General features: G+C 27.3%; 52 protein-coding genes, 2 pseudogenes and 1 other annotated feature (1 of these 55 only partly in view). Of the genes and pseudogenes, 2 read left to right on the top strand and 52 right to left on the bottom strand.

What is annotated here, in order from left to right; genetic code table 11:
- Positions 1 to 87 precede the first annotated feature (87 nt).
- From ACKTSI_RS03315 to ACKTSI_RS03235, 17 genes and pseudogenes are all read right to left on the bottom strand, one after another.
- The gene (locus ACKTSI_RS03315) at positions 88 to 2,100 is read right to left on the bottom strand and encodes a bifunctional 4-hydroxy-3-methylbut-2-enyl diphosphate reductase/30S ribosomal protein S1 (RefSeq protein ID WP_201275029.1); all 2,013 of its coding nucleotides are present in this window, start codon (positions 2,098 to 2,100) and stop codon (positions 88 to 90) included.
- Complete coding sequence (locus ACKTSI_RS03310) at positions 2,078 to 2,668, bottom strand: 1-acyl-sn-glycerol-3-phosphate acyltransferase (RefSeq protein ID WP_201275030.1); 591 nt, start codon at positions 2,666 to 2,668, stop codon at positions 2,078 to 2,080. The genes ACKTSI_RS03315 and ACKTSI_RS03310 overlap by 23 nt, the downstream gene beginning before the upstream one ends.
- Positions 2,668 to 3,318: a (d)CMP kinase gene (cmk, locus tag ACKTSI_RS03305; RefSeq protein ID WP_201275031.1), complete on the bottom strand. Its 651-nt coding sequence runs from the start codon at positions 3,316 to 3,318 to the stop codon at positions 2,668 to 2,670. Before cmk ends, ACKTSI_RS03310 begins: the two co-directional genes overlap by 1 nt.
- A 2-nt stretch (positions 3,319 to 3,320) precedes the next feature.
- Complete coding sequence (locus ACKTSI_RS03300) at positions 3,321 to 4,529, bottom strand: NAD(P)/FAD-dependent oxidoreductase (RefSeq protein WP_407863123.1); 1,209 nt, start codon at positions 4,527 to 4,529, stop codon at positions 3,321 to 3,323.
- 186 nt (positions 4,530 to 4,715) lie between these two features.
- On the bottom strand, positions 4,716 to 4,922 hold the full coding sequence (gene rpmB / locus ACKTSI_RS03295; RefSeq protein WP_068471819.1) for a 50S ribosomal protein L28: 207 nt from the start codon (positions 4,920 to 4,922) through the stop codon (positions 4,716 to 4,718).
- Between the two features lie 118 nt (positions 4,923 to 5,040).
- Entirely contained in the window at positions 5,041 to 5,994 is a 954-nt protein-coding gene (locus ACKTSI_RS03290; RefSeq protein ID WP_288868196.1) for an exonuclease domain-containing protein, read from the bottom strand.
- A gap of 12 nt (positions 5,995 to 6,006) precedes the next feature.
- Positions 6,007 to 8,259: an NAD-dependent DNA ligase LigA gene (gene ligA / locus ACKTSI_RS03285; protein ID WP_407863088.1), complete on the bottom strand. Its 2,253-nt coding sequence runs from the start codon at positions 8,257 to 8,259 to the stop codon at positions 6,007 to 6,009.
- Between the two features lies 1 nt (position 8,260).
- Positions 8,261 to 10,513, bottom strand: coding sequence for an ATP-dependent helicase (locus tag ACKTSI_RS03280; RefSeq protein ID WP_407863087.1), 2,253 nt, complete (start codon positions 10,511 to 10,513; stop codon positions 8,261 to 8,263).
- 61 nt (positions 10,514 to 10,574) lie between these two features.
- Entirely contained in the window at positions 10,575 to 11,819 is a 1,245-nt protein-coding gene (locus ACKTSI_RS03275; RefSeq protein ID WP_407863122.1) for a YbbR-like domain-containing protein, read from the bottom strand.
- Positions 11,794 to 12,756, bottom strand: coding sequence for a diadenylate cyclase CdaA (cdaA, locus tag ACKTSI_RS03270; RefSeq protein ID WP_068471828.1), 963 nt, complete (start codon positions 12,754 to 12,756; stop codon positions 11,794 to 11,796). The genes ACKTSI_RS03275 and cdaA overlap by 26 nt, the downstream gene beginning before the upstream one ends.
- Positions 12,757 to 12,878: 122 nt before the next feature.
- A complete protein-coding gene (gene scfB / locus ACKTSI_RS03265) occupies positions 12,879 to 14,243 on the bottom strand; it encodes a thioether cross-link-forming SCIFF peptide maturase (protein ID WP_068471830.1) in 1,365 nt (454 codons plus the stop codon).
- Between the two features lies 1 nt (position 14,244).
- Positions 14,245 to 14,379 carry a six-cysteine ranthipeptide SCIFF gene (gene scfA, locus ACKTSI_RS03260; RefSeq protein ID WP_068471962.1) on the bottom strand — a complete coding sequence of 45 codons (135 nt, stop codon included), beginning with the start codon at positions 14,377 to 14,379 and terminating at the stop codon, positions 14,245 to 14,247.
- A 9-nt stretch (positions 14,380 to 14,388) separates the two neighbouring features.
- A pseudogene (gene scfA / locus ACKTSI_RS03255) lies at positions 14,389 to 14,523 on the bottom strand (six-cysteine ranthipeptide SCIFF); the annotation flags it as partial.
- A gap of 13 nt (positions 14,524 to 14,536) precedes the next feature.
- Positions 14,537 to 15,952, bottom strand: a complete 1,416-nt coding sequence (locus ACKTSI_RS03250; protein WP_407863086.1) for an aminotransferase class I/II-fold pyridoxal phosphate-dependent enzyme — start codon at positions 15,950 to 15,952, stop codon at positions 14,537 to 14,539.
- Positions 15,953 to 16,066: 114 nt separating this feature from the next.
- Positions 16,067 to 17,008, bottom strand: a complete 942-nt coding sequence (locus ACKTSI_RS03245; protein ID WP_407863085.1) for an ABC transporter ATP-binding protein — start codon at positions 17,006 to 17,008, stop codon at positions 16,067 to 16,069.
- On the bottom strand, positions 16,980 to 18,626 hold the full coding sequence (locus ACKTSI_RS03240; protein WP_407863084.1) for an ABC transporter permease: 1,647 nt from the start codon (positions 18,624 to 18,626) through the stop codon (positions 16,980 to 16,982). Before ACKTSI_RS03240 ends, ACKTSI_RS03245 begins: the two co-directional genes overlap by 29 nt.
- 36 nt (positions 18,627 to 18,662) lie before the next feature.
- Positions 18,663 to 19,709: an ABC transporter substrate-binding protein gene (locus tag ACKTSI_RS03235; RefSeq protein ID WP_068471838.1), complete on the bottom strand. Its 1,047-nt coding sequence runs from the start codon at positions 19,707 to 19,709 to the stop codon at positions 18,663 to 18,665.
- 290 nt (positions 19,710 to 19,999) lie between these two features.
- On the opposite strand from ACKTSI_RS03235, the gene ACKTSI_RS03230 reads away from it, so the two are divergent.
- Positions 20,000 to 21,337 (top strand): aminopeptidase C, encoded by a 1,338-nt coding sequence (locus ACKTSI_RS03230; RefSeq protein WP_407863083.1) that lies wholly within the window; start codon positions 20,000 to 20,002, stop codon positions 21,335 to 21,337.
- Positions 21,338 to 21,469: 132 nt separating this feature from the next.
- The gene (locus ACKTSI_RS03225) at positions 21,470 to 22,864 is read left to right on the top strand and encodes an MATE family efflux transporter (protein ID WP_407863082.1); all 1,395 of its coding nucleotides are present in this window, start codon (positions 21,470 to 21,472) and stop codon (positions 22,862 to 22,864) included.
- Positions 22,865 to 22,949: 85 nt separating this feature from the next.
- Here the strand turns inward: ACKTSI_RS03225 and tsf are convergent, their stop codons facing one another.
- The 35 genes and pseudogenes from tsf to ACKTSI_RS03050 form a co-directional block, all read right to left on the bottom strand.
- Complete coding sequence (gene tsf, locus ACKTSI_RS03220) at positions 22,950 to 24,020, bottom strand: translation elongation factor Ts (RefSeq protein ID WP_068471845.1); 1,071 nt, start codon at positions 24,018 to 24,020, stop codon at positions 22,950 to 22,952.
- Positions 24,021 to 24,105: 85 nt separating this feature from the next.
- Entirely contained in the window at positions 24,106 to 24,861 is a 756-nt protein-coding gene (rpsB, locus tag ACKTSI_RS03215; RefSeq protein ID WP_201275049.1) for a 30S ribosomal protein S2, read from the bottom strand.
- Between the two features lie 193 nt (positions 24,862 to 25,054).
- Entirely contained in the window at positions 25,055 to 25,333 is a 279-nt protein-coding gene (locus ACKTSI_RS03210) for an HU family DNA-binding protein (RefSeq protein ID WP_068471849.1), read from the bottom strand.
- A 117-nt stretch (positions 25,334 to 25,450) separates the two neighbouring features.
- Complete coding sequence (locus tag ACKTSI_RS03205) at positions 25,451 to 26,437, bottom strand: peptidylprolyl isomerase (RefSeq protein ID WP_407863081.1); 987 nt, start codon at positions 26,435 to 26,437, stop codon at positions 25,451 to 25,453.
- Positions 26,438 to 26,510: 73 nt separating this feature from the next.
- Complete coding sequence (gene mfd / locus ACKTSI_RS03200; RefSeq protein WP_407863080.1) at positions 26,511 to 30,020, bottom strand: transcription-repair coupling factor; 3,510 nt, start codon at positions 30,018 to 30,020, stop codon at positions 26,511 to 26,513.
- A gap of 36 nt (positions 30,021 to 30,056) precedes the next feature.
- The gene (gene pth / locus ACKTSI_RS03195; protein ID WP_201275051.1) at positions 30,057 to 30,644 is read right to left on the bottom strand and encodes an aminoacyl-tRNA hydrolase; all 588 of its coding nucleotides are present in this window, start codon (positions 30,642 to 30,644) and stop codon (positions 30,057 to 30,059) included.
- Positions 30,634 to 31,596 carry a ribose-phosphate pyrophosphokinase gene (locus tag ACKTSI_RS03190; protein ID WP_068471855.1) on the bottom strand — a complete coding sequence of 321 codons (963 nt, stop codon included), beginning with the start codon at positions 31,594 to 31,596 and terminating at the stop codon, positions 30,634 to 30,636. The genes pth and ACKTSI_RS03190 overlap by 11 nt, the downstream gene beginning before the upstream one ends.
- 16 nt (positions 31,597 to 31,612) lie before the next feature.
- Positions 31,613 to 32,998: a bifunctional UDP-N-acetylglucosamine diphosphorylase/glucosamine-1-phosphate N-acetyltransferase GlmU gene (gene glmU / locus ACKTSI_RS03185; RefSeq protein ID WP_407863079.1), complete on the bottom strand. Its 1,386-nt coding sequence runs from the start codon at positions 32,996 to 32,998 to the stop codon at positions 31,613 to 31,615.
- A gap of 310 nt (positions 32,999 to 33,308) precedes the next feature.
- The gene (locus tag ACKTSI_RS03180; protein ID WP_068471858.1) at positions 33,309 to 33,887 is read right to left on the bottom strand and encodes an MptD family putative ECF transporter S component; all 579 of its coding nucleotides are present in this window, start codon (positions 33,885 to 33,887) and stop codon (positions 33,309 to 33,311) included.
- The gene (locus ACKTSI_RS03175) at positions 33,877 to 35,304 is read right to left on the bottom strand and encodes an ABC transporter ATP-binding protein (RefSeq protein ID WP_407863078.1); all 1,428 of its coding nucleotides are present in this window, start codon (positions 35,302 to 35,304) and stop codon (positions 33,877 to 33,879) included. Before ACKTSI_RS03175 ends, ACKTSI_RS03180 begins: the two co-directional genes overlap by 11 nt.
- On the bottom strand, positions 35,282 to 35,974 hold the full coding sequence (locus tag ACKTSI_RS03170) for an energy-coupling factor transporter transmembrane component T (RefSeq protein WP_288868073.1): 693 nt from the start codon (positions 35,972 to 35,974) through the stop codon (positions 35,282 to 35,284). The genes ACKTSI_RS03175 and ACKTSI_RS03170 overlap by 23 nt, the downstream gene beginning before the upstream one ends.
- Positions 35,975 to 36,027: 53 nt before the next feature.
- Positions 36,028 to 37,746: an ABC transporter ATP-binding protein gene (locus ACKTSI_RS03165; protein WP_407863121.1), complete on the bottom strand. Its 1,719-nt coding sequence runs from the start codon at positions 37,744 to 37,746 to the stop codon at positions 36,028 to 36,030.
- Positions 37,746 to 39,482, bottom strand: coding sequence for an ABC transporter ATP-binding protein (locus tag ACKTSI_RS03160; protein ID WP_407863077.1), 1,737 nt, complete (start codon positions 39,480 to 39,482; stop codon positions 37,746 to 37,748). Before ACKTSI_RS03160 ends, ACKTSI_RS03165 begins: the two co-directional genes overlap by 1 nt.
- A 367-nt stretch (positions 39,483 to 39,849) precedes the next feature.
- On the bottom strand, positions 39,850 to 40,110 hold the full coding sequence (locus ACKTSI_RS03155) for a hypothetical protein (protein ID WP_407863076.1): 261 nt from the start codon (positions 40,108 to 40,110) through the stop codon (positions 39,850 to 39,852).
- Positions 40,111 to 40,145: 35 nt separating this feature from the next.
- Complete coding sequence (gene dnaK, locus ACKTSI_RS03150; protein ID WP_311525827.1) at positions 40,146 to 41,960, bottom strand: molecular chaperone DnaK; 1,815 nt, start codon at positions 41,958 to 41,960, stop codon at positions 40,146 to 40,148.
- A gap of 16 nt (positions 41,961 to 41,976) precedes the next feature.
- Positions 41,977 to 42,504, bottom strand: coding sequence for a nucleotide exchange factor GrpE (gene grpE / locus ACKTSI_RS03145; protein WP_407863075.1), 528 nt, complete (start codon positions 42,502 to 42,504; stop codon positions 41,977 to 41,979).
- A gap of 15 nt (positions 42,505 to 42,519) precedes the next feature.
- Positions 42,520 to 43,554 (bottom strand): heat-inducible transcriptional repressor HrcA, encoded by a 1,035-nt coding sequence (gene hrcA / locus ACKTSI_RS03140; protein WP_407863074.1) that lies wholly within the window; start codon positions 43,552 to 43,554, stop codon positions 42,520 to 42,522.
- Between the two features lie 156 nt (positions 43,555 to 43,710).
- Positions 43,711 to 44,139: a flavodoxin gene (locus ACKTSI_RS03135; protein ID WP_068471872.1), complete on the bottom strand. Its 429-nt coding sequence runs from the start codon at positions 44,137 to 44,139 to the stop codon at positions 43,711 to 43,713.
- 210 nt (positions 44,140 to 44,349) lie between these two features.
- Complete coding sequence (locus tag ACKTSI_RS03130; protein ID WP_407863073.1) at positions 44,350 to 45,075, bottom strand: HAD family hydrolase; 726 nt, start codon at positions 45,073 to 45,075, stop codon at positions 44,350 to 44,352.
- Positions 45,076 to 45,083: 8 nt separating this feature from the next.
- Positions 45,084 to 45,380 (bottom strand): hypothetical protein, encoded by a 297-nt coding sequence (locus ACKTSI_RS03125; protein ID WP_068471875.1) that lies wholly within the window; start codon positions 45,378 to 45,380, stop codon positions 45,084 to 45,086.
- A 1-nt stretch (position 45,381) separates the two neighbouring features.
- Positions 45,382 to 45,927, bottom strand: coding sequence for a class IV adenylate cyclase (locus ACKTSI_RS03120; protein ID WP_407863072.1), 546 nt, complete (start codon positions 45,925 to 45,927; stop codon positions 45,382 to 45,384).
- A gap of 1 nt (position 45,928) precedes the next feature.
- Positions 45,929 to 46,618 carry a metallophosphoesterase gene (locus ACKTSI_RS03115; RefSeq protein ID WP_068471879.1) on the bottom strand — a complete coding sequence of 230 codons (690 nt, stop codon included), beginning with the start codon at positions 46,616 to 46,618 and terminating at the stop codon, positions 45,929 to 45,931.
- An 8-nt stretch (positions 46,619 to 46,626) separates the two neighbouring features.
- Positions 46,627 to 47,451: a patatin family protein gene (locus ACKTSI_RS03110; RefSeq protein WP_407863071.1), complete on the bottom strand. Its 825-nt coding sequence runs from the start codon at positions 47,449 to 47,451 to the stop codon at positions 46,627 to 46,629.
- A 159-nt stretch (positions 47,452 to 47,610) separates the two neighbouring features.
- Positions 47,611 to 50,022, bottom strand: a complete 2,412-nt coding sequence (gene leuS / locus ACKTSI_RS03105; RefSeq protein ID WP_407863070.1) for a leucine--tRNA ligase — start codon at positions 50,020 to 50,022, stop codon at positions 47,611 to 47,613.
- A gap of 40 nt (positions 50,023 to 50,062) precedes the next feature.
- Positions 50,063 to 50,250, bottom strand: a binding site (T-box leader).
- Between the two features lie 50 nt (positions 50,251 to 50,300).
- Positions 50,301 to 51,653: an MATE family efflux transporter gene (locus tag ACKTSI_RS03100; RefSeq protein ID WP_068471885.1), complete on the bottom strand. Its 1,353-nt coding sequence runs from the start codon at positions 51,651 to 51,653 to the stop codon at positions 50,301 to 50,303.
- A gap of 9 nt (positions 51,654 to 51,662) precedes the next feature.
- Positions 51,663 to 52,547, bottom strand: coding sequence for an Hsp33 family molecular chaperone HslO (locus ACKTSI_RS03095; protein WP_407863069.1), 885 nt, complete (start codon positions 52,545 to 52,547; stop codon positions 51,663 to 51,665).
- Between the two features lie 215 nt (positions 52,548 to 52,762).
- A pseudogene (locus tag ACKTSI_RS03090) lies at positions 52,763 to 52,963 on the bottom strand (cold-shock protein).
- 109 nt (positions 52,964 to 53,072) lie between these two features.
- Complete coding sequence (locus ACKTSI_RS03085) at positions 53,073 to 53,684, bottom strand: thymidine kinase (RefSeq protein WP_201275065.1); 612 nt, start codon at positions 53,682 to 53,684, stop codon at positions 53,073 to 53,075.
- A 2-nt stretch (positions 53,685 to 53,686) separates the two neighbouring features.
- The gene (locus tag ACKTSI_RS03080; protein WP_068471894.1) at positions 53,687 to 54,283 is read right to left on the bottom strand and encodes a peptidylprolyl isomerase; all 597 of its coding nucleotides are present in this window, start codon (positions 54,281 to 54,283) and stop codon (positions 53,687 to 53,689) included.
- A gap of 1 nt (position 54,284) precedes the next feature.
- Positions 54,285 to 54,800 (bottom strand): GNAT family N-acetyltransferase, encoded by a 516-nt coding sequence (locus tag ACKTSI_RS03075; RefSeq protein WP_311525817.1) that lies wholly within the window; start codon positions 54,798 to 54,800, stop codon positions 54,285 to 54,287.
- Positions 54,782 to 55,714 carry an RluA family pseudouridine synthase gene (locus tag ACKTSI_RS03070; protein ID WP_308577323.1) on the bottom strand — a complete coding sequence of 311 codons (933 nt, stop codon included), beginning with the start codon at positions 55,712 to 55,714 and terminating at the stop codon, positions 54,782 to 54,784. The genes ACKTSI_RS03075 and ACKTSI_RS03070 overlap by 19 nt, the downstream gene beginning before the upstream one ends.
- Before the next feature lie 3 nt (positions 55,715 to 55,717).
- Positions 55,718 to 56,386: a uracil-DNA glycosylase gene (locus ACKTSI_RS03065; protein WP_288979551.1), complete on the bottom strand. Its 669-nt coding sequence runs from the start codon at positions 56,384 to 56,386 to the stop codon at positions 55,718 to 55,720.
- A gap of 1 nt (position 56,387) precedes the next feature.
- Complete coding sequence (gene lspA / locus ACKTSI_RS03060) at positions 56,388 to 56,840, bottom strand: signal peptidase II (RefSeq protein ID WP_288868055.1); 453 nt, start codon at positions 56,838 to 56,840, stop codon at positions 56,388 to 56,390.
- Complete coding sequence (locus tag ACKTSI_RS03055; RefSeq protein ID WP_068471904.1) at positions 56,837 to 57,616, bottom strand: YlmH/Sll1252 family protein; 780 nt, start codon at positions 57,614 to 57,616, stop codon at positions 56,837 to 56,839. The genes lspA and ACKTSI_RS03055 overlap by 4 nt, the downstream gene beginning before the upstream one ends.
- A 4-nt stretch (positions 57,617 to 57,620) precedes the next feature.
- Positions 57,621 to 57,671: the 3' portion of a cell division protein SepF gene (locus tag ACKTSI_RS03050; RefSeq protein WP_068471906.1), read on the bottom strand. Its footprint extends 420 nt past the window's final position; only the last 51 of its 471 coding nucleotides appear in the window; the start codon falls outside the window, past its right edge — the gene reads right to left on this strand; the stop codon is at positions 57,621 to 57,623.

The raw sequence follows: 57,671 nt of genomic DNA, 5'->3' as shown, positions 1-57,671 counted from the left end.
AATTATATACCCTTATAAAGAGTATTGCAACGAAAATATAAAAAAGCTGTTGAAAATTTTCAACAGCTTTAAAATTTTTAATTAGAATTATAATTCTATATCAAGTAAAGCACCGATTGAATTATCTAACTCTTGATTTTCAAATTTTGTTTCTTCTTCTTTTTCTTCTTCAACTTCTTCTTTTTCTTCTTCAACAGTTTCTACAACTGGTTTTTCAAGAAGTTCTTTGATTGATAAAGAAATTTTTTGGTTTTCTTCATCAATATTGATGATTTTAACTTCTACTTCTTCCCCAATATTTAAAACATCAGATGCTTTTTCAATATGATCATGAGAAATTTGAGAAATGTGAACTAAACCTTCAACATTTTCTTTTAATTTTACAAATGCACCAAAATCAACAAGATTGATTACAGTACCAGTAACAACATCACCAACTTTATTATTTTCTAAGAATAATTCGAATGGTTTCTTTGTTAATTGTTTTAAACCTAAAGAGATTCTATTTCTTTCTCTGTTAAGTTTTAAAATAGTAACTTCTACTTCATCACCTACTGATAAAATATCAGAAGGTTTTTTAATTCTATTCCAAGAAATATCTGAAACATGGATTAAGCCATCAACATCACCTAAGTTTACAAATGCACCAAAGTCGGTTAATTTTCTTACAGTTCCTTTTAATACATCGCCAACTTCTAATTTACTCCAAGCTAAATCTAATTTTTCATTTAATTCTTTTTCTTCAATTTCTCTTCTTGAAAGAACAACTTTTTTCTTTCTTTCATCAAGATTAATTATAGCACATTCCATTTTTGTACCAATATATGGTGTAAAATCTTTTACGAAGTTAGTTGTAATATGACTTGCCGGGATAAAAGCATTAATACCATCAACAGTAGCTAATAGGCCTCCTTTAACTTCTTTTACAACTTCAGCTTCTACTAACTCTTTATTGTTGAATTTTTCAACAAGATTTTGCCAATCTTTTAATGATTCTACTCTCTTAGCTGATAAAACAACATTACCTTCTCCATCATCAAGTTTAATTACATAAACATCAATTTCTTGCCCTTCATGGAATAAATCCTTAGGTCTTTTAGTAATGTCAGTAGATAACTCATCAAGTTTAATAATACCATCACTTCTATAACCAATATTTACCATAACTTCTGTTTCAGTAACATAGATTATAGTTCCTTTAACTACTTCTCTTGGATAAATTCTCTTAATACTCCCTTCTATTTGTTCCATAAATTCATCCTTGCTTAAAATTTCCATACCTTCAACTACCTCCTCTATTAACCAATCCGGAGTTGAAGCGCCGGCGGTTAATCCTATTTTCTTATATTTTACCATATCTTTCAATGGTAAATCTAAAAATGTTTCAATCCTATATACGTTTTTACAATGCTTTTTAGCTACATCATAAAGTTTATTTGTATTTGAGCTACTGTATCCCCCAATAACTATCATACAATCAACTCTTTTAGAAATCTCTTCACAAGAATTTTGTCTTTTAGAAGTTGCATCACAAATTGTATTTTCAATTATAACATTTTCATTTCTATCTTTTATTATACCAGAAAATTGAAAAAATTTCTCTACTAAATTGGTTGTTTGTGAAATAATATATAAATTTTTTTTATTTTTTATCATTTCTGCCTCTTCTTTTGTATTTATTACACAAAATTTATCACCACAATATCCAACCATAGCTTTAATCTCAGGATGATTTTTATCCCCTATAATTATAATTTCATAACCTTCTTTTACTTTTTTTTCAATTTTTCGATATATATTCAACAAAACCGGACAAGTACAATCAATATGTTTATGTCCAAACTCCGTCATTTTTTTCTTTATACTTGGATGTATTCCATGAGAACGTAAAACAATCGTTCCTTGCTTTTCTTTTTCAAAATTGTCTATTACTTTAAGTCCTTTTCGATTAAATTTTTCGACAACTTGAGGATTGTGAATTAACTCTCCATAAGAATACACCGTTTCTTTTTGATTTTCATTCAAAGTCTTTTCGGCTAATTTAACAGCTCTTTTTACTCCAAAACAAAAACCTGCATTATCTGCTACATATATTTCCATCTCTTCCTTGATAAATTTTATAGAATAACTCTTCTGTTAATTTATCAATAGCCTCCGAATCTTCCATATTGTCAAAATTATTAGTTTCAATCATAGGATAAACATCAACAGTTATTTTAGAAAAAATCTTATAACTAGCCTCAATATGAATAGGCAGAATATTTACTTTATTTTTTAAAGCAATAAGTGCCACACCTTTTTTCATATTATTTATATCAATAGTCTTAACTCTGGTTCCTTCTGGAAAAATTCCAAGCAAATCTCCATTTCTAATAACCCTAAAACAAGATTTTATAGCCTTTAAATCTGTATTTTCTCTATCTATAGGAATAACTCCTAATTTTGTAAAAAACTTTGCAGATAATTTTTTTTCAAAAATTTCTTTCTTTGATAGAAAAAATATTTGTCTTTTAGTCAACATTGCTAAAATAACAGGGTCAAAAATATGAGTGTGATTTGCGCTGATAATTATAGGTTTATCATCTTTGAAATTTTCAATTCCATTGACTTTGACTCTATAAATTATTTTTACAAGAACAGAAACTATTGCAACTAAAAATCTATACATTATCTTTCGCCTCTTATATGAGATAAAAATTCTAAAATTGTTTCTTTAAGAGATTTATCTGTTGAATCAATTTCAATAGCATCTTTTGCTTTTCTTAATGGAGATGCCTCTCTATTCATATCGTCATAATCTCTTTTTTCAATACTTTCTCTAACTTGTTCTAAAGAAAGTCCTTTTTTTCTTTCACTTTGCAAAAATCTTCTCTTTGCACGTTCTCTTGAAGATGCTGTTAAATAAAATTTAAAATCTGCCTTTGGAAAAATAACAGTCCCAACATCTCTACCATCAAGTACACAACTTTCTTCCATTCCTATCTGTCTTTGTATAGAAACTAAAATTTCTCTAACATAATCATAACTGGAAACTAAAGAGGCCCCTTTTGAAATTTCATCAGTTCTTATTTCTTTTCCAAGCTTTTTACCGTCCATATATAGACAATTAGCCTTATAAGTAAATTCTGTACTTTTAAGAATTTCCTTTATCTTTTCGTGATTATCCAAAGGAATATCATTAGAAATAAGTTTAAATGCTATTGCTCTATACATTGCACCTGTATCTATATAATTTATCTTTAAAATTTTAGAAAGTTTTTTAGCAATCGTACTCTTTCCAACTCCAGAAGGTCCATCTATCGCTATAATATAATCCATAATTACTCTCCTTTTTCTATACAAGAAACTCCGGCTAAATGTCCGGTTGAAAATGCAATGGTTAAATTATAACCACCAGTATTTGCATCAACATCAAGAAGTTCCCCTACAATATATAAATTTTTTATTAGCTTGCTTTCCATTGTCGAAGAATTGACTTCTTTAACTGAAACTCCCCCAATAGTAATAATCGCCTCACTTAATGGTCGCAAACTTTTAAAGTTAAATTCTAAATTTTTGATTGTTTCTACAAGTTTTTTTCTATCTTCTTTTTTTAGTTGATTTACAGAAAGCTCTCCATCAACTTCGGACTTTTCTAAAACTAACTCAACCATAGAATTTATTAAAACATTTGAAAGAACATTTTTTAAATTTTTATTTTTATTTTCGTCAAATTCTCTAAGCAATCTAAGGTCCAAAGTATGCACATCAAGTTTTGGCTTTAAATCAATAGAAACAATGAAATCCTTTGAATTATCAAAATATTTACTGGATTTTAAAACTATTGGTCCACTAAAACCTGTATGAGTAAAAAGCATTTCTCCGAATTCAGAATTAATAAGTTTTCTATTTGAGTTATATATTTTAAAATCGACAAATTTTAAACTAACACCTGAATATTTTCTTATTTTTTCTTTTACATCAATCCCAACAAGACCTGCCTTTAAATCTGTAATAGTATGCCCTAAATTTTTTAGAATTTCATGTCCCCTACCTCTTGAGCCTGTAAAAGGATATGACTTTCCACCTGTTGCAAAAATAACTTTATCAAAAAGTTCGTAATCTTTATTACATACCAATTCAAACTTATCTTCAACTAATTTAACATCTTTAATTTCAGTATTTAAAATAGTTTTTACACCCTTAATATTTAAAACATTTTCTAAAGTTTTTATAACATCACTAGACTTATCAGAAAGTGGAAATACACGACCACCTCTTTCAACTTTAGTTTTCAATCCATTTTCATTAAAAAACTTTAAAATATCTTCATTAGTATATGAATATAAACTGCTATACAAAAAATTTTTATTTCTATTTATCTCATCAAAAAATTCATAAATTTCCTTTGAATTTGTAATATTGCATCTACCTTTACCGGAAATATAAATTTTTTTACCAATCTTTTCATTACCATCAAACAAAAACACTTCAGTATTTTCATTTTTAGAAAAAATTGCACTCATAATACCTGATGCACCTGCACCAATAACTGCTATTTTTATAAAATCACTACCTCGAATCTAATAATTTAACTCTTATTAGTATAAAATATTTTTTTAATTTAGTCAAATTTTTTTAATAAATAATATGTAAGAATATTTTTCGTATTATTGTGTGAAATTTTTGTATAAAAAAATAGGAAGACAAATCTTCCTATAAAATTCAAAATATTATTATTCAGCTGAAGTAAATGAAGGTCTTTCAACAAAACCACTCTTTAAACAAGTAGTACAAACATTAATTCTTTTAACAGAACCGTCAACAACAACTCTAACTTTTCTAATGTTAGCGCCCCATGATCTACTACTTTTTCTATTTGAGAAAGTTACTTTATTTCCAAATAATTTTGATTTATCGCAAATTGCACATCTTTTTGACATTTCCTTACCTCCTTTTACATACTCATATTTAACAGTAGTATTATACCATAGAACAATCGCCTTTGCAAGTATAAATATAGTTTTTTTTATATATTATATAATAAAAAAATTTTATTTTTTATTTTTCGAACATTAATTTATCCTTAATCATTTTAAAAAAATCTTCTAATTTTATAATCTCTATTCCATAATTTTTAGCTTTCTCTAAATTATTAGAATTATTTCCCCAATAAGACAAATCTCCAAGTATTAAATAGTCAGTTTTTTTACTTACACTTTTTTTACAAATTCCTCCTTTACATTCTATAAAATATTCTAAAAATTTTTTATCAATTTTATAATGGTTTGGTAAATTTTCATCAATAATAAGTACATCACCAGTTATACATATATTTTTATTATATAAAAATATCTTCTCATCTTCATTTTCGTCAAAGATTATATTTATTTTCTTGCATTTATTATTTATTTTTTTATTTTGAAAACTTTCTAAATTATAAAATTCTTTTAGAAATTTTTCTTTTAATTTTTTGTATAATTCATTACACAATAAACAATCACTATAAGATCTATGTTTTTGCTTAGTAAATCCAAAATATTCAGATAAATAATCTAAACTATTATTATAAAAATCATCAAATCTTTTACTAATATTCATCGTATCAATAAAATTATTGTTTATATATTTTCCATTATATTTTAATTTTTCATTTATACGGTCAATGTCATAAATCACATTATGTCCTATTAAAACATCATCTTCATTTATAAAATCATAAAATTCTTCTAATACGTGATAAATTTTTTTTGAATTCTTTACCATATCAAAACTTATATTGTTTTTTTTATATGCTTTACTATATATAGATATTTTTTCACTATATACCAATTCTGAATAAGAATTAATCAAATTGTAATTTTTATATCTTAAAGCTGTTATTTCAATAATATCATCTGAATATGAATTTCCGGTAGTTTCAACATCAATTATAACATAATTATCTAAAAAATCTATTATTTCATTTCCTCTTAAATTTTTATTTTTAATATCTATCAAATCAATTTTATCCATAATATCTTTCCTTTAATGTATTTTTTTCAAAAAACTTTCAAGAACATCTTCTGTTATTATTTCAATACCAAGTTCTTGAGCCTTTTTTAATTTTGAACCTGCTTTTTCTCCAACGACTAAAAAATCAGTAGATTTTGCTACTGCTGATTGTACTACAAGTCCATTTTGTGAAAAAATATCTTCTAAATCTTTTCTTTTATATTTTTCAAAAGTTCCTGTTATTACAATTTTTTTATCTGTAAATTCACTTTGCACTACTTCTTCATAAGGAATCACTTCTATTCCTTTTGCAAGTAATTTATCTAAAGCATCTTTACTATATTCATCATTAAAAAATTCAAAAATAGAATTGGCAACAACATCTCCAATATCATTGATTTCTAAAAGCTCTTCAACGGTTGCTTTTCTTAAATTATCTAATTTTTTATATTTTTTAGCTAAATCTTTTGCAGTTTTAACACCGACATTTTTAATCCCAAGTGCATAAATAAAATTTTCAATATTCACTATTTTACTTTGTTTTATTGATTTTAATAAATTTATAATTCTTTTATTATGTTTTTTTGAGGTTTCAACTAATTCTTTTATAAAATTATCATTATATTCATTATCAAAAAAATTATATAATTTTTTATTAATACTTTCCGATATGTTTAATTTATTTAAGTCATACGCATTTTTTAAATCATCAAAACAATTATATAATTTAACAATTTTTTCTGAAGTATTCTTCCCAATTCCTTTAACTGTTGATTGTAAAAACTGTTTTAAATCAATTACTTTATTATTTGTTATCGATTTCAAACACAAATACTCCTTTTCATTCCTCAAATCCTTTATTTCTAATAATTCATCATATTTCAAATCATAAATTTTATAAACTGTATCTACTCCCAACTTTTCAAAAAGAGCATCAATAGTTTTTTCACTTAAACCTTCAATATTCATTGCATTTTTACTTGCAAAGTGAACAAGTGCAGAGGTTAATTGTGGAGTACAAGCAAGAGTATTTGTACAAAAGATATGAACACCATCTTTAATCAACTCACTATTACAGAAAGGACAACGTGTTGGCATTTCAATTTCTTTTTCATTCTTCTCATCACTATCCATTGTTCCTAAAATTTCTGGAATAACATCATTTGAACGTCTTATCAAAACTCTTGAATTTATTTTTACTTTTTTTCTTAAAATATCATCATAATTATTAAGTGTTGCTCTTTGAACAGTTACATCTCCTATTTCAACAGGTTCCAAAATAGCAGTTGGAGTAACTTTTCCAGTTCTTCCAACATTCCAAACAACTTCTTTTAAAATTGTGCTATATTCTTCTGCCTCAAATTTATATGCTATTGCAAATCTTGGAAATTTGTTTGTATATCCAAAGTATTCCCTAAGTTCAAAGTCGTTTACCTTAATTACAACTCCGTCTGTTAGGTAGTCAACTTTTTTTCTTAAAACGTCTATCTCATTTATTTTATCTTTAATTTCATTTATATTTAGACATTTTTTTTCGTATCCATTTACTTTGAATTTATTTTCTTTTAAAAAGGCTATCATATCTTCTTGAGTTTTAAACTGTTCATCTGATTTAAAACCAACATTATAAATAAAAGCATCTAAATTTCTCTTTGCAGTTTTTCTAGGGTCAAGATTTCTTATAGCTCCAGCTGCAGCATTTCTTGCATTTTTTAATGGAACTTCAGCAGTTTCGTTATATTTTTCAAGAGCAGAAAGTGGCATAATAGCCTCTCCTTGAATTTCAACCAATCCCTTATATTCGATTTCAAGAGGAATACTTTTTATTGTTTTAACTTGTTCAAAAACTTCTTCTCCATAAACACCATTTCCTCTAGTTGATGCAGAAATTAATATTCCATTATCATAAGTCAAGTTTATAGTTAACCCATCAAACTTAAATTCAACATAGTATTCTAAAGTTTTATTTGTGTTGTTTATTGAATTATATTCATTTAAAAGTTTCACACACCTATTATGAAAATCTTCAAGTTCTCCAAAACTTTGTGCTTTTTGTAAACTGTAAAGCTCTTTTAAATGTGTATGTTTTTCAAACTTTTCTAAAACTTCTCCCCCAACTCTTTGTGTTGGAGAGTTAGGCAAAATTATTCCCGTTTCTTTTTCTAATTTCAAAAGTTCATCATAAAGTTTATCATACTCGGCATCACTAACAATCGGCTCATCTAATGTATAATATTGATAAGCCCAGAGATTTAATTTTTCTACAATTTCTTTCATATTATCCATATTAAACCCTCTTTATACGTTTATCCTTTTTCAAGTCAAATAATTTAATTCCTTCTCCGTCAAAAGCAACCATAAGCATAACCTTTGCGCCTGCTTTTTCACATTTTATAACTGTTCCAACACCATATTTTTCATGCTTAATCTTTTCGCCAACTTTGTAAATATCTTTAGCCACATTTTCTTTATTTTTAGCATATTGATTAAGTGGTTTATCAAGTTTTGTTCTTCCAATATCGGCATTTGAAACATAAGTTCTTGAATAATCACCATAAGCATCATTTCTAATTTTAGAAGTAGAAACTCTTTCATCATCGAAACTAAATTCAACATTAATACTCTTATCATCAACAAAATTAATTATCTCATCTACAAAACCAGAAGTTCTATAAAGATTTAATTTACCATACATAGTCATACTCTTTGTTGAAGAAATATAAAGTTTTTCTTTTGCTCTGGTAATAGCAACATAGAAAAGTCGTCTTTCTTCTTCAAGTCCGTCATCTCTTTCTTTAATAGACCTTTCGCTTGGAAAAATTCCTTCATTCATTCCAATTATAAATACAACTTTATATTCAAGACCCTTTGCAGAGTGAATTGTCGTGAGTGTAACCACTCCGTCATCTTCTTCTGCCTTGTCAATATCTGATAAAAGACTATTTGTTTCAAGATATTCCAACAATTTCACATTTTTATAATTATTAGAAATTTCTTCTAAAAATAAATTTATATTTTCACTTTTCTTTTCAAACTCTTTCTTTTCGTTTTCTCTTAAATAATTTACAAACTCAATAGAATTTAAAAGTTCTTTAGTTAAAATTTCAACATCTGTATCTTCAACACAAGTTATGAATCCAAAAATCATATCTCTAAAACTTTCAAAACTATCTCTTAATTTTTTACTGATAGAGTCTAAAAATTCATTCCTAAAAAGTCCGTCAAAAAGACTAATTCTCTCTGCATAACAAAATTCTTCCAATTTTTGTAAACTAACATTTCCAATAGCCCTTTTAGGATAATTTATAATTCTTCTAAAAGCATTATCGTCCTTTGGATTTGCGATAAGTTTCAAATAAGCTAAAATATCTTTTATTTCTTTTCTATCATAGAACTTAAGTCCTCCAACCATTCTATATGGTATTGAATTTTTCCTTAAAGCATTTTCAATAGCAAAGGATTGGAAATTTGCACGATACAAAACTGCTATTTCAGAAAAATCATATCCGTCCATAATTAGCTTTGAAATATTTTGTGCAACTTCTATCGCTTCATAATTTTCATTTTGATAACTCTTGTAAATTATCTCATCTCCACCCTCTTTTTTAGTCCAAAGATTTTTTTCTTTTCTATTCACATTATTTTTTATAAGCTCATTTGCACAGTCCAAAATCTTTTGAGTTGAACGATAATTTTCTTCTAATAAAATAATTTTTGAGTTTTCAAAGTCATTTTCAAAATTTAAAATATTTGAAATATTAGCTCCTCTCCAGCCATAGATTGATTGGTCAATATCTCCAACAGCACAAACATTTTTATATTTTGATGCTAAAAGTTTTATTATTTCATATTGTGCATCATTTGTATCTTGATACTCATCAACATAGATATATTTAAACTTTTCTGAATAATATTCTAAAACTTCAGGACAACTTTTCAATAGTTCAATCGTTTTAAAAATCAAATCGTCAAAGTCTAAAGCATTATTCTTAACTAAAATTTCTTCGTATTTTTTATAAATCTTTTCTATTACATCAGTATTATTTCCAAAAGAAAAATATTTTGAAAACTCATTAGGTTTAACATTCTTTCCCTTAGCATCACTTATAAGGCCAATAACTGCTCCTTTAAATTCTCCAAGCACATTTTCCCAAGTAGGATTTTGTTTAAAAATTTCCTTTAAAACTAACTTTTGGTCATCTCTATCGTAAATTGTAAAATTGTTTGAATATCCAATCTTTTCTATATTAAATCTTAAAATTTTAGAACAAATTGAGTGGAAAGTTCCAATCCACATATTTGAAATATCTCTTTTAAAGATATTTTCTATTCTCTCTTTCATTTCTTTTCCGGCTTTATTCGTAAAAGTAATTGCTAAAATTTCATATTCACTTACATTTTTTTCTAAAACCGCATAAGCAATCTTTGTAGTCAAAACTTTTGTCTTTCCACTACCTGCACCGGCAAGAACTAATAGTGGAGAGCCAAAATGTTCCACTGCCTCTAATTGTCTATTATTTAAACCTTTTAACAAATTCATATACACTCCTAATTTACAATTCATAAAAAAGCAATGGATTCACCATTGCTTAATTAATAATTTATTTTTCAACAGCTTGAACAATATCATTAGAAATTTTAACAATTTCTATACCTTCAATATGCTTAGCTTTTATTTGGACATTTTTACCTACATCATCTTTTTTTACAGAAACGTAAAGTTTTATATCTTCTGCTTTAAGTTTTGCTAAATCTGATTCATATCCACTTACAGTAACTTGAACTTTACTTCTTAAGCTCTTTAAAAGAACTTCTTTTCCCGAATCATTTTCTATTGAAATATTTGAAGTTTCTACCTCTAGTATTTTTTCAATTTTTTTATCGACATCAACATTAACTACAATCTTTACATCATTATTAACCAAAGCAATATCTGTTGGTAATTCTAAATTTAAACTAAATGAACCTGACTCTTTAATTTGTGATAAGTCAAAAGGCTTTGTACTTATTTGTGAAATTTGCTCCAAACTTGTTAAATTACCTACAACATAAATTGAATTAGGTACTATGTTTTTCTTTAAAATTCTAATATTACTAGACGGAGTGTTTATTTCAACTAATTTTATAGGAACTTCTTTGAAGTTTTTAAAACCAATTGAAACATTAGTATCTGTTTTACTTAGCTTAACTTTTTTAACTTCTTGATTAAACTCATCAACAGGAACAATTTTTGATTGAACAACTTCATCATTATCCTTATCCGTAACATCAACCGTACAAAGAACTTTCTTTATTTTATTAACATAACTAACAGGACCACTAACTAAAATTTCAGAATCTGTCGGCTCTTTTTTTACAACAACTTGATTTTTATTTTTTATTTGCCCGACAGTTTCAACTTCAACCTTATATGTCTTAGTAATTTCTTCATCTAAGGTTACAAGTAAATCTTTTTCTGAGGATGACTTAAGCCTAACATTATAAGGAACTTTAAAATTAATTGAGAGTCTATGAGAACCCGACGTTACTACTTTTTGCAAATCAACTTCTGCAACAATATCATTTGCATTTACAGCAGACACATCACTTCTATTTCCTGTTATCACAACATCAACAGTAGGATTATCCGGACTGATCCTTATTAACTTTTCTGATTCTAAAACAGACTGATTTTTAAATGTTACCGGAATATTATTAAATTGTCTTGTAACAATTGGATTTTTTCCACCAATTACAACAAACCACATAACAAGTCCCACAGCTAAAGAAATCAATTTCAACTTAAAATCTTTTTTTATTAAATTTATAATACTTTTTACATTAATCTTTTTTAACAATCTTATCACCTTGATTTTCAACAATTTCGTTAACTTCTTCTTTTATATCTTCAATTATTTCTTTCTTTACTTCTTCCTTTATTTCTTCTTTAGTCATATTATCATTTGAAATTTCTTTATTTTCAAATAAATTTTGGAAAATTTCTTTTAAAGAGTTAGTATTTTTTTCTTCAACAACAAAATTTTCAACTAAATAATTTAATAGATATTGTTTTGTAACATTTCTATTTATCTTAGATTTTTCACAAATAGAAACATATCCCGTTTCTTCACTAACCACAATAACAATCGCATCGGATTTTTCAGAAATTCCAATACCGGCTCTATGTCTTGTGCCAAGCTCCATTGAAATTTCTTTATTGTCTGTTAAAGGTAAAAAACAAGATGCTGCAACAATATGCTCATTACTTATTACAACTGCTCCATCATGTAAAGGAGTATTTGGAATAAAAATATTCATAAGTAATTCATAAGAAATTTCAGAATTTAAAGTAATTCCGGTTTCAATAATATCTCTAAGTCCGGTTTTCCTTTCTAAAACCATCAATGCCCCAATTTTTTTATCTGCTAAAGAAAAAGTTGCCTTAGTAATTTCATCTAAAACTCTAATATTACTTCTAGAAGTTTCAAAATTAACCGGTTTTAAAAGTTTATTATTTCCAATATGCTCTAAAACTCTTCTAAGCTCTGGTTGAAATACAATCAAAATTGCAATAAATCCAACAGTAACAGCATTATTTAAAATCCAACTTATAGTATAAAGTTTTAAATATTCGCTAAGTTTTGCTCCAATAAAAATAAATAAAATACCTTTTATAAGTTGTGTTGCTCTTGTACCCCTTATAAGAGAAAACAATTTATAAAAAACAAAACTAACTATAAATATATCCAAAATATCTGTTATCCTTATAGTTGATAACAAAAAAAGAAATTTATCCAAATTCATAAAATCACATCTTTCTAATTTTTTTATAAAAACCTTACGTTAATTATAATATAATACAGAGTAAATTTCAACTTTCTAACAGTATAAAAAAAAGAAAAGTTAAAAAAACTTTTCTTTTAAAATTATTCTTCTTCACTTCTTACTGCATTCATCATTATTGCACATTCCATTCTCTTTCTAAATAGCTTACAACCATATTCATATATTTTTGTAATATCTTTATGTGTATGGTATGCATTAGCAGGACAACCTCCTGCACAATAAAGTTTAGCCCAACAATCTTGACAATCATCTCTCGAATAAATATTGCAAGAACCGAATGTATCTCTTATATCCTCTCTTGTAATTCCGTCAAAGACATTTCCTAAACACATTTCTTTGTCATTTACAAATTGATGACAAGGATACAACTCTCCGGTCGGCGTTACAGACATATATTCCGTCCCAGAACCACAGCCGGTAATTCTTTTATGAATACAAGGACTTGTTTCAAGATTTATTGTGTAATTATAAAATGAAAATGGCTTACCTTCTTTTTCACGTTTTAACATTTCTTTTGCTAAAATTTCGTATTGTTCAAAAAGAATTGGTAAATCTTCTTCAGTTAATGCAGACGGAGAACTTGCATCAGCAACAACAGGCTCCATACTTAATTCTGTAAAACCTAAATCAGCCATATGAAACAGGTCATTAGTAAAGTCTGTATTGTGATGAGTAAATGTTCCCCTTATGTAATAGTCTTTATCTCCTCTTTGTGCAACAAGTTTTTGAAATTTAGGAACTATTGTATTATAACTTCCTTCTCCTTTTATATTCACTCTAAACCTATCATTTGTTTCTTTTCTTCCGTCAAGAGAAAGAACTACATTATGCATTTCTTTATTTGCAAAGTCAATAACTTCATCATTTATAAGAACTCCATTTGTAGTAAGAGTAAATCTAAAATTCTTATTATGTTCTTTTTCTATACTTCTTGCATATTTTACAACTTCTTTTACAACTCTCCAATTAACAAGTGGTTCGCCACCAAAAAAATCTACTTCTAAATTTTTTCTTGCTCCACTATGCTCAATCAAAAAGTCTATTGCCTTTTTACCGACTTCAAGAGTCATCATCGCATCTTTGCCATGATATGTTCCTTGCTTTGCAAAACAATATTCACAAGCCAAGTTACAAGTATGAGCAATATGTAAACAAAGTGCCTTTACAACAGAATTAGACTTTAATTTTGGTTTCAACCCTTTGTAAATATCTTCAGTATATAATTGTTTGTTTTCCTTTAAATATTCAACATCTTCTAAACATTCTTCGACATCTTTAGCTGTAATATTATTATATCTATCACAGATAATTTTTGTAATTTCTTCTTTAGAATTTTTTTCATAAAGCTCAATAATATCATAAGCAACTTCATCTACAACATGAATAGAACCACTATATACATCAAGAACTATATTATAACCATTTAGTTTGTACTGATGTATCATCTTATCTACATTTTTCGCAAGGTTGATTTGCTACTCCTGATGATGTTTTTGAGGCACTTTGACAAGAAGTTTGACATTCTCCGCATCCACCTTCTACTATTGATGCATATAAATTTCTTGTCTTTAATGTTTTTATTCTGCTAACAGATTCACAAGGTTGATTTGCTACTCCTGATGAAGTCTTTGAGGCACTTTGACAAGAAGTCTGGCATTCTCCACAGCCACCTTCTACTATTGATTCATGTAAATTTCTTGTTTTTAATGTTTTTATTCTTGACATTTTCTTCTCTCCTTTATTTTTTATATATGATATTAATTTTATCATTATCATTTGATTTTGAAAATCTTAAATCTATATTTTCATCTCTATACTTTTGAAATAAATTTAAAATTTCCTCTGTTATAACTTCTCCCGGTGTCAAAATTGGAATTCCCGGTGGATATGCCCATACATATTCTGCTGAAATTTTTGAAACGGAATTTTCTATATCAAATTCTTCACTATCAAATATAGTTGACTCTTTAATGCTGAATTTTCGAATTAAATTTAAATTATTTAAAGCAATCTTTTTACAATTTTCATAATATAAACTTTTATCTATATCAAAAAGTGCAAAAGCTAATTTATCCAAAGATTTCTTTGAAACTCCTATCCCTGTATAAGCTATCGCATAATTAAAAGATGCCATTTCAAGTTCAATATCATATTCAGTTCTCAAAGTTTTCATCAATTCATATCCTGAAATATTTGTATTATTCGTCAAAATAGTTATTTTAGAATTGTCTAATTCAAAAATATTTTTTAGATTAATATTTGATAAAAGTTTAATATTTTTTAAATCTCTACATTTTTCATAAAAATATTCTAAATTTTCTCTCCAATTTTTAAATAGAGTTTCTCTATCATTCTCCAACATTCTAACACAATAATCAATCGATGACATTAAAATATATGACGGACTTGAAGTTTGAAAAATTTCAAGTGATTTTCTTAATTTAGGATATAAAGACTCATCTGCGATATGTAAAATTGCTGTTTGAGTAAATGATGCCAAATTCTTATGTAAACTTTGAACAGTAATATCAGCTCCAAGCCCTATTGAAGATTTTGGAAAGTTATCACTAAGTCCAAAACCTGCACCATGTGCTTCATCAACAATTAATTTTGCTCCATATTTATGAACTACTTTAGAAATTTTTTCAATATCCGATACAACTCCTTCATAAGTCGGACTTGTTATTACTACCAATTTAATATCAGAATTTCTTTCTAATATTTTTTCAATATCATCTGAATCAATACTCAAAAAAATCCCCAAATTTTCATCATATTTAGGATAAATATATTCAAAGCTTAAATCAAAAACCTCAATCGCGTGGTAAATTGATTTATGACAATTTTTTGCAATTAAAATTTTATCTTTAGGTTTTGTTAAACTGTAAATTGCAGATAAATTACCTGATGTTGAACCATTTACGAGATAAAAAGAGCCTTTAGTATTCCAAAGATTCTTTGCAATATCCATAGATTCTTTCAAAATTTCTTCTGGATGATGTAAATCATCAAAACCGTCAATTTCAGTAATATCCATTTTAATAAATTCACTTAAATCATTAAAAACTTCTTTATTTCTCATATGTCCGGGCATATGAAAAGCAGTTTTTGTTTCATCATATTCTTTTAATTTTTTTAGTAAAGAATTGTTCAATAATTTCACATTCCTTTTATATAGGCTAAAGTAATCTAATATTCTTTGATATTAAATTAACATATGCTAAATTATATCATTTTTTATAATTTTTATCAACAAAAAAACTTCCAGTTAATCTGAAAGTTTTTGTAAATTATATTCAATAAAAATATTATCGCCAATATTTTTTTCTTTTCCTGTATTTAATTCTATCACTTTTAAAGTTTTTTCATCTTTTAACTTTAATTCGTATTCAATAAAAGAACCTCTAAATTGTTTTTTTACAATTTTTGCAGAAGTTTTTGTTTCGTCCTCAACAAATTTTATTTTTTCAGGTCTTATAAAATTTTCTTTATCTAATTTATTTGAATTTCCAATAAAAGAAAGAGAAAATTCACTATTAGGAGAATTGTAAAGTTCTGTAACCGTCGAATTTTGAATTATTTTTCCTTCATTCATAAGAATTACCCTATCAGCCATAGTAAATGCATCTTCTTGATCATGAGTTACAAGTATTGTCGTCATCTTAAAATATTTTACAAGTTTCTTTATTTCATTTCTCATAGTAATTCTCAAATTTTTATCAAGATTTGAAAAAGGCTCGTCAAGTAAAATAAGTCTTGGATTTATAACTAAACTTCTTGCAAGTGCAACTCTTTGCCTTTGTCCACCTGAAAGCTCATAAACTTTTCTATTTTCATATCCATTAAGTCCGACAATCTCTAAAATTTCCATAGCTTTTTTAATTCTATCTTGTTTTTTTACATTTCTAAACTTTAAACCATAAGCTACATTTTCTAAAACATTTTTATTATTAAAAAGTCCATAAGATTGAAAAACTGTCGATACATTTCTATCTTCCGGATTTAAAAGACTTATATCTTCTCCATTTAAAATAATTTGTCCAAAATCATTTTTTATAAAACCACCGATTGAATTTAAAATTGTAGTTTTTCCACAACCTGAAGGTCCCAATATACAAAGAATATTTCCTTCTTCAAGTGAAAAGTTAATATCCTTTAAAACCTCTTTATCTCCATAAGTCTTACATAAATTTTTTACTTCTAAGAACATATCTATCTCCTAATTTACCTAAAATATAATTGATTAACATAAACAACAAACTAAAGCTCAAACAAATTAAAATTATCAAAAGTGCTAAAACAGATGCTGTATTATATTTTCCACTATTTATAACATCAAACATAACAAGAGTTAAAACTTTTTGTGCAGGATAAACTATAAAAATTATAGAGCCAACAGTTGTCATCGTGCTATTAAAACCATTTATCATACTTATCACAAAATCATTTCTGGTATGTGATAATACGACATCTTTAAAAATAAAAAATTCATTTGCCCCCAAATCTTTTGCACTTAAAATTTGATTTTTGTCTATTGTTTCCAAACTTGAATTAATTATTTTTGTTGAAAAAGGTAATTGTTTAAAAGTAACATTTAGTATTACAATCAAAGCAGTTCCTGTAATATAAATTGGATAATTATTAAAAGCTAATATGTATCCGATACCAAAGAATGTACCGGGTAACATATATGGCATAGTGGCTATAAATTCAAATATTTTTAAAAATTTTACATTTCTTATATGAATATAGTATTGTAACAAAAGTCCAATTAAACTACCAAAAAATGCCGAAATTAAAGAGTAATAAATACTTCTAAAAACCGTTTTATCTATATGGTCTTTTATATCTACAAAATGTTCAAATGTAAAATACAACTTTCCCTTTGAATAATCAGTAAAAGCAGATAAAATTACTGAACTGTATTGTAAAAATAATAAAATCAAAAAGACAATTGCCGTTAAAGTTATAAAAGAAAAAACGAAACCTCTCTTTTCAATATTAACCTCTGATGTATTAGCTCCAAAATTTGTATTTGAAATTATTTTTGAATTTTTTACATAAAATATAAAAGTAAGTACAACAGGAACACAAAGCATTATATTCATAGCTCCGGCTTGAACAATATTTCCGTCAGAAATAAATACATTATACGACTTTGAGGCTAAAGTTTCAAAAGCACCGCCTATGATTAATGGAGTTGAAAAGTCGGCAATACTTCTAATAAAACTTAAAATAGCAACAACCTTAATACTAGGTAATAACTGAGGCAAAATAATATCCAAAATTAAATTATTTGTCTTTGCTCCAAGCGACCTTGCGCTATTTATCTGTTCCTTATCAATGCTATTAAGTGCAGATATAATCATAAGACCACTTAATGAAATTAAGCCTATACTCTGCATTAAAATAATTCCAAAAGAACCATAAGCATCAATGGAAAGTTTAAAAATATCATGAGTTATAAATCCCCTACGTCCAAATAATCTTATATATGCAAGTGAAGAAACAAATGGAGGAGAAATCATTGTAATCATTAATATAAATGATATTATTTTCTTAAAACTTTTTCTAATACTAAAGCAAAAAATTCCAATAGAAACAGAAACTACCGTCGTTATTATAGTAGTAAAAAAAGCAACAAATATTGAATTGTATAAAAGTTTACTCTGTGTCTTTAAAAATGTAAATCCCTCTAAAGTAAATTTTCCCCCACTATAAAAAGTAGATGAAAAAACTCTTAAAAAAGGAAATAAAATAAAAGTAAATAGACAAAAAACTAGAGTAAAAATAAAAAATGTGTCTATAAATTTAAAATATCTCTTCATAATTAATCAAAAAGGGAGATCACTCTCCCTTTGTTTCTATTTCCCTTGTGTTAATTCTGCCCATTTTTTAAGGATTGATTCTCTTTGAGAACCAAAGCTTGTAATATCTTCTTTAATAAATTTATCTTTTGGTAAACCAAGTTCAAAACCTTTAGTTCCGTCAATTACCATTTGACCACCATCTTTACCGTCAAGTTCAGCAATCATTTGTTGATTTTCAGGTCTTAAAATGAAATCTTCAAATGCTTTTGCCACTTCAAGATTTGGACTGTTTTTGAAAATTGCAACACCTTCAGGAACCCAACATAAACCGTCTTCAGGATAAATTGCAGTTAAATTATTTTTTTCTGCAACATCGAAAGCTGATTTGTCAATAGGAATAATTCCAAGTCCAAATTCTCCGGCAACAGTTTTTTCTTGAGGGTCTTTTCCTCTTTTACCATAGAATTTAACATTTGCATTTAATTTTTTGAAATAATCCCAAGCCTTTTCTTCTCCATACATATCGATAAGACCTTTTACATTTGCAAAACTTGTTCCGGAAACAGCAGGATTTGCCATAATGATTTCATCTTTATATTTTGCATCTACAATTTCAGCCCAAGTTTTTGGAATTGGAAGCCCTTTTTCTTGTAAAATTTTATTATTTGCTAAAAATCCTACAACAGTAACCCCTTTTGAAATCCAATAGCCTTCACTATCTTTAAAACCTTCTTTGATTTTGTCAAAACCTTGTGGTTTATACATTTCTAAAAGTCCGTCAGTCTTAGCTTTCATAAAAGCGTCAATACCACCACCGAACCAAACGTCAGCCATTGGCTTTCCACCTTCAGCTTTAATCTTTGCAATAACTTCTCCACTAGACATTGAAAGGAATTCAACCTTAGCTTTAGTTTCTGCTGAGAACTTATCAAAAAGTTTTTTGTACTTTTCTGATGTTGCTACAACGTTCAAAGTTTTACCTTCAAAATTTGTAGTAGTTTCTACTTTCTTTTCTACTTTCTTATCTTCTGCTTTTTTAGGTTGACAACCAACTAACATTAAACCTGCAAGCATAAGCGATAAAACTCTTGATTTTTTCATTTTTTCCTCCTAAATTTTAAATAATACCATATTCCAATTTAGATAAATTTTTAAATGTAAATATAGTAAATTTATAATATCTTTAATATCACATAAAGACAATATAATTATACCATAAAATTATAAAAAATAACAATTTTATATAAAAACATAAAAAAATTCTATACAATTAATAAATCATATTAAAATAAGATATTTTTTTGATATATATTATCTTTTATTTTTATTTAATTTATGTTAGAATATATTTATAGGTTATACCTAAATTATTTTTAAGGAGAGTGATAAAAATGGCATTAACAAAAGAAGTGTTAAAATCATTTAAAGAAAGGTTTGATTCTTGTAAAACAAATAAGATTGTAGCTGCATCTGTTTCAAAAGTTGGAATTAACGAAGCATCTACAAACCATGAGGTTATGAAAAGACATAATTTCAAATTTTCTGATGTAACTAAAAAAGGAGAAATAACAAACCAAAAAGCAAGTGGTAGATGCTGGATGTTCTCTGCTCTAAATGTTGCAAGAGTTACAACAATGGAAAATCTAAATTTAAAAACTATGGAATATTCTCAAACTTATACTCTATTTTGGGATAAACTTGAAAAATCAAATTTCTTTTTAGAAAATATTATAGAAACTTTAGATGAAAAAACGGATTCAAGATTAATTTCTCATCTTTTAACTGCACCTATCCAAGACGGTGGACAATGGGATATGTTTAAAGGACTTTTGGAAAAATATGGTGTTGTTCCTAAAGGAATTATGCCTGAAACTTTCCATTCATCAAATACAAGAATGATGGAAACAATAATAACTAAACATCTTAGAAAAGCCGCTTGTGAAATGAGAAAACTTCACAAAGAAGGAAAAGATTTAAAAGAAATCGAAAAAATAAAAGATGAAACTCTTTATACAGTTTATAACATTTTAACAAAATGCTTAGGAGAAATTCCTGAAACATTCACTTATGAATATACTGATAAAGACGAAAAATTCCATAGAATTTCTAATATAACTCCATTAGAATTTTTTAACAAATATGTTGGTTGGAATTTAAAAGATAGAATAAGTTTAATAAATGCGCCAACAGAAGATAAGCCTTATGGAAAAGCATACACTGTAAAATTCTTAGGTTCTGTTAAAGAAAGCGATAGAATAAAATATCTTAATGTTCCTATCGAAGTTTTAAAAGAAAGTGCTATTAAATCTATCAAAGCAGGCGAACCTGTTTGGTTTGGTTGTGATGTTGCACAAATGTTAGAAAGAAACAAAGGAATTATGGACTTGGATATGTTCTTATATGATGATATATTCCCTGCTTGTGAAAACTTTACAAAAGCCGAAAGACTTGATTATCACGAAAGCATTTTAACTCATGCAATGGTATTTACAGGAATAAATCTTGATGAAAATGGTAAACCGTTAGAATGGCAAGTTGAAAATTCTTGGGGAGATACTTCAGGAGATAAAGGAATTTTCTCAATGACTGATGAATGGTTTGAAGAATATAATTATGAAATAATGGTTGATAAAAAATATATTGATGAAAAATGGTTAAAGGCATTAGATGAAGAAGTTATTGAACTTGAACCTTGGGATCCATTCGGTGCATTGGCAAGATTAAAATAATTTTACAAAATCTCTCTAGTAATTAGAGAGATTTTTTCTTGCAATTTTGTAAATATTTTGCTATAATTTTGTTTTAACTTACTAAATTTGCGGAATAACATATTAGACAAATATTTTTATAGGAGGTGTTATATGAAAAAAGAACGAAGTGAAATGATTTTACATGGAAATATTTATAAAATCATAGCAATTATTTCAATCCCAATTATTTTAAATAATTTCATTCAACAATTATATTCACTTGCAGATGCTTTTTGGCTCGGGAAATTAGGAACTGCAGAATTTGCATCAACAAGTTTTACTTGGCCGGTTGTATTTTTATTTAACTCAATTGGAATCGGACTGTCGATTGCATCAATATCATTAATTTCTCAGTTACTCGGAAAAAAAGATTTTCCTCTGGCTCAAAAATATGCAGATACTTTGATAAATATTTCTTTATTATTCTCAATCATATTTATGTTATTAGGATATTTTAGTGCAGATTCAATAGTAAATTTAATGGGTGCAACAGGAGACCTTGCAAAATATAGCATAATTTATTTAAAATACAGCTATCTTGGAATACCATTTATATTTTTATACTACATATATTCATCTATTTTATCAGCACAAGGGAAAAATGCAATTCCAACAATGATAAGCACAACTTGTGTAATTTTAAATATGATTTTAAACCCAATTTTTATATTTGATACAATTCCTTTTACATCAATATCAGGATTAGGACTTGGAGTTAAGGGGGCTGCCATTGCTACAGTTATAACACAAGGAATTATGTGCATAGTTGGTTTTATACATTTACGTTTCAATCATGATAAAATTAAATTAAATTTACAAAGTTTAATATTTATAAAATGGAAAAAATGTATTTTGAAAAAAATATACCATATCGCCCTACCTTCAATTATCGGACAAATCGGAACCGCAATAGGTTTTATAATTATGAACTCATTTATACAAAGCTATGGAACAGAAACTGTTGCAGCTTATGGAATGGTAAATAGAATAAGTGGACTTTTAAATATTCCACCCGGAGGCATCGGCACTGCCATAACTTCAATAATAGGACAAAACATCGGAAACAACAATATAAAAAGAGTTAAAGAAACATTTAAAAAAGCATCTATTATAGTAATTATAATGTCTATTATAATTGCATTTATAAGTTTTATATTTAGATATGAAATATTATCTTTCTTCATAAATGCTCCAAAAGATTCAGAACTAATGATACAAGCAAACAGTTATATGTTCTACACATTAATAACTCTTGTAATGTTAAATATGTTTTTTGTATATCAAGGACTTTTCCAAGGCTCAGGAAATAGCAAATATTCAATGGCAATAGATATGACAAGACTTTGGATAATAAGATTGCCTTTAATACTTTTCTTTAAATATTATACAGGATATGGAGCAACAGGAATTTGGCTTGCGATGTCAATTTCAAATGTACTTGTAACAATAATTGCACATTTAATATATCTAAATGGTACTTGGCAACAAGGCTCATTTACTCGATAAAAGCAAAAGGTTCAATAAATATTGAACCTTTTTAATTACAAAAAATTATAAAAAAACAGAGCCTAAGCTCTGTTTAAATTTAATATTAAAGTCCCATTTGTTTTGCAACTTCTTCAGCGAAGTTTTCTTCTTTCTTTTCTACGCCTTCACCAACTTCAAATCTTGTGTATTCTACGATTTCGATACTTCCACCTAATTCTTTAGCTTTATCGTTAACAGCATCTAAAACTGTTTTGCTATCGTCTAATACATATTGTTGGCTGAATAAAGCATATTGTTGGTCAATTAAAGTATTGTCTTTAATAAATCTTTCGATTTGTCCAGGTAAAATTTTGTCCCAAATCTTTTCAGGTTTACCTTGTTTCTTTAATTCTTCTTTTAATAATTCTTCTTCAGCTTTTAAAACTTCATCAGTAATTTGAGACATTGAAGCATATTTTGGAATTCTCTTTAATTGTTTTCCAAGTCTTACTAATTCTTCGTTTTCTTTTTCGATAGAACCTTTAAGTGCTAAATATTCTTTTTCAACAAAATCAGCATCTAAATCTTTATAGCTTAAATATTGTGGTTTCATTGCTGAAATGTGCATACAAATATTTTGTAATAAATCTTTTGCACCAGCTTTTGTAGCTTCACTATCACATTTAGCTTTAAGAATAACACCAACTTTTTTATTGAAGTGAACATATCCACAAACAATTCCACTTTCGCAACAAGCTTTAGCAAATGCTAATCTTCTAACTACAAGATTTTCTCCAATTGAAGAAATTTGTAATTTCATAAATTCTTCAAAATTAACATCATCAATAGTTGACGCATTTAAAGATGCAATATCTTTTATTTCTTTATTAAAAACATGTTCAGTAACTTTTTTAGTTAATGCTACGAATTTTTCATTTTTAGCAACGAAGTCAGTTTGTGAGTTTACTTCTGTAATAGCTGCTTTAGTATTATTTTCATCTATAACTAAAGTAATTAAACCTTCAGCTGCAACTTTGCTTGCTTTTTTAGCAGCTTTAGCTAATCCTTTTTCTCTTAAAAATTCAATAGCTTTTTCCATATCTCCATCAACTTCTTGTAATGCCTTTTTACATTCCATCATACCGGCACCAGTAGTTTCTCTTAAATCTTTTACTAATTTTGCAGTAATTTCCATAAAAACCTCCTATAATTTCTAAAAAATAAGGTAAGGATAAATATTAAAAATTTGAATCCTTACCCTTTAAAATTCTATATCCTAATTATTCAGCTACTTCTTCAGAAACTTCTTCTGCTACTTCAACAGTTTCTACTTCTTCAGTTTCAGCTTGTTCACCTTGTTTAGCTTCAACGATAGCATTTGCAATAGTACCAGTTAATAATTTTACAGCTCTGATAGCGTCATCATTTCCTGGAATAGCAATATCAACTTCATCAGGGTCACAGTTAGTATCAACAACACCAATAACTGGAATTCCTAATATTTTTGCCTCATTTACAGCAATTTTTTCATTCTTTGGATCTATTACAAAAAGAACATCTGGAAGTTTATCCATTTCTTTAATTCCACCTAAGAATTTTTCTAATTTTTCGATTTCTCTTCTTAATTTAATTACTTCTTTTTTAGGTAATCTTTGGAAAGTTCCATCTTCTTCCATAAGTTCTAATTTTTTAAGTCTGTCAATTCTCTTTCTGATAGTTTTATAGTTAGTTAACATACCACCTAACCATCTATGACTAACATAGAATTGTCCACTTCTTTTTGCTTCAGTTTCAACAGCTTCTTGAGCTTGTTTTTTAGTTCCTACAAAAAGAACTCTACCACCATCAGCAACAATTTCTCTTACGAAATCATACGCTTGTTCAATTTGTTTTACAGTTTTTTGTAAATCTATAATATAGATTCCGTTTCTTTCTGTAAAAATAAATTTTGACATTTTTGGATTCCATCTTCTAGTTTGATGTCCAAAATGTACCCCTGCTTCTAATAAATTTTTCATTAAAATTACTTGTGACATTTCTTTACCTCCTGTTTTTTAGCCACCCATATTCATCATCTTGACAAGAACCATCTAGGCAACACTTGTTCAATCAGAATATGTGATTATTCACCAAAATATTATAACACAATAGATTTTATTTTTCAATACTTAAAGTGAAATTTTTACAAAAAAATCAGGCAAAGCCTGATTTTTAATTCATTATCAAAAATTATTTATTTACAACTTCTTTAAGAGACTTACCAGCTTTGAATACTGGAGCTTTTGATGCTGGAATTTCGATAACTTCTTTAGGGTTTCTTGGGTTTCTTCCACTTCTTGCTTTTCTTTCTCTAGCTTCGAAAGTTCCAAATCCAACTAATTGAACTTTTTCCCCTTTAACTAATGTTTCTTCAACTGTTTGAATGAAAGCATTTAATGCTCTTTCAGCGTCAACTTTTGTAATTTTTCCTTTTTCAGCCATACTAGCTAATAATTCAGATTTGTTCATTAAAATTTCCTCCTAAATACACTATTATATTAATAATTGCCTATATTAATGGCTCCATAACCATTTGCAATATTATTATATATTAATTTTCAAAAAATATCAAGTAATTTAGCCAATTTATTTAAAATTTTTAATTGGTAAGTATCCAACTTCCTTTTGAATGTTAGCAAATTCTGTTTTGAATTTTTCTGACAATATAGTTTGTTTTAATTTTTTCTTTATACTTTCTTTGTTTTTTTCGTCAAATTTTTCGTAATCTTCAACAATTTCGTTTAATTTGATTATATGAAAACCGAATTGACTCTTTACAGGTTCACTAATTTCTCCAACTTTCATCTTACTTGCAGCATCATAAAATTCTTGAACCATAACTCCCTTTGTAAAAGTTCCTAATGCACCATTATTTTGTTTTACTGAAGGGTCTTTTGATACTTCTTTAGCTACATCTTCAAACTTTTCTCCAGCAGTTAAACGCGCTTTAACTTTCTTAGCCTCTTCTTCAGTTTTAACTAAAATATGGCTTGCATTAATTTGAGGGCCTTCAAGTTTACTTCCTTTATATTTTTGAGCAATTTCTTCATCTTTTGGTGCATAATTTTCATTAAACCAAGTTTGGAATTTTGTAGAATACATATTATCTTCAATCTTATATTTTAATTCATCTTCAGTAAGTTTAGCCTTCTCAAGTTCTTCATTAAACTTGTCACCTAATTGCTCTTTAACTTTATTAAAATTATCTTCTATTTCTTCTTTTGTTACAGTTACTTTAGCAATTTCTTCTTCAGATTTTCCCTCATCTTTATATTCTTTTTCTAATTTAGCAAATTTTTGTTTAACAACTTCAATATTAGAGAACATTTCTAAAATATTTTGTTTTAAATTTAAAGAAGCTTTTTTCCCTTCATCAGTTGATTCATCATATTTTGCTTTTTGGTCATCTGTATAAGATGCAATTACTCTGTCATATTCTTTTTGAATTTGTTCCTCAGTAATATACTTTTCTCCAATTTTTACCATAGCTCCTTTTGGGGCTTTAGCACAAGCTGTTAAAACCATTGCAGATAACGCCATTATACTTACAAATTTTATTAATTTATTTTTCATATTTCTCTCCTTTTCGATTAATATTTTAATCTTTTGATATTATACATTATTTTTCTATGAATGTCAAAGTTTTTTAGGAATTTTCTCTTTTTAAAGCATATAAACTATCTACTAATTCAATACTTTCTAACAATTTATTCTTATCATAATTAAATATTAATTCTGCCGTTTCATTAATATTAAATTCTATCTTTCTAAATAAATTATCAGGCAATTTACCTATTATAGATAAAATATCTCTATTTGACTTATCAAACTTGAATACAACTGATTTTTCTCTTTCTATTATCTTTATGAAATCTAAATCAGTTGAAATGATTTTTAAATATGAAACATTCATAACATTTAGAACTGACTTTGGAACATCTCCAAATCTATCAGTCAATTCATCATAAATTTCATCAAAATCATCTCTTGAAGTTATGCTGGCGATTTTTTTATACATATCAATCTTTTGTCCACTATCACTTATATAACTTGAAGGAATATATGCATCAACTGACAATTCAATAGTAGTTTGACTTTTAATTTGTAGAGTTTCCCCTTTAACCGTCTTGATGCTTTCTTCTAACATTCTTACATACATTTCATAACCGATAGTTTCAATATGTCCTGATTGACATTCTCCTAAAATATTCCCGGCACCACGAAGTTCTAAATCTCTCATAGCTATTTTAAAACCTGAACCGAATTCTGAAAAATCTCTTATCGCCATTAATCTCTTTTCAGAAATTTCAGTTAGAACTTTATCTTTATCATAAGTAAAATATGCATAAGCTCTTCTCTTTGAACGACCTATTCTTCCCTTCAACTGATAAAGCTGTGATAATCCCATTTTATCTGCATCGTATATAATCATAGTATTACAATTTTTTATATCCATTCCGGTTTCGATGATAGTTGTGCATAACAAAATATCGTATTCTCCTTCTTGGAAATCATACATAATATCTTCTAATTCCTTATTCGATAATTTGCTATGAGCCATAGCAATTCTAGCATCAGGAACTAACTTTGACAGCTCAAAATACATCTTATCCATATCTTTTATTCGATTATATACAAAATAAACTTGTCCACCTCTATTTATTTCCTTATAAATAGCCTCTCTAATTACAGAATCATTATATTCTAAAACAAATGTGGCAATAGTTACTCTCTCTTCAGGGGCATCATCTAAAATACTCATATCCCTAATTCCTACCAAACTCATTTGCATAGTTCTAGGTATTGGTGTAGCAGATAAAGATAGAACATCAATATTTTCCTTTATTTTTTTTAATGCCTCTTTATGTTTAACTCCAAACCTTTGTTCTTCATCTATTATTAAAAGTCCTAAATCTTTAAATTCTAAATTTTTAGATAATAATTTATGTGTACCTATAAGTAAATTTATTTTTCCAGACTTTACATCTTTCAAAATTTCTTTTTGTCTTGCAGGAGTTCTAAATCTACTAAGCATTTCAACTTCTACCGGAAAATTTCCAATTCTTTCGACAGCAGTATTATAATGTTGTTGAGCAAGTATTGTGGTAGGTACTAAAAAAGCAACCTGTTTATCGTCCATCATAGCTTTAAAAGCAGACCTTAATGCTACTTCTGTTTTCCCATATCCAACATCACCACAAAGCAATCTATCCATCGGCTTAAAACTTTCCATATCTTTCTTTATTTCATCAATAGCTCTAAGCTGTGAATATGTTTCTTCATAAATAAAACTATCTTCAAATTCTTTTTGCCAAGTTGTATCCTCAGAAAAAGAAAACCCTCTAAGCTTATCTCTCTTTGCATAAAGTTGAACTAAATCCAATGCAATCTCATCTAAAACTTTTTTAGCACGAGTTTTAGTCTTGACCCAATCATTTGAACCTAATTTATTCAACTTCGGTTTATATCCATCTTTCCCAATATATTTTTGAATCAAATTCATTTGGTCAGTTGGAATATATAATTTATCATTTGCCTTATACAAAATCAAAATATGGTCTTTGACTATTCCGTCAACTTCAATCTGTTCAATACCTCTATATTCACCGATTCCATGATTTTCATGAACGACAAAATCTCCAACATTTAAATCTGTATAAGAAAGCAAATTTTCTTTTTTCTTTTTATTTGATTTTTTATAAGTTTTTTTAACAGTTCCATAAATTTCTTTATGTGTTAAAAATAAAATCTTTTGCTCCGGATATTCAAAGCCGGACTCTAAATTTATTGTAGAAATTCCAAGAATAGAAGATTTTAATTCAAAATCCAGTCCGTCAAAAACTGTCGAGTTTATATTTTCAGAAAATAACATTTCTTTTAAATTATTTGCCTTTTCAACAGAACCTGCAAAAATTACAATTTTATATCCTCTTTGCAATTTATATTTTAAACTTTGAAATAATACATCAAATCTTCTATTGAACATTTCTATTTCAATAGTTTTTAAATTTATAATGCTTTTAGCATTTATTATTTTTGTTCTCTTTAAAAGCTGTGTAAAATTAACAACACTAAATTCTTTAATCCTTCTTAGAATACTATCAAAAGGAATTAAAATATCTTTATGTGAATCTAAAATTTCAGCATTTTCAATAGAAAACATTACATTTTCGTGAAATAAATTTTCTATTTCTAAATTTCTATCATAAATTTTTAAAATGTCTTCTGTACAAATTATAGAATCTTTTTCTAAATAATCTAAAATAGTCGAAAAACTTCCCTTTTTTATATATGGTGAAATCAAGTCCATATTAGAAATATGATAATTTGTTTTTAAATCATCATAAATTCTATAAAATTTTTCTGTTGATTTTTCGACATCTTTCCCAAATAATTTTAATTTTTGTAGTTTTTCAATGTCTTTCTTTAAACCATTTAAAATATTTTCAACATCAGCTTTTGACAAGACCATTTCTTTGGCAGGTATTATCTCTATTTTATTAAGTTTTTCAATAGACCTTTGACTATTTATATCAAAAGAACGTATTGAATCTACTTCATCTCCAAAAAGCTCAATTCTAATAGGATTTTTAAAGTTTACAGGATAAATATCAAGTATTGACCCTCTTATAGAAAACTGTCCCTTTGCCTCAACAAAATCAACCCTATCATAATGCATTTTTATCAATTTTTCAGTTAATTCTTCAAAATCTATTTCAGAATCTTCATCGATATTAATATAATGTGATTTAAAAAATTTCGGTGTACTAATTTTTTTTGATAATGCACTTGAAGTTGTAATCATTATGAATTTTTCTTTGGAAATCAGTCTATTCATTATTTCTATTCTATTGTTTTCAAGATTTGTTTCCAAACTATTTATATTGTGAAATCTTATATCAAAATTCGGATAAACAACAACCTTATCTCCTATCAAATTTTTTAACTCATCACAAAGTTCATTTGCTCTATTTTCAGTTTCGACAAGTAACACTAAATTTTTATCAGAAAAATCACTAAAAATAGAATATATCACATGAGATAAACTTTCTTTTATGAGTCCATTACAATAGATTGGAACATTATTTGATTTTAAATTTGAAACCATTTCTAAATATGATTCATTATTCTTTAAAAAATCAATTAAAAAATTCATAAACTCTCCTTGCTCTATAAAAAATATAGAGGAATATTATTCCTCTATACACATTCCGTTAAATTTACACATTGTTTTGTCAACATCGCTTTTTATTATTTCTTCAACTGCCTCTGCAGAAATTTCCAATTCTTTTTCTAAAATTTTCTTTTCAGAAGTTGAAAAACTACTTAAAACAAAATCTTTTAAATCCATATAACTAGGACATTTTCCAACACTTACCTTAACCCTTGGAAAACAATCCGTTTCTAAATGGTAAATTATTGATTTTAAGCCATTATGCGTTCCGGCACTTCCTTTTTTCTTTACTCTAATAGTTCCAAAAGGAATATCTATATCATCTACTATAACAATAATATTTTCAGGTTTTATTTTAAAATAATTTACCGCATCTATAACAGCCTCTCCGGATAAATTCATATAAGTAAGTGGTTTAAGAAAAATACATTTTTTACCAAACATATTTATCTGTCCGTAAAAAGATTTAAATTTTTCTTTTTTCATATTAATATTATACTTTTCAGCTAAAATATCAATAACCCCATATCCAACATTATGTCTTGTTCCAACATAATTTTTTCCGGGATTTCCAAGACCGACAATTAAATATATATTATCTTCCATCAAATAACATACTCACCGGTCTGTTGTTATTTATTCTATCAATAGCTTTTGCAAAATATTGAGCAACTGATACAACTTCAACTTTTCCACCTAAGTTATTTTCTTGAGGAATAGTATCTGTTACAACACATTTTTCAACTTTTGAATTGGCAATATTTTCTAAGGCTTTACCTGAAAATACTCCATGACTTGCAGTTATATAAACTTTTTTTGCCCCCTTTGCTATCAAAGCATTGGCTGCATTTGTAATAGTTCCTGCTGTATCTATAATGTCATCAACGATTATACAAGTTTTTCCTTCAATATCTCCTATGATATTCATAACTTCTGAAACATTTGGACGCGGTCTTCTCTTTTCAATAATTGCAATTGGTAAATCTAAATAATTAGAGAATTTTCTTGCTCTTGTAACTCCACCTAAATCAGGAGAAACTACAACCATATTTTCTCTATTTTCATCTTTTAATTCATCTTTAAAGAAATCAGCAAGTGGTTTAATCGCTGAAAGATGATCAACGGGAATATCAAAATATCCTTGTATTTGTCCTGCGTGTAAATCCATTGTTATAACTCTATCAGCACCGGATTTTTCAATTAAATTAGCAACTAATTTTGCAGTTATCGGTTCTCTAGCCTTTGTTTTTCTGTCTTGTCTTGCATATCCATAATAAGGAACAACAACATTAATTCTTCCTGCAGATGCTCTCTTGAACGCATCAACCATAATTAAAACTTCCATAAGGTTGTCGTTAGTCGGACTACAAGTCGGTTGAATGATATAAACATCATAACCTCTTACAGTTTCTTCAACAGAAAGATTAATTTCTCCATCACTAAATTTCCCGATATTTATTTCTCCTAATGGCATATCAAGGCATTTACAAATATCTTCTGCAAATTTTCTATTTGCAGTTCCTGAAAAAATTTTCATAGGTCCAGTATAAGCTAACATAATTCCTCCTAAAATATTACTTTTTTATTTTTAAATTCTTTTTATAAACCCAATTTTCTTTTTCAAAAGTTTCACTACGTCCAATTATAAGTGAACCCTCTTTTTCTACATCTGAAACAATAGTTGTTCCGGCTGCTATAAAAGTATCATTTGCAATTTCTACCGGAGAAACTATATTTGAGTTACTACCAACAAAACAGCCATCTCCAATTTTAGAAATATGTTTATTCTTTCCATCATAATTTACTAAAATAGAACCACAACCCATATTTACATCTTTACCAATAATAGCATCACCAATATAAGCTAAATGTCCAGCCTTAGTATTTTCTCCAACAGTTGAATTTTTAACTTCAACAAAGTTTCCAATATGAACATTATCTTTTAATATACTATTTGGTCTAAGATGAGCAAAAGGTCCCATAGTAACATCATTTTCTACTATACTATCTTCTATATATGAACTCTTAATAATTACATTATCACCGATTGTTGAGTTTTCTATAAGAGTATCACCTGTTATATATACATTTTCTCCAATTGTAGTATTTCCTAAAATTCTGGCACCACTTCCGATAAATGTATCTATTCCTATATTTATCCCTCTTTCTATAACGGTATTTTCTGGATTTTCCATTACAACACCATTTTTCATATACTCAGCATTTATTCTGTAACGCATAATTTTTTCTGCCTCAAAAAGCTGAAGTTTTGAATTTATACCATAAATTTCTTCAATGTCGTCAAGTTTATATGTAGAAACAAGTTCTCCGTCTTGAACTAAAACCTTAATCGCATCTGTAAGATATAATTCATTTTGTGCATTATTTCTATCTATCTTAGTTATAGAATTTTTTAAAGCTCTCCCATTAAAAACATAAATTCCTGAATTTATCTCTTTAACTCTTTTTTCTTCTATATTTGCATCTTTATCTTCAACAATCTTTAAGAACTTTCCTTCAGAATCCTTAATTATATGCCCATATCCTGTTGTGTCATTGATAAAAGCAGTTAAAACAGTAGCTTTTGATTTCATATCAATATGTTCATCTAATAATTTTTGTAAAGTTTCTCCTTTTATCAAAGGAGTATCCCCACTCAAAATTAAAACATTATCTTCATCTTCAATCTCATCTATTGTAAGTTGAACTGCGTAACCTGTACCATAAGGAAATTCTTTACCAATTTTTTGCTCTTTATAAAGCACCTTATTTCCAAATTTTTCTTCAACTTCATTTTTATTTTTTCCAACAATAATTATAGTCTTATCACTACCGGCATCGCAACTTGCATCATAAACATAATCAATCAAAGGTCTATTTACAATCTTATGTAAAACTTTTGATTTTTTACTTTTCATTCTGGTACCTTCTCCGGCAGCTAATATGATTGTAATATTCATAACTCAACTCCTAACTATAAAAAAATATACTTTATTCATTATAAAAAACATATTTATTATATCATATCGAAAATCTAAAAGTTAATTAAACAACTACAATAAAATAAATGCAGTTTTTTATAAGAAAACAAAACTACATTTATTAGATCATATTTTCATTTTAGATAATCTTTAAATGGTAAATATGATGAAATAAATACACTTTTATACAATAACCATAAAACTGTATTTATTATAACATAATTCTTACAAAAAAAAAACAAAAAAGAGATATATTGTAAACATATCTCTCTTTGAAGGAATTAAAAAATTATTTTATTTTTTTGAAATGTTTTTCTAAAATTTTATTTCCGATTATAACACCAATACCACCTAGGACAAATACTATTGTCAAAGTAATTAATGCATAAGTTCCTGATGAATATTTTATCATTTCATTTAAAGCACTCTCTGTCATTCCATTTTTACCAATCCAAGTATCTTTGAATGATTGCAAAAAGAAATTTACAGGGATAACTTGTCCACATTCACTACCTACTTGTAACAATCCAAAAGCGACAAATTGTGCAATTTTATTTTTATATCCTGCACTGCTAAGAATAACTTCTCCAATAATTGCTGAAACTGTATAAGAAATAATCCATGGTAGATAGAAACCTGCTCCTGCCATAACTATTAAAAAAATTGCTGAGAACAAAAAGAAACTTCCCTTTTTACCAATTTTATTACACATAAATACAAAAACGGTTCCTGAAAACAAACCTGCAACTCCCGGACTAATACAATGAGTAAATGCTCCTAATGGGAATAATGCAAATGTTACAATCATTGTAACAACCAAACTTATTGCTCCTAAAATAGCAACTAAAATCAAATCTTTAACTTTCATTTTCTTTTCCTCCTTTTATTTTTTGAAAAATATTAGTTAATTGATTTCTTTCTTTTAAAACAAAATCTTGTGAAATTTTTCCTTCTTCAAGGAATATCACTCTATCTACAACCCTTGACAATAATTCATAATCATGTGAAATTAAGATTATCGCTTTATCTTTTGATAAATTTTTTATAATATCTGAAATTACAAGCATATTATTAAAATCTAATCCACTTGTAGGCTCATCTAAAATCAAAACATCTGAATTACTTTTAGCACAAATACCCATAAGTAATCTTTGTTTTTCTCCTCCTGAAAGAGAAAAAGGGTGAGAATTTCTCTTTTCATAAAGATTTACAATATTTAACATATCTAAGATTTCATCTTCTTTTAAATCTTTATTCGACAACAAAAACTCTGAAAATACACTTTCTGAAAATAATTGATAATCCACATCTTGCATCAAAACAAAAGGTAATTTTGAACTAAAAATTCCTCCAGAATTCTTTTTATATATTCCTGAAATTAATTTTGAAATTGTTGATTTTCCTACTCCGTTTTTCCCAACAAGTCCAATAATTTCTCCTCTATACGCATCAAAGGAAATATCTTTTATAATATCTTTAAATTTAAGATTTTTAACTTCCAAAACTTTTTCATCTTGCTTATAACTTTCTTTTTTTACCAATTCTTCATCAAAAGGATTTAGACTTCTAAGGTCATCTGCTCTGTAATTTAAAGCCTCTTTTCTCTCTAAATTTGCTATAAGTTTTCCGTTATTTATATGAATTAATCTGTCAAGTAATTCTTTCAAATAAAAAATTCTATGCTCAACAACAACTATCGTATATCCATTTTCTTTTAATTTTGAAAAAATTTCTTTTAAAAGTTCGATTCCAAGATAATCTAAATTTGCAGACGGCTCATCAAATATCAAAGTCTTGGCATCTAAGATAGAAACACAAGCAATAGATATTTTTTGTTTCTCTCCACCTGAAATTTCTAAAACATTTTTATTTAATATATTTTCAAGTCCAAAAAATTTAGAAATATTATCTATTTTTTCTAAAATTTCTTTTACTTCATATCCCAAATTTTCTAAAGTAAAAGCCAACTCTGAGGTAGTATTATCCGTAAAGAATTGTCCTCTTGGATTTTGAGAAACAGATCCTATCATCTTACATAATTCATAATTTTTACAATCCTTAGTATTTTTATCATCAATAAAAATTTCTCCTAAAAGTTTTCCATCGTGAATATGTGGAATAAGTCCATTTATACACTTATATATCGTAGATTTGCCTGAGCCTGATGCTCCTGTTATAAGTACTAACTCTCCTGTATTTATTTCAAAATTTATATCTTCTAATGCTTTCTTATCCGAATCTTCATAAGTGAAACTTACATTATTAAATTTTATCAATAAATCCACCTCCCCAAGCAACAATAAGTGCAATTAATACTACAATAAGAATAAAATCAACAATATCAAATTTTTTATAATAAATTGAATGCATATTATCTGTGCACATTGCACATCTTGTATATGCTGATTCAGTCATTTCAGATGCAATATTAGATGCTCTAAAAAGAGTTGGAACAATGTAGTATTCAAATCTTTTAAAAGGTTTGGTAAATGAAATATCTATTCCTCTAAGTTTTAATGCATTTCTTATAATTCTCTTTTCAGCAAAATAAATCGGAATAAATTTTAAAGTGATCGTGCAAGCAAATCTAATTTTTTTCCCTAGACCTAATTTCCCTAAAATATAAATCAATTCACTTGTTCTCGTATCCAATACAACTATTGTTGCAATCATAAATATTGAACAAGTTTTTACATTTGAATAAACTACAAAGCCAATAAAAGAAAAAAAGGAAGTATCTGGTAGCTTTACAAAAAAAGTTATATATACACAAACAAGATAAAAAATTAAAAATTTCACAAATCTTTTAATCTTTCCGCTATAAATTAAAACAAAGGAACAAATGCAAAAATAAATTAAATCAATTTTAAAATTACTCCAGAGAGGAATAAGAGAACCGAAAATTAAATTCATAAAAATCAAAATAAATAAATTTATTCTACGCTCTTTTATCAAACTAACTCCTCCTTAAATTTGATATTTAGGTGCTGTAAAACAGCACCCATATCCTAATAACTATAATTTTCTGTTAAATTAGAATTTCTAACCATAGTATTATAAACTTTAGATTTTTCTAAAAGCTCACTATGTGTCCCTTGAGATTCCATTTTCCCATTTTCCATTACTATTATTTTATTTGCATTTTCAATAGACTTCATTCTATGTGAAATTACTAATACAGTTTTATTTTTAATAAGTTTATTTAAACTTTCTTGTATTTTCATTTCGTTTTCAACATCAAGACTTGCACTAATTTCATCAAGTAAAACTATTGGAGCGTTTTTCAAAAATGCACGAGCAATAGAGATTCTTTGTCTTTCTCCACCTGATAGTTTACTTCCATTTTCTCCAATTAAAGTATCGTATTTTTCAGGTAATTTTTCAATAAATTCTTCACAATTAGCAAGTCTTGCTGCCTCTTTTACTTGTTCATCAGTAGCATCTTTATTTCCAAATCTAATATTTTCTAAAATTGAAGTATTAAAAAGTGTAACCTCTTGAAAAACTATTGAAATATTTTCAAAAAGACTCTCTGTTTCAACACCCTTTATATCATTTCCATCTATAAGTATCTTTCCGCTATCATAGTCATACAATCTTGACATCAATCTCAGAACTGTTGTTTTTCCACAACCTGAAGGCCCAACTAATGCGGTAACTTCACCTTGTTTTGCAATAAATGAAATATCATTAATTACTTTATTTTCTCCATATCCGAACTCAACATTTTTGAATTCTATATCAAAATTATTTAATTTTTTAGGCTCTCCTTGTTGAACTTCAGCAGTTCTTAATTCTTTAATTCTTTGTAGATTTGCATCTAAATACATAAGCTCTGCAAGATTTGCAAACATACCGTTTACAGCATCAATTATCTTTGATGCACACATAATAAAAGCTACAAAATAAAGAAGAGAAACTTCACCATTCAAATAGAACATTGTTCCAAATAAAATGGTAGCACCAAGAGTTAAATTTTGAATATTAGTAGAAATACTTAGAAGAAGTACCATTTTAAATTCAGCTTTTATATGAATTTTTTCTGAATATTCAACATTTTCAAATATTTCTTTAGTAAATTTATCAACTTGGCCATAACTCTTTATCTCTTGTTGTAATTCAATAGCTTGTTGGAAATTTTCTGAAATATCTCTCATTATATCATAATATCTTTTATTGCCAACTAGTTGAATTTTTTTAGTAATAAAGATAAAACTCGTACTTATAATAATTGGAATTAATATACAAAGAGCAAGTTTAAAACTGGCGAACATCAACATTGCAATTATTAGAATCAAATAAAATATTAATCCAATAACCTTTGGAATAGCATGACTCATTGCATGTTCAATAGTTGAAACGTCTTTCATTATAGTTTGAGAAAGGTCTGAAATATCATGTTTTGAAAAGAAAGAAAGTGGTAAATTTTTCAAAATATTTGCAATTTCAATTCTAAGATTTGCACTTTCCTTGTAAGTTTCATTATATAAATTATCATATTCAATAGACATAATTACATACATCACGACAAGCATAACTAATATTCCGATGATAAAGAAAACTAGACTATTTGATTTCCCTTCAATAATATTTTGAACAAATATCATAAATAAAATCATTGGTATCATTAAGCTACAATATGATAAAAAAGAAGTAATTGATGCTTTTACAACTCCAACCGTACCTTTATCAGTTAATTGAAATATTCTTTTTAACATTTTCATAATTACATCCTCCATTCATTAGATTTAGAGAATAAATCTTGTAAAAATTTATATCTTCCACCAATTTCCATAAGCTCTTTATCAGTTCCTCTTTCAATGATTTTTCCATTATCTATAACTAAAATCTCATCTACATTTCTTATTGAACTTAATCTATGAGCAATCATAATTACTGTTTTATCCTTCATTAAATTAGAAAAAGCTAATTGTATTTCATGTTCGTTTTCAGGGTCAGATGCAGCCGATGCCTCATCTAAAATTATAATCTTAGCATCTTTTAAAATCGCTCTGGCAATGGCAATCCTTTGAGTTTCCCCACCGGATAAATATACACCTTTTGAGCCTATAACTGTATTTTCACGAGTTTCAAACTTATCTAAAATTTCTTCACATCTGGCAAGCTTTAAAGCATTCATAACCTCTTCGTAACTTGCATTTTCATTTCCAATTTTTACATTTTCAAAAATTGTAGTCTTGAAAAGTTTTGAATTTTGAAAAACAAAAGAAATATTCTTCATAATCGCATCTTTTGAATATGAAGAAATATTTTTACCACCTATCAAAATTTCTCCGTCTTCAATATTATAAAAACCGGAAATCAATTTTGCGATAGTTGATTTTCCACCACCTGATGAACCTACAAGCGCATAAGTTTTATTTTCTTCAAGTTTAAAACTTAAATTTTCTAAAATATTTTTTGTATCATATTTAAAAGTTACATTTTTGAATTCTATATTAAAATTAGAAAATTCTTCTTTGTTTCCATGATTAATATTATTTTTTCCCATTTCCACAAAAATATTTTCCAACTTATCTACTGCTTGAGTCGCCATAAATTGATGCATTCCAACATACATAATTCTCATAAAGCAACCAAATAATGTTCCTACAAAACAAGTAAAGAAAATTAATTTAATCATTATTTCTATATTAGATTGTCCACCATTTGAGAACATAATCGCAAAAGGAATTACATACGCAGACGCTCCAAGCAAAAGAATTTGAAATATAACATAAGGATTTTTACAAGTTTTACTATAATCATAAGCACATTTAGAATAATCCATAATGGCATCATAAAAAGATTTAAAAGAAAAAATTGACGCTTTAAATATTTTTAAAACTTGCATTCCTCTAACATATTCAACTGCCTCGCTATTAACTCTTTCCAATGCCTTATTATACTTATCCATAAATTCAACTTCACCAAACATAAGTTTTGTAAAAATTCCAGCTAAAATTGATAAAATAACAGTAGCAATTCCAAGATATAAATCTACTGCAAACATAATTCCAAATAAAAATATTGGAGTTATAACAGCAATTGTTATATCCGGAATTAAATGCGCAACAATCATATGTGTATCACTCGCATTATTATCTATAATTTTTCTAATTCTCCCTGACTCATTAACATCAAAAAATGCAAATGATGCACTCATCAAATGCTTTATCCCTGCCTTTCTAAGATTTGTTTCCAATCTGAATGCAAATAAATGAGTAAGCCCTACTGAAACAAAATAAACAAAAGATTGCAAAAGCATAACAACAAAAATGGTAATTGCATAATATTTTGCCTGTGTAAAATCTTTTTTCAACAAAAATTCATTTAAAAACTTATACAAAAACCAATAAGGCAACATTGAAAGTGCAGATGAAATAATACTCGTTATAATAGCAATATAAACAAGATATTTTTTGTCAGGCACATACTTAAATAATTTTTTGTAAATATTCATTTAACCCTCCTAAATTTTTTTATTTGGTATAAAATACCATATAGCAAAAATATTTTTAACTACTCCCATAAAAAATATTTTTACCCAACGACGTTGTCGTCGTTTAAAATTATTATACCACTTTCAATATTGCTTTTCAATATCTATGATAACAATTTCTATTTTTATTTTATAATATGGGAAATATTTTTTAATAATAATGATTTAAAAAAATATAAATAAACAACAAAAAAGACAACCTAATATTTGAGGTTGCCTTAAAAATTTTAACATATTCTTGGACACTATTTTACAAAAATTAATTGTCAATTTATTCTTTTATAGGATTTTTTATCTTTTTCCAAAATTTTAAACGATTAATAATATTCTATGATAAGAACTTTTTATTATTTTCATCTAATAAAAATTTATAAATATCTTCTGGAGAAACTTTTTTTATTTTATTTCTACTAACCTTTTCTAAATTTTTAACTTTTCCTTCTGTTGTAAATAAAAACACTTTTCCATCTAAATTTTCATATAGTTTAGCATCAATATCTATATCCCCCTGTTCTACTTGAGTAAAAGCTTTCTCTCCATTTTCATTAATCAAAACATATTCATAAAGCTGAGTTGATTTTAAACACAAAAAAGGTAGCACCTAAGCACTACCTTGATTTTTATCTATTTATTTTCTTCTTCATCTACTACTTCGTAATCAGCGTCAACTACATCATCTTTCTTTTGTTCTGCTCCTTGTGGGTTAGCATTTTGATATAATTTTTCTGAGATTTTGTAGAATTCTTGAGTTAAAGCATCATTTTTAGCTTTAATATCTTCTGTATTATCAGTTGTTAAAGCTGTTTTTAATTCTTCAAGTTTTGAAGTAACTGCTGATTTTTCTTCTTCTGAAATCTTACCTTCTAAGTCTTTTAAAGTCTTTTCAGTTTGATATACTAGAGATTCAGCGTTATTTTTAACTTCTACTGCTTCTTTTTTCTTCTTGTCTTCTTGAGCAAATTGTTCAGCTTCTCTAACCTTTTTGTTGATTTCTTCTTCTGATAATTTTGTTGATGCAGTAATTGTAATCTTTTGTTCATTACCTGAACCTAAGTCTTTTGCATGAACATTTACAATTCCGTTTGCATCTATATCAAAAGTAACTTCGATTTGTGGAACTCCTCTTGGTGCTGCAGGAATACCTGTTAATTGGAATCTTCCTAATGTAGTATTGTCGTGAGCAAATTCTCTTTCACCTTGTAAAACGTGAATATCTACTGCGGTTTGTCCATCAGCCGCTGTTGAAAATATTTGACTCTTCTTAGCTGGAATAGTTGTATTTCTTTCGATTAATCTAGTCATTACTCCACCCATTGTTTCAATACCTAATGACAATGGAGTTACGTCTAATAATAATAAGTCTTTAACTTCTCCAGTTAAAACTCCACCTTGAATCGCTGCACCGATAGCAACACATTCATCTGGGTTAATATCTTTTTGTGGTTCTTTTCCAATTAATTTCTTAACAGCCTCTTGTACTGCAGGAATTCTTGTTGAACCACCTACTAAAAGAACTTTATCAATTTCTGATGCAGTAAGTCCGGCGTCATTTAATGCCTCTCTAACCGGAACTAATGTCTTATCAACTAATGATGAAGTTAATTCTTCAAATTTAGCTCTCTTAATATCCATATTTAAGTGAACAGGTGCTCCGTCAACAGCAGTAATGAATGGTAAATTTACATTTGAAGTCATTGTAGTTGAAAGTTCTTTTTTAGCTTTTTCAGCAGCATCTTTTAATCTTTGCATTGCTGTTACATCTTTACTTAAATCTATTCCATTTTCTTTTTTGAATTCTGAAACAAGATAGTTCATTAAAACTTCGTCGAAATCATCTCCACCAAGTCTATTATTTCCTCTAGTAGATAAAACTTCAAAAACTCCATCTCCTATTTCTAATATAGAAACGTCAAATGTACCACCACCAAGGTCAAATACCATTATTTTATGTTGTTCAGTGTCTTTATCCATTCCATAAGCAAGCGCAGCTGCAGTTGGTTCGTTAATAATTCTCTTAACATTTAAACCTGCAATCTTTCCTGCATCTTTTGTAGCTTGTCTTTGGCTGTCTGTAAAGTAAGCCGGAACTGTAATTACTGCCTCTGAAACAGTTTCTCCTAAATAGCTTTCAACATCTGATTTAATTTTTTGTAAAATCATTGCTGAAATTTCTTCAGGACTATAATCTTTACCATCAATTTTTACCTTGTAATCTGTTCCCATTTCTCTTTTAATTGAAATGATTGTTCTTCCTGCATTTGTAATAGCTTGTCTTTTTGCAGTTTCCCCTACTAATCTTTCTCCATTTTTTGCAAAAGCAACTACTGAAGGAGTCGTTCTATTTCCTTCAACATTTGCAATAATTGTTGGTTCTCCACCTTCCATAACAGCTACTGCTGAGTTTGTTGTACCTAAATCAATACCTATAATCTTTGACATAATATTTTCCTCCTAATTATTCACTAACTTTAACCATACTAGGTCTAATTACTTTATCTTTAATTTTATATCCTTTTTCAAAAGTTTCTAATATGACACCACTTTCAACTCCGTCTTTACTTTCAGTCATAACTGCATTATGTAAATTCGGGTCAAAAACAGCACCATCGCTTTCAATTTCTTCCAACATTTCAGTTTTTAAAATTGATTCAAACTGCTCTTTAATCATAATAAAGCCTTTAACTACATCATCATCAACATTAAGATGAATAAATGCTCTATTAAAATTATCTAAAACAGGTAATAACTTCAAAATTAAGCCTTCATTTGCAAGTATAATAGAATTTGACTTTTCTCTTTCAGTTCTATTTCTATAATTTACAAAATCAGCTTGAAGTCTTAAAAGTTGATTTTTTAATTCTTCAATTTCTGAATTTAATTTTTCCTCAACTTCATTAAAAGAATTTTCTTCTAAATTTTCATTAGATACTTTTTCGGTATCTTCTTTAATTTCATCTTCTAAAATTTCTTTATTTTCTTCCAACTATTTCGCCTCCCGTCATTTTAAAATATCATTCATTCTATCATTTAAACTTAACATAGTTGATATTATCTTTTCATAATCCATTCTAGTTGGACCAATAACAGCTATCTTTCCTTTACTACCATTTCCTAAATCATAAGAAGTAGCAACAATGGTATTCTCATTTAAAAAGTCTTTATTATTTTCACTTCCGATACTAACATAAATTTCATTTCCATTATAACTTAAAAACAAATCTTCCAATTCATTTTTATCTTCTAAGAAATGAATAAGTTCTTTAGCCTTATTCATATCCCTATACTCCGGAAAGTTAAATATATTTGAAATACCTTCAAGCTCAATATCAGACTTTTCAGTTTTTGAAACCTCTTTTTCTATCAAGCCGGAAACTTCTGTAATAAATGGAATTTTTGAAACAAAAGTAAATTTTAAAAACTCTAATCTTTCATTCAAATCAGATACTTTAACATTTATTAAATATTTCTTTAAATAAAATATCAGTTCTTGTAAAATTTCTTCATTAATACTGTTTTTAACATCAAAAACGGTATTAACAACTTTTCCTGTGTCAAAAACTAAAACCAAAACATAATAATTTCCACTTATATTTATAACATCAATACTCTTTACAGAACAATCCATATAATCTGTAATCATAGTTGCCGTTATACATTCTGTAACCTCAGAAATTATCTTCGCAGATTCTTTAAAAATCTTATTTTTTTCATTAATATGCTTTGCCAGAACGTCAATTCCATACATATTTTTTGAAATTTCGTCAAAATGTGAAGATAATAAATAATTAACATAATGTCTATAAGCCTTATCCGACGGAATCCTACCGGAAGATGAATAGGCCTTGTTTAAAAAACCAAGCTCTTCCAAATCACTCATTTCATTCCTAACAGTAGCTGAACTTATTCCCATATCATATTGTTTGGAAATTGTCCTTGACCCAATAGGCTCAGAAGTACTGATATAACTATCTATTATGGCATATAAAATTTTCAATTTTCTATCATCAAGCATTTTATCACCTCTTTTTAGCACTCAACCTCTTAGACTGCTAACAATATTATATTACTATTATTCCCCTATGTCAAGTTTTAAAACAAATTTATTTAAAATTTATTTAAAATTTATTTAAAATTTATTTTCATGCACAAAAAAAGTAGCCCTAAGGCTACCTTTAAATACCTATTTAACTTATGCTTTAGCGATTTTTTCTCCAAATGCTACACAGTCATCTTCGTCTTCTGGTGTTGGACAATCATATACGCAAAGAGGTTCAGCTACGATTTTAGCTCCAACTCCTTCACATCTAACTTTCCAGTCTTTCATCCATTTTTGTCCTTCGTTCCATTCATAAGAACCGAATAAAGCAATCTTTCTTCCGTTTAATTCTTCTTCAACTTCTTCAAACATTGGTTCGAAACTTGATTCTTCAAGAACTTCATCTCCCATTGCTGGACAACCAAATGCAACTAGGTCGAAATCATTTAACATATCTGCTCCAAAATCATCACAGAAAATTACTTCAACTTCTGAACCTGCGTTTTCAATTCCTTCGGCGATACAATCAGCCATTTTTTCAGTATTACCTGTACCTGACCAATATACAACTGCTACTTTCATTTAAAAGTCCTCCTTAAATTTTAACTAACAAAGTAAAAGTTTATTGTATTTAAAAGTAAAATACAATACAATTAAATTTTCAACAATATTAGTTTTATTGTAAATTTAATTAATAATTTTTACAAGATAATAATAACAATAATCTAAAATTTTGTCAACTATTTTAAAAATTTTTATAATTAAAATAATTTTATTTTAATACTATATAAATTATAAAGTTACTACATCTGCCTTTAGTTTATATATAACGTCTTTTCTCTCAACGATTATATTTACTTTTTTTGAAAGTTCTTCATCATTTTTTATTTTTTCCAATAATCTTTTTGACGGATTAATCGTATAGGCATTGCCAAATCTTCTAAGCATTGATAAATCTCCTGTGGTATCTCCATAAGCAAAAGATTTTTCAATATCTATATCATACTTCTCAATCAGTTCTTTACAAACTCTATCTTTATTTTCACTATCCCACATCGGAAGAATTTTACCATTAAATTTTCTATTTTCATCGTATAGATACTTTGTAGCTCTATATTCTGTAATATCATATTTCTTAGCCATTTCTTCAACTAAAAAGTCCGGACTTCCAGAAACAAAAAATATTAAATGACCATTCTTTTTATGAAATTCTAATTGATTTCTTGAAAAAAGATAAACTCTTTCACACACTTTTTGAACAGATTGTTCAGCTATAAACTTATTATATTCAACGTCAAAGCCTTTTAAATCTGTAATATATTTTTCAGCAAGTGCCTCAATATAAGCATCATAAGCCCCATATCTATTAACATATTCCATATATAATTGCTTTACATCATTGACCCAAATGCTCTCATCTAAAATTTCATATTTTATAAGTCTTTTAAAATGTTCAATCATCAAAGATTCTCTCGCAATAGTTCCGTCAATGTCAAAAAAACTGGCTATATTAGACATGCAATCACCTACTTTTTCCTAAAGTTCATAAGTATTAAAGCATAGAAAAGCGAAACCACTCCACTTGTACCTATAATCATTGCATAATACAATGAATTAAGTCCTCTTGGAGTTATAATATTTGTCCAACCATCTGCTAAAAATACTGTTCCTGTTATTATTAAAACAAATGCAGGAATAAACTTTAAAAATCTATATTTTGCTCTGCTAAGCAAATAAGTTACAAGCATTCCAACAAATATCGCAAGCAACACGATAACAACAGATACTCTTTTTTTCAATAAAATTTCAAATAATTCCTTCATACTAAAACCTACTTTCTAATTCTTCTTTAAGTTCCGGTAAAGATTTAAGACATACATTGTCTTTGCTTATTTCCAACAAATCTAAAACTTCACACAAATCATCATAATGAGAAACCTCTATTTCCATATAAGGATATGGATAAACCTCCTTATCCCAAACATCAATATCTATATGTGCTTTTTTAAATGAATATGAAGTTCTAAACTTTTTCTCAATATCTAACTTATCATATCCCAAAAATTTTAAAATCTTTAGCATTTCAGAGCTATTTTCCAAAGGTACATTGTATTCATTAAACTCTTTAAGAATTTTATTTGCCTTATGTTCTTTGTAAGTAAGTTCCGAATTTATTTCTTTTCCATTTTCATCTAAAAATTTTCTAATTCTTAAAAAACTTCCCCTTGGAATACAATCAAACTTCGAAGAAGATAATCTTATATTCTCCTGATTTTCAGTTCGTAAAAACTTTGCGCCTAATTTTTTTAACTTTTCTTTTATTTCTTCAACATCTATATTTAAAATCTTAACTTCTAACTCTTTTTCCATTTTATCTCCTAATAAGTCTTGGAATAAATTTTAAGTAATCGGCAGAAAGACAATGAAACTCTATACCATCAACAACCTCATCAACAACATTATTTAACGAATGTGCGTGTAAATGCCCATATAAAACAATTTTTATATTATGCTCTTTTGCAAATAATCCAAAGTCATTAAGTGTTCTGTCCTTTTCTACCGGTGGATAATGGAAAAGACAAATTATTTCCTTTTCCTTATTTTTAACAGAATTGAAACTAAGCTCTAACCTCATAAGCTCTCTATTATAGATTTTTCTGTCCGTACTTTCAGAAAATTCAGAGGACTTTGGAGAAAGCCAACCTCTTGTTCCGATAAAGACATAATCTTCAGTTTCAATACTATTATTTTGTAAAAAAAACATATTTTTTAAATTTAATTCTTTTATCTTATTTAAACTACTCCACCACAAGTCGTGATTACCTTTTAAAAAAATCTTTTTTCCTGGAAGTTCTTCAATTCTCTTTAAATCATTATAAGCCTCTTCAATCTTCAAAGCCCAAGAAATATCACCCGGAACAATAACATAGTCATCGTCCTTTACAATTTCTTTCCAAGATTTAAACATTCTTTCTTCATAGTTTTCCCAAGCGGAGCCAAAAACCTCCATAGACTTATCCCCAGTATAATCTAAATGCAAATCAGATAAACCGTATATCATTCTAACTCCTAAACAAATTTTTTAACATTTTCAATACTTTGACTTGCAACCATATATCCCTCTTTATACAAATCGACAACATCTTGCATATTTGTTGTAAATGATTTGAATTTCAAAGGATTGATAGGTGCAAAAACAATAGCTTTTTCATCTTTTTCTAATCTATCAATTAAATCCATAGTCTTATTATATCTATCTTTTTCATTTTCCATTGATTCTATAAATTTCGGATAATCTTTATAACCAAATCTTACGATATCACTAATATCAGAATTTGTTCTTCTGTATCCTCTATTTTTGGCAAGTAAAATTACAAATTTATCATAACCTTTTTCAATCGCTCTTTCAAGTGGATTCGTATTATGCATTCCACCGTCAAAATATGGAATTCCATCAATCACAACACATTTTGCCATATCAGGAAGAGCAGAAGATGCTATTATCTTATCAACCATATCTAAAGTATTTTTAGCATCTTTTGATGAAAAGAATTTATAACTACCATCAATCAAAGAAGTAACACCTGCCTCAAATTCAGTTTCAATATTTTTATCAAATTCAGGAAAATCAAAAACTCCATTAACCATAGCTTTTAAATCTATCGGCTCTGATGAATTTTTTAAAACTTCCATATTTTTTGAAAATTCTAAAAATAATTTATTAACATCAAAAGCAATACCACTAACAAATTCAAAACCTGTAATTGCTCCGGCAGATACACCAACAACATAAGGAAATTTAATTCCATTTTCTTTAAAATAATCCAAAACCCCTTTCAAAAAGGCACCTCTCATCGCTCCACCTTCGATTACTAATGCAACCTTATTTTTCATAAAAAACTCCTTATTTTTTAAAATAATTATATTTTATATTGTACCATAAAACAAAAAAATATACAAAAAAAGTAAGTCTATTAAACTTACTTTTTTATAGTTTGAAAACAAATTTATTAATTAATATAAATTAAAATCATATTTATTATTTATAAATTTCTATTTAACAACTATGTTACAAATTTTTCCAGGAACAAAAATTTCTTTTACTACTGTTTTTCCTTCGATGAATTTTTTAACACTTTCGTTGTTGTAAAGTTCTTCTTTAAAATCTTCAAATTTTGCATCTTTTGCAATCATTAAAGTAGCTCTAACTTTTCCGTTTATTTGAATTGGCATTTCTACTTCTGTATCAATAGTTTTTGATTCATCATACTTTGGCCAAGTTTGTTCGAAGATATATCCTCCAAAATTCATTTCTTGCCATATTTCTTCTGTAATATGTGGAGAAACAGGATTTAATAAAATTAAAAATATTCTTAAATCTTCTCTTGAAATTTCTTTTGCAGAATAAAATTCGTTTATCAAAGTCATAAGTGATGCTATTGCAGTATTAAATTTAAGATTTTCAAAATCTTCTGAAACTTTTTTAATTGTCTTATGGATTGACTTTTCTAAAGATTTTGTCATTTCTTCACTAGAATTAGTTATTTCTTGTAATTTCCAAACTCTATCTAAGAATTTTCTACAACCGTTAATTCCACCGTCAGACCAAGACGCACTTCTTTCAAAATCTCCTAAGAACATTTCATAGCATCTTAAAGCATCTGCTCCATATTTGTCAATCATTTCGTCAGGATTTACTACATTTCCTCTTGATTTAGACATTTTTTCTCCATTTTCTCCAAGAATCATTCCATGAGAAGTTCTTTTTAAATATGGTTCTTTTGTATTTACAACTCCTATATCATAAAGGAATTTATGCCAAAATCTTGAGTATAATAAGTGCAATGTTGTATGTTCCATTCCACCATTGTACCAATCAACTTGACCAAAATAATCTAAAGCCTCTTTCCCAACAAGACTTTCTTTATTATGTGGGTCCATATATCTTAAATAATACCAAGAAGACCCTGCCCATTGTGGCATTGTATCTGTTTCTCTTTTTGCCTTTCCACCGCATTTTGGACAAGTACAATTTACAAAATCATCAATTTTTGAAAGTGGAGATTCTCCGGTTTCAGTTGGTTCAAATGAATCAAGCTCAGGTAATCTTAATGGTAATTCTTCTTCAGGAATAGCAACCCAACCACATTTATCACAATGTACTAGAGGAATCGGTTCTCCCCAATATCTTTGTCTTGAGAAAACCCAATCACGAAGTTTGAAATTAGTCTTTTTATTTCCTATTCCAAGTTCTGATAAATATTCAAAAATCTTTTCTTTTGCATCTTTAACTGAAAGTCCGTTTAAAAATCCTGAATTAACCATAATTCCTGTATTAGTGTCTGTATATGCTTTTTCATTAACATTTTCTCCACCACTTACTACTTCAACAATTTCCAAGCCAAATTTTTTAGCAAAGTCAAAATCTCTGGTGTCATGAGCAGGTACAGCCATAATTGCTCCACTTCCGTAAGTCATCAAAACATAATCTGAAATAAATACTGGAATTTCTTTTTGTGTGCAAGGATTGATTGCAGTAATTCCGTCAATCTTAACTCCTGTTTTATCTTTATTCATTTCTGTTCTTTCAAATTCAGATTTCTTTTGAACTTCTAAAACATATTTTTCAATTTCTTCTTTATTTTTTATTTTGCCAGCATATTTTTTTAGTAATGGATGCTCACAAGAAATAACCATATAAGTTGCTCCAAAAATTGTGTCAGGTCTAGTAGTATAAACTAAAATATCATCATCAATATCTTTCATTTTAAATTTAACTTCCATACCATAACTTCTGCCAATCCAGTTGATTTGTTGAGTTTTAACTCTATCAATAAAATCAACTTCTTCAAGGTCGTCTATAAGTCTATCTGCATATTCAGTTATCTTCAACATCCATTGATTTTTAACTTTATGTATAACTTCTCCACCACATCTTTCACAACAACCACCTACAACTTCTTCGTTAGACAAACCAACTTTACAAGACGTACAGAAATTTATAGGCATTTCCATTTTATATGCAAGACCTTTTTCAAACATCTTCATAAAAATCCATTGAGTCCATTTGTAATAATCAGGGTCTGTTGTATTTATTTCTCTGTCCCAATCAAAAGAAAAACCAATGCTCTTTAATTGTTTTTTGAAATTCTTAATATTATTTTTTGTTACAATTTCAGGATGAATTTTGTTTTTCATCGCATAGTTTTCAGTTGGAAGACCAAAAGCATCCCAACCCATAGTGAATAAAACATTTTGTCCTTCAAGTCTTCTCTTTCTACTTACAACGTCTAATGCAGTATATGGTCTTGGGTGTCCAACATGAAGTCCTTGTCCTGACGGATAAGGAAATTCTATCAATGCATAAAATTTTTCTTTATCATTTATTTCGCATTTAAAGGGTTTTTTTTCGTCCCAAATATCTTGCCATTTTTTTTCAATATTCTTTGGCTCATAATTTTTCATAACATTCCTCCATTCATAATATAAAAAAACTTCCGTCTCGAAAAGAGACGAAAGTTGAAATTTCCGTGGTACCACTCTAATTAGTAATTAACTCACTCTAAGATTATAACGTAATCAACGGCTTTCGCATTTCATGAGTAAATTCAATATACTAAAATATCATTTCACACCAAACAATGACTCTCTTAAAAATTAAATATATTTACTACTTTCAATCAAAAATTTTCTAAATTTACAATACAAATATTTTATCATATCTTTTATTTTTTTTCAATACATCAAAGTTCAAAATCAAAGTTTTTCTTGATGAATCGTTTAAAGAAAATATAATTTAACATTCCCTTTAAAAAAGTACAAAAAGAAATTACAACCCACATATAGCTTATATTCAATTTTGAATAAAAAACTAGATACGCAAGTGGAATTCTCAAAGCATTTGAAAATGTACTTATTATCGTAGGCGTTTTTGTATTTTTAAGTCCGTTAAACATTCCTGAAATTCCTATTTCAAGAGCTAAAAATATTTCAGAAAAAGCTAAAATTTTTAAATAACTAACACCCATTCTAATGGTATTAACATCATTTTTTATAAATAGTCTGATTATGTAGTCTGATGAAAAATATAAAAAGAATGAACAAAAAATTCCAATTCCTAAAATTATCTTAAGACCTTTTTTATATCCCAAAACTATATTATCATAATTTTTAGCTCCATAATTTTGACCAATCAATGCACAAAGTGCAATAGAAAAGCCTTCAACAGTCATCCAGTTTATGGCCTCTATCTGTACTGCAACATTCTCTGCTGCAACGGCACTTTCTCCCCAACTTGCAATTATTCTAAGTAAAATAGTTGAGATAAAAGCAAATATACAAGATTTAAAAGCAGTTGGAACTCCAAGTCTTAAAACCTCATAAAAAGTTGGCTTACTGAAATTTTTAATTAAATTAAAACCTTTTAAAATTTTACCATCTTTAATTGAAAAAATCACAAAAATGCTTGTAACAACTATTTGAGATAAAGTTGTAGCAACAGCTGCCCCTCTAACTCCAAGCTCAGGTAAACCAAAATAACCATAGATTAAAATCGGGTCTAAAACTATATTTATAATAAGCCCTAAGGAATTTGCAATAAATGGAACTTTACTATTTGCTGAGCCATTAAAAACTCCTGAAAATAGTGGATTTAAAAAAGTAAAAGGAACTCCTAATATAACAACTTTCAAATAACTATTTGCAAGCGAAATTACTAACTCACTCTTTATGTTAAAAAACTTAATTACATCTAATCTAAAAATATATAATAATATCGCAAAAGTAATAGACATAAATAAATTTATAACAACAGAAGTGTCAATATATTTTCTAAATTGCTTATCATCTTTGGAGCCTACACTATATGCAACACCTATTTCTATCCCTGTTTTTGAAACCAAAACAAGAGAATTAGCAAACCACATTATAAATGCTACTATTCCAACACCTGCTATCGCCTCTGTTCCCAGCTTTCCTACCCAAAATGTATCCATTAAAGTGTAAGACATCTGTATAAAAGAAGTTGTCATTATTGGAAGAGATAACATAAATAAATTTCTATATATTCTATTATCTAATAAATTTATTTTTTTCATAAACAATTCCTAAAGTTCATTTAATAAATCTTTTATATCTTCAACGCTTTTCTTGTACTTCTTATCACAGAAATTACAAGAAATTTCTATCTCTTTTCCCTCTTTCACTATATCATTAAGCTCTTTTTTACCTAAACTTAACAGCATATTATCTATCTTTTCATCACTACAATTACATTTATAATGAATAATCTTTTCTTCTATGATTCTAATGTTAAAAATCTTTAAAATAGAACAAATATAATCATAAAAACTCATATCATCAGACTTGGAGTTAATATAATTTTCCAACTCGGTTTTAAACATATCTGAGTAAATTGTAAATTGTGATAAATCTTTTTCTGTATAATTCGGCAAAAGCTCCATCATAAAACCAAAAGAAATATAATCATCAAGAACCTTTTTTACTTCCAAATTAACTGACGTTACAGTTTGATTGGATGCACTAAAATAATTAGTAAAATTTTCACTAATATTTGAAGAAATTATACTTGTCTGTCCAATATATGGAGATTTTAAACCTAAATCTTTTATCAAAACAAGTATTCCATTATCTCCAATAAAATCTTTCGAAATTTTTCCATTTTCATAGATTTTATCGTATTTACTTAAATTTTTATTTTCTAAATATCCGGTTATAAATGAATTGTTATATAACTTGGAAATAATAAGACCACAATCCCCATTTGTCTTTAATTTTAAATCTATACTATCAGTGTCGTTTTTTAAATCGGAATATAACAACGCATTCATCGTTAAAATTTTTCCCATTTCAATATTTGCACTAACAGAACTTTTTTGTAATTTTTCAAAATCTTTTACAATATCATCAGTAAAAGCGAAAAAAAATCGCATTGAATTATGCTCATCAATACATCTTAATATCTTTGCCATAAATACTCCTTAATATCAATTTCATATAAAATTATATACTAAAACTTTAAAGAAATCAATTGATAAAATAATATCTTTTTTTATTTTTAGTATATTTTTGACAATTTAAAAAATCTCCTATAATTTAAAAAATCCCCTAAAACTAGGAGATTTTACTTCTTGCTTAAAATTATATTATACCAATTTTAACTAATAATTAAGTTATTTAATTTTTATTATAATTTAACAACACCAGAAGCTTGAGGACCTTTAGCACCATCTACTACTTCAAATTCAACAGCTTGTCATTCTTCTAAAGTTCTAAATTCACCAGTTTCTTCTAATGCTGAATAATGTACAAATACATCTTCTCCATTTTCAGTAGAAATAAATCCAAATCCTTTAGTTGCATTGAACCATTTTACAGTTCCCTTCATATCCTTTTATCCTCCAATACTATAGGAAATATGTAATATTTTAATATTACCTTATTACTATAACATAATTGGAAGAATAAAGCAATAGTTATCATTCTAAAAGTAAAATTTATTTATCATCAAGCATACTTAATTGGTTTTCCATTTGCTTTCTTAATTTTTCTTTTTCATAGTAGCATTTTCTACAAAGAGGCTCATAACTTTCTGATGCACCAAGTTTTATTCTTTCGTCATCTTGTGTTTTTCTGTAACTAACCCAAGCGTCAACTCCACAATTTGCACAAACGGCATGGTGCTTATAAAGATAATCAGCTCTTGGCATAAGTTCCTTTACAAGTTCAAAAGGTTCAGCCTTAAAGTCCATATCAAGTCCTGCAAGTACGATTGTAAATCCATTTTCTAAAAATAAATTTAAAGTTTCAACTATTTTACATATATCTCCTTTAATGAATTGTACTTCATCAATACCGATGACGCTTGCCTTACTTGTTTTCATAAATTCAATAATATCATCAATATTCTCAACCGGAATTGCCTTCATTTTATTATTGTCATGAGTAACAATTTCTTTGTCAGCATATCTATTATCAAATTTCGGTTTAAAAACTATCGTTTCATATTTTGCGATTTCAAATCTATTTAAATCTTTCCACAAACTTGAAGTTTTACCGGAGAACATACTTCCGGTATGTAAAATTAATTTTCCTTTATATTGATGCATAACTAACCCTCAAAAACAACTTCTTCCACAGATAAAATTACAATATCTTCCAAAGGTTTGTCATTTGAACAATAAGTATTTGCTATTTCATCAACAACTTCCATTCCTTTAAAAACTTGACCGAAAACAGTATGTTTAAAGTCTAACCAAAAAGCTCCACCATTTTTTTCATAATTTTCAACAACTTCATCAGGATATATTTTCTTATCAGAATTTTTCAAATAATTTATATAATCATCAGAAATTTTGCTATTTTGAACAATGAAAAATTGACTTCCATTTGTATTTGGCCCGGCATTTGCCATTGACAATGCTCCTCTATAATTTCTAAAATTAATGTCAAATTCATCTTCAAAAGCCTCTCCCCAGATGCTTTCACCACCCATTCCTGTTCCTGTTGGGTCGCCACCTTGAATCATAAAATCTCTAATAACTCTGTGAAAAATAACTCCATTATAGTATCCTTTTTTAGAAAGTGTAATAAAATTTTCACAAGCCTTAGGAGCAACTTCGTTAAAAAGCTTAAAAGAAATTTCTCCTACATTTGTTTTCATAACATAAATTTTTTCGCCAATTTTTGGCATTTCCAATTGTGACATACTACTCTCCTTTATAATTTCTTCTTAAAATTCCTCTATATACTAAAGTTATGTATCTTCCCTTAAAAAATTCAGCATCTTCAAATTCGCCTTCAATTTTAAGTCCACATTTTTCCATAACTCTTCCGGAGGCAACATTTTCTTTTATATGAAGTCCACAAACTTTATTAACTTTTAATGTATTAAACGCATAATCAAGCATAAAGTTTAAAGTTTCACTCATATATCCTTTATTCCAATATTTTTTATTCAAAACATATCCAAAAGTCAAAGAATTATTTTTTATATCTGCTCTAAAATCAAAACTTCCAATACATTTATTAGAAATTTTTTCAACTATTGCAAAACAATATTCATTTTTCATAAAAATATCTTCAATAACTTTTTTAGTTTCTATAAGATTTTTATGTTTATCCCAAGTAACAAATTCACAAGTTTCATCATCACTTCCAAATTCGTAAACATCATCTATATCATCTAAATTAAATTTTCTAAAAATCAATCTTTCACTTTGCATAATAAATCCTCACTAAATTCTAAACCTGTTTTATTTAAAATGCTAAAAAAGTATTCATCAGGTAAAACTGTAAAATTCATATTTTCATTTGTAATTGGGTGTAAAAATTCCAAATTATACGCATGTAGCATTTGTCCATTCGCCTTTATCTTTTCATTTTTATTCCCATAAGTTTCATCTCCTACAATAGGGTGATTTAAGCTACTAAAATGAACTCTTATCTGATGAGTACGTCCTGTATGAAGAGTAACGCGAACTAAAGAATATTTAAAATTTGAGCTTAAAATACTATATTCTGTAAGTGCATCTTTACCTGATTTACTTTTTACACTCATTTTTTTTCTATCTTTCTCATCACGACCGATAGGTTTATCAATGAAACCATGTTCTTTTGAAAAACTTCCATTACAAATTGCCAAATATTTTTTCTTTATAGCTCTATTTGAAAACATTTCAACTAATTGTAAATGTGTTTCATCATCTTTCGCACAAATTATAAGCCCTGTTGTATCTTTATCTAATCTATGAACAATACCCGGCCTTTCAGTATTTACCATTGATAATTTGCAATGATTTAAAAGCGCATTAACCAAAGTATGTTCTTCATTTCCAACAGCAGGGTGAACAACCATATTCCTTGGTTTATTTAGAATTATTATATAATCGTCCTCATATACAATATCTAATTTTATATCTTCAGCTATTAACTTTGTTTCTTTTTTTTCTGGAATTGAAACAAAAATTTCATCTCCAATTTTCAATATAACATTCGGTTTTACATTCTTACCATTTACCAAAACCAAATTTTTCTTTATTAACTTTTGAATTGAAGTTCTTGATAAATCAGAAATTTTAAGAGATAAAAACGCATCGCATCTAATCTCTTTATCACAAATATATTTTAATTCAGTCAAAAATTACACTCTCCAATCTATCGGTTTAACTCCCTTGCTTATCAAAAAGTCATTCGCCTTAGAGAACGGTTTACTTCCAAAAAATCCTCTATGTGCAGAAAAAGGAGATGGGTGCATACTTGTAATTATAAAATTATTTTCATCTTTTTTAATTAAATTACTCTTTGAAATTGCAAAATTTCCCCAAAGCACAAAAACTTTAGGATAATCAAAATTTGAAATTATTTCAATGACTCTGTCTGTGAAAATTTGCCAACCTATATCCTTATGTGAATTGGGTTTTGCTTTTTCAACAGTAAGAGTTGCATTTAGTAAAAATACTCCCTGTTCAACCCAAGAAGTTAAATCCCCATGAGTTGGTGGTGTAATTCCTAAATCAGAATATAATTCAAGATAAATATTCCTAAGTGAAGGGGGAATCCTTTCTCCCTTGTTCACTGAAAAGCTCATTCCATTAGCTTGATTTTCTCCGTGATATGGGTCTTGTCCAAGTATTACAACCTTAATATCCTTAGGATTTATTTTATTAAAAATATTAAAAACAAATTCATTAGGTGGAAATATTGTCTTATGTTTATATTCCTCATTTAAAAAATTTTTCATTTTAACAAAATATTCTTTTTGAAATTCATCTTTTAAATATTCATTCCAAGCTACATAGTTTGAACTCATCTTAATTCTCCTTTTTAGAAAATGAAATAACTATAAGTAAAAAACAAGCTACACAAATATAAATATCTGCAAAATTAAAAACCGGAAAATCGTACAAGCCACCAAATCTTGTATGAATAAAGTCAACTACAAAAGAAAATCTGATTCTATCAATACAATTTCCCAATGCTCCACAAGCTATTAAAGCATATAAAACTTGCTCTATCTTAGAAATTTTTTCTTTATTTTTATTTATATAAAATAAAATTGCCAAAAAAGCAACTAAAGAAATAAAAATAAAGAAATATTTATATCCACTAAAGCTTCCAAAAGCCACTCCAGTATTTTCAACATAAGTAAATTCTAACCAATCTTTAATGACGACAACTGAATCTACTCCTTTAAGTTTGGTTAAAGTAATGTATTTAGTTAGTTGGTCTAAAAATAGCCCAATAATTAAAATTACATATATCATATAGAATACCTCTTAACATTAACAACATATTTATTCTTTTTAGTAAAACCACACAAGCAATCTACCTTAAACTTTCCCTCTCCTCTTATTGAGATAATATCATTTTCATTTATCTTCTTGTCAAAATCTTTACACTCTTCATAATTCAGCTTAACATTTCCATTTTTTATAAACTTTTGAGAAAGCTCTCTTGAAGTTCTTGCAAGTTCTTTTACAAAACAATCCAATCTTAAACTTGAAACAATTATTTTTTCATCTTCATACTTTTTAAAACTTGTAGGAATAAAGTTTTCATTTAAAATTTCTAATTTTAAATCTTGTCTTGAAAACTCAAGACCATTTGAAAATATAAAAGTTCCAATAGGCTTTAAACAATAAACATACCAGTAACCGTCAATTTTTATAATCTCTCCAATTTTTTCACGACTTATCCCTAAATGTAAAATACTTCCTAAAATATTTCTATGCTCTATTTTGGAAATATCTTTAAATCTTAAAGTTTCTAAATAGTCATCTAAAACATAATCGTCTCTATAAAAAATTACAAATTTTCTTTCAAAATCTTCGTCAGAAAAAATAATATCATAATTCAAGTCAAAGTTTTTTAAAACTCTTTTTACATACTCAAATTCCAAAGGAGTAAAAAAGTTAGAAACAAATATGTCCTTATAACTTTTTTCCATAGAAACAAGACCATCTAAAAATTTATTGATGGTCTTTTTTACTTCTATATTATTAATATTATCTAAAATCTTAAACTTATCAAATGATTTCATTTAATTATAATTGATAAAATCCGTTATTTTCAATTTGGTCTTTAACTTTTCCATC

The organism is Parvimonas parva, assembly GCF_045866535.1.
Lineage (GTDB): Bacteria > Bacillota > Clostridia > Tissierellales > Peptoniphilaceae > Parvimonas > Parvimonas parva.
Note: the sequence above shows the minus strand (reverse complement) of the source record. Positions and strands in the feature narration are given on the sequence as shown.

What these genes read in the sequence shown, in the direction of transcription:
- ACKTSI_RS03315 (WP_201275029.1), bottom strand. Translation starts at nt 2,100, where the DNA reads ATGGAAATATATGTAGCAGATAATGCAGGTTTTTGTTTTGGAGTAAAA.
- ACKTSI_RS03310 (WP_201275030.1), bottom strand. Translation starts at nt 2,668, where the DNA reads ATGTATAGATTTTTAGTTGCAATAGTTTCTGTTCTTGTAAAAATAATT.
- cmk (WP_201275031.1), bottom strand. Translation starts at nt 3,318, where the DNA reads ATGGATTATATTATAGCGATAGATGGACCTTCTGGAGTTGGAAAGAGT.
- rpmB (WP_068471819.1), bottom strand. Translation starts at nt 4,922, where the DNA reads ATGTCAAAAAGATGTGCAATTTGCGATAAATCAAAATTATTTGGAAAT.
- ACKTSI_RS03290 (WP_288868196.1), bottom strand. Translation starts at nt 5,994, where the DNA reads ATGGATAAAATTGATTTGATAGATATTAAAAATAAAAATTTAAGAGGA.
- ligA (WP_407863088.1), bottom strand. Translation starts at nt 8,259, where the DNA reads ATGGATAATATGAAAGAAATTGTAGAAAAATTAAATCTCTGGGCTTAT.
- ACKTSI_RS03280 (WP_407863087.1), bottom strand. Translation starts at nt 10,513, where the DNA reads ATGAATTTGTTAAAAGGTTTAAATAATAGACAATTAGAGGCAGTGGAA.
- cdaA (WP_068471828.1), bottom strand. Translation starts at nt 12,756, where the DNA reads ATGAATTTGGATAAATTTCTTTTTTTGTTATCAACTATAAGGATAACA.
- scfB (WP_068471830.1), bottom strand. Translation starts at nt 14,243, where the DNA reads ATGATACATCAGTACAAACTAAATGGTTATAATATAGTTCTTGATGTA.
- ACKTSI_RS03245 (WP_407863085.1), bottom strand. Translation starts at nt 17,008, where the DNA reads ATGTTCTTAGAAGTAAAAAATTTATGTAAGACTTATGGAGATAAAGAG.
- ACKTSI_RS03240 (WP_407863084.1), bottom strand. Translation starts at nt 18,626, where the DNA reads ATGAAGAGATATTTTAAATTTATAGACACATTTTTTATTTTTACTCTA.
- ACKTSI_RS03235 (WP_068471838.1), bottom strand. Translation starts at nt 19,709, where the DNA reads ATGAAAAAATCAAGAGTTTTATCGCTTATGCTTGCAGGTTTAATGTTA.
- ACKTSI_RS03230 (WP_407863083.1), top strand. Translation starts at nt 20,000, where the DNA reads ATGGCATTAACAAAAGAAGTGTTAAAATCATTTAAAGAAAGGTTTGAT.
- ACKTSI_RS03225 (WP_407863082.1), top strand. Translation starts at nt 21,470, where the DNA reads ATGAAAAAAGAACGAAGTGAAATGATTTTACATGGAAATATTTATAAA.
- tsf (WP_068471845.1), bottom strand. Translation starts at nt 24,020, where the DNA reads ATGGAAATTACTGCAAAATTAGTAAAAGATTTAAGAGAAACTACTGGT.
- rpsB (WP_201275049.1), bottom strand. Translation starts at nt 24,861, where the DNA reads ATGTCACAAGTAATTTTAATGAAAAATTTATTAGAAGCAGGGGTACAT.
- ACKTSI_RS03210 (WP_068471849.1), bottom strand. Translation starts at nt 25,333, where the DNA reads ATGAACAAATCTGAATTATTAGCTAGTATGGCTGAAAAAGGAAAAATT.
- ACKTSI_RS03205 (WP_407863081.1), bottom strand. Translation starts at nt 26,437, where the DNA reads ATGAAAAATAAATTAATAAAATTTGTAAGTATAATGGCGTTATCTGCA.
- mfd (WP_407863080.1), bottom strand. Translation starts at nt 30,020, where the DNA reads ATGAATTTTTTAATTGATTTTTTAAAGAATAATGAATCATATTTAGAA.
- pth (WP_201275051.1), bottom strand. Translation starts at nt 30,644, where the DNA reads ATGGAAGATAATATATATTTAATTGTCGGTCTTGGAAATCCCGGAAAA.
- ACKTSI_RS03190 (WP_068471855.1), bottom strand. Translation starts at nt 31,596, where the DNA reads ATGTTAGCTTATACTGGACCTATGAAAATTTTTTCAGGAACTGCAAAT.
- glmU (WP_407863079.1), bottom strand. Translation starts at nt 32,998, where the DNA reads ATGAATATTACAATCATATTAGCTGCCGGAGAAGGTACCAGAATGAAA.
- ACKTSI_RS03180 (WP_068471858.1), bottom strand. Translation starts at nt 33,887, where the DNA reads ATGAAAGTTAAAGATTTGATTTTAGTTGCTATTTTAGGAGCAATAAGT.
- ACKTSI_RS03160 (WP_407863077.1), bottom strand. Translation starts at nt 39,482, where the DNA reads ATGAATATTTACAAAAAATTATTTAAGTATGTGCCTGACAAAAAATAT.
- dnaK (WP_311525827.1), bottom strand. Translation starts at nt 41,960, where the DNA reads ATGTCAAAGATTATAGGTATTGATTTAGGTACAACAAACTCAGCAGTA.
- ACKTSI_RS03135 (WP_068471872.1), bottom strand. Translation starts at nt 44,139, where the DNA reads ATGAAAGTAGCAGTTGTATATTGGTCAGGTACAGGTAATACTGAAAAA.
- ACKTSI_RS03130 (WP_407863073.1), bottom strand. Translation starts at nt 45,075, where the DNA reads ATGTCTAATATAGCCAGTTTTTTTGACATTGACGGAACTATTGCGAGA.
- ACKTSI_RS03125 (WP_068471875.1), bottom strand. Translation starts at nt 45,380, where the DNA reads ATGAAGGAATTATTTGAAATTTTATTGAAAAAAAGAGTATCTGTTGTT.
- ACKTSI_RS03120 (WP_407863072.1), bottom strand. Translation starts at nt 45,927, where the DNA reads ATGGAAAAAGAGTTAGAAGTTAAGATTTTAAATATAGATGTTGAAGAA.
- ACKTSI_RS03115 (WP_068471879.1), bottom strand. Translation starts at nt 46,618, where the DNA reads ATGATATACGGTTTATCTGATTTGCATTTAGATTATACTGGGGATAAG.
- ACKTSI_RS03110 (WP_407863071.1), bottom strand. Translation starts at nt 47,451, where the DNA reads ATGAAAAATAAGGTTGCATTAGTAATCGAAGGTGGAGCGATGAGAGGT.
- leuS (WP_407863070.1), bottom strand. Translation starts at nt 50,022, where the DNA reads ATGAAAAATTATGAGCCAAAGAATATTGAAAAAAAATGGCAAGATATT.
- ACKTSI_RS03100 (WP_068471885.1), bottom strand. Translation starts at nt 51,653, where the DNA reads ATGAAAAAAATAAATTTATTAGATAATAGAATATATAGAAATTTATTT.
- ACKTSI_RS03095 (WP_407863069.1), bottom strand. Translation starts at nt 52,547, where the DNA reads ATGGCAAAGATATTAAGATGTATTGATGAGCATAATTCAATGCGATTT.
- ACKTSI_RS03085 (WP_201275065.1), bottom strand. Translation starts at nt 53,684, where the DNA reads ATGCATCAATATAAAGGAAAATTAATTTTACATACCGGAAGTATGTTC.
- ACKTSI_RS03080 (WP_068471894.1), bottom strand. Translation starts at nt 54,283, where the DNA reads ATGTCACAATTGGAAATGCCAAAAATTGGCGAAAAAATTTATGTTATG.
- ACKTSI_RS03075 (WP_311525817.1), bottom strand. Translation starts at nt 54,800, where the DNA reads ATGCAAAGTGAAAGATTGATTTTTAGAAAATTTAATTTAGATGATATA.
- ACKTSI_RS03065 (WP_288979551.1), bottom strand. Translation starts at nt 56,386, where the DNA reads ATGAGTTCAAACTATGTAGCTTGGAATGAATATTTAAAAGATGAATTT.
- lspA (WP_288868055.1), bottom strand. Translation starts at nt 56,840, where the DNA reads ATGATATATGTAATTTTAATTATTGGGCTATTTTTAGACCAACTAACT.
- ACKTSI_RS03055 (WP_068471904.1), bottom strand. Translation starts at nt 57,616, where the DNA reads ATGAAATCATTTGATAAGTTTAAGATTTTAGATAATATTAATAATATA.